44 protein-coding genes (1 of these 44 running past the window's edge) are annotated in these 57,671 nt (G+C 72.8%); 10 read left to right on the top strand and 34 right to left on the bottom strand.

From position 1 onward, the window contains the following. Positions 1–149: 149 nt before the first annotated feature. Positions 150–281, bottom strand: a complete 132-nt coding sequence (locus MQV74_RS40940; RefSeq protein ID WP_278194282.1) for a hypothetical protein — start codon at positions 279–281, stop codon at positions 150–152. A 366-nt stretch (positions 282–647) separates the two neighbouring features. On the opposite strand from MQV74_RS40940, the gene MQV74_RS34520 reads away from it, so the two are divergent. After that, positions 648–2,342: a thiamine pyrophosphate-dependent enzyme gene (locus tag MQV74_RS34520; protein ID WP_242726867.1), complete on the top strand. Its 1,695-nt coding sequence runs from the start codon at positions 648–650 to the stop codon at positions 2,340–2,342. A 41-nt stretch (positions 2,343–2,383) separates the two neighbouring features. Next, positions 2,384–2,647: a hypothetical protein gene (locus MQV74_RS34515; protein ID WP_242726865.1), complete on the top strand. Its 264-nt coding sequence runs from the start codon at positions 2,384–2,386 to the stop codon at positions 2,645–2,647. Between the two features lie 8 nt (positions 2,648–2,655). Here MQV74_RS34515 and MQV74_RS34510 read toward each other — a convergent pair whose 3' ends face one another. Next, complete coding sequence (locus MQV74_RS34510) at positions 2,656–5,607, bottom strand: AfsR/SARP family transcriptional regulator (RefSeq protein WP_242726863.1); 2,952 nt, start codon at positions 5,605–5,607, stop codon at positions 2,656–2,658. A gap of 287 nt (positions 5,608–5,894) precedes the next feature. Between MQV74_RS34510 and MQV74_RS34505 the strand changes: the two genes are divergently transcribed. Beyond that, positions 5,895–6,530, top strand: a complete 636-nt coding sequence (locus MQV74_RS34505) for an HAD-IA family hydrolase (protein ID WP_242726861.1) — start codon at positions 5,895–5,897, stop codon at positions 6,528–6,530. Here MQV74_RS34505 and MQV74_RS34500 read toward each other — a convergent pair. The 19 genes from MQV74_RS34500 to MQV74_RS34410 form a co-directional block, all read right to left on the bottom strand. Then, entirely contained in the window at positions 6,493–7,866 is a 1,374-nt protein-coding gene (locus tag MQV74_RS34500) for an FAD/NAD(P)-binding protein (RefSeq protein WP_242726859.1), read from the bottom strand. The two genes, MQV74_RS34505 and MQV74_RS34500, sit on opposite strands and share 38 nt — an antisense overlap. 3 nt (positions 7,867–7,869) lie before the next feature. Next, positions 7,870–9,129 (bottom strand): sulfate adenylyltransferase subunit 1, encoded by a 1,260-nt coding sequence (locus tag MQV74_RS34495; protein ID WP_242726857.1) that lies wholly within the window; start codon positions 9,127–9,129, stop codon positions 7,870–7,872. A gap of 2 nt (positions 9,130–9,131) precedes the next feature. Then, positions 9,132–10,028: a sulfate adenylyltransferase subunit CysD gene (gene cysD / locus MQV74_RS34490; RefSeq protein WP_242726855.1), complete on the bottom strand. Its 897-nt coding sequence runs from the start codon at positions 10,026–10,028 to the stop codon at positions 9,132–9,134. A gap of 1 nt (position 10,029) precedes the next feature. Further along, positions 10,030–10,974 carry a hypothetical protein gene (locus MQV74_RS34485; protein WP_242726853.1) on the bottom strand — a complete coding sequence of 315 codons (945 nt, stop codon included), beginning with the start codon at positions 10,972–10,974 and terminating at the stop codon, positions 10,030–10,032. Next, positions 10,974–12,002, bottom strand: a complete 1,029-nt coding sequence (locus MQV74_RS34480; RefSeq protein ID WP_242726851.1) for a hypothetical protein — start codon at positions 12,000–12,002, stop codon at positions 10,974–10,976. Before MQV74_RS34480 ends, MQV74_RS34485 begins: the two co-directional genes overlap by 1 nt. Then, positions 11,999–12,931: a cupin-like domain-containing protein gene (locus MQV74_RS34475; RefSeq protein WP_242726849.1), complete on the bottom strand. Its 933-nt coding sequence runs from the start codon at positions 12,929–12,931 to the stop codon at positions 11,999–12,001. Before MQV74_RS34475 ends, MQV74_RS34480 begins: the two co-directional genes overlap by 4 nt. Continuing rightward, positions 12,928–13,677 (bottom strand): Mrp/NBP35 family ATP-binding protein, encoded by a 750-nt coding sequence (locus tag MQV74_RS34470; RefSeq protein WP_242726847.1) that lies wholly within the window; start codon positions 13,675–13,677, stop codon positions 12,928–12,930. The genes MQV74_RS34475 and MQV74_RS34470 overlap by 4 nt, the downstream gene beginning before the upstream one ends. After that, positions 13,674–14,735, bottom strand: a complete 1,062-nt coding sequence (locus MQV74_RS34465; protein ID WP_242726845.1) for a phosphotransferase — start codon at positions 14,733–14,735, stop codon at positions 13,674–13,676. Before MQV74_RS34465 ends, MQV74_RS34470 begins: the two co-directional genes overlap by 4 nt. Then, complete coding sequence (locus tag MQV74_RS34460; RefSeq protein ID WP_242726843.1) at positions 14,726–15,673, bottom strand: hypothetical protein; 948 nt, start codon at positions 15,671–15,673, stop codon at positions 14,726–14,728. Before MQV74_RS34460 ends, MQV74_RS34465 begins: the two co-directional genes overlap by 10 nt. After that, positions 15,670–16,704 (bottom strand): S66 peptidase family protein, encoded by a 1,035-nt coding sequence (locus MQV74_RS34455; RefSeq protein WP_242726841.1) that lies wholly within the window; start codon positions 16,702–16,704, stop codon positions 15,670–15,672. Before MQV74_RS34455 ends, MQV74_RS34460 begins: the two co-directional genes overlap by 4 nt. Next, a complete protein-coding gene (locus tag MQV74_RS34450) occupies positions 16,695–17,726 on the bottom strand; it encodes an amino acid--tRNA ligase-related protein (protein WP_242726839.1) in 1,032 nt (343 codons plus the stop codon). Before MQV74_RS34450 ends, MQV74_RS34455 begins: the two co-directional genes overlap by 10 nt. A 16-nt stretch (positions 17,727–17,742) precedes the next feature. Further along, a complete protein-coding gene (locus MQV74_RS34445) occupies positions 17,743–19,062 on the bottom strand; it encodes a diaminopimelate decarboxylase family protein (RefSeq protein WP_242726837.1) in 1,320 nt (439 codons plus the stop codon). After that, complete coding sequence (locus MQV74_RS34440) at positions 19,062–19,883, bottom strand: class I SAM-dependent methyltransferase (RefSeq protein ID WP_242726834.1); 822 nt, start codon at positions 19,881–19,883, stop codon at positions 19,062–19,064. Before MQV74_RS34440 ends, MQV74_RS34445 begins: the two co-directional genes overlap by 1 nt. Before the next feature lie 33 nt (positions 19,884–19,916). After that, entirely contained in the window at positions 19,917–20,981 is a 1,065-nt protein-coding gene (locus MQV74_RS34435; RefSeq protein ID WP_242726832.1) for a hypothetical protein, read from the bottom strand. Then, on the bottom strand, positions 20,981–21,835 hold the full coding sequence (locus tag MQV74_RS34430) for a GNAT family N-acetyltransferase (protein ID WP_242726830.1): 855 nt from the start codon (positions 21,833–21,835) through the stop codon (positions 20,981–20,983). The genes MQV74_RS34435 and MQV74_RS34430 overlap by 1 nt, the downstream gene beginning before the upstream one ends. Further along, on the bottom strand, positions 21,832–23,070 hold the full coding sequence (locus tag MQV74_RS34425; RefSeq protein WP_242726828.1) for a M16 family metallopeptidase: 1,239 nt from the start codon (positions 23,068–23,070) through the stop codon (positions 21,832–21,834). The genes MQV74_RS34430 and MQV74_RS34425 overlap by 4 nt, the downstream gene beginning before the upstream one ends. Positions 23,071–23,325: 255 nt before the next feature. Next, positions 23,326–24,129, bottom strand: coding sequence for an ABC transporter permease (locus MQV74_RS34420; RefSeq protein WP_242726826.1), 804 nt, complete (start codon positions 24,127–24,129; stop codon positions 23,326–23,328). Beyond that, positions 24,126–24,893 (bottom strand): ABC transporter permease, encoded by a 768-nt coding sequence (locus tag MQV74_RS34415; RefSeq protein WP_242726824.1) that lies wholly within the window; start codon positions 24,891–24,893, stop codon positions 24,126–24,128. The genes MQV74_RS34420 and MQV74_RS34415 overlap by 4 nt, the downstream gene beginning before the upstream one ends. After that, the gene (locus MQV74_RS34410; RefSeq protein ID WP_242726823.1) at positions 24,890–25,858 is read right to left on the bottom strand and encodes an ABC transporter ATP-binding protein; all 969 of its coding nucleotides are present in this window, start codon (positions 25,856–25,858) and stop codon (positions 24,890–24,892) included. Before MQV74_RS34410 ends, MQV74_RS34415 begins: the two co-directional genes overlap by 4 nt. Before the next feature lie 420 nt (positions 25,859–26,278). On the opposite strand from MQV74_RS34410, the gene MQV74_RS34405 reads away from it, so the two are divergent. Continuing rightward, positions 26,279–27,679, top strand: coding sequence for a helix-turn-helix domain-containing protein (locus MQV74_RS34405; protein WP_242726821.1), 1,401 nt, complete (start codon positions 26,279–26,281; stop codon positions 27,677–27,679). Between the two features lie 220 nt (positions 27,680–27,899). Beyond that, complete coding sequence (locus MQV74_RS34400) at positions 27,900–31,079, top strand: M20/M25/M40 family metallo-hydrolase (protein ID WP_242726819.1); 3,180 nt, start codon at positions 27,900–27,902, stop codon at positions 31,077–31,079. Positions 31,080–31,181: 102 nt separating this feature from the next. Here the strand turns inward: MQV74_RS34400 and MQV74_RS34395 are convergent, their stop codons facing one another. Together MQV74_RS34395 and MQV74_RS34390 are read right to left on the bottom strand one after the other, a co-directional pair. Next, entirely contained in the window at positions 31,182–31,598 is a 417-nt protein-coding gene (locus MQV74_RS34395) for a cold-shock protein (RefSeq protein ID WP_242729297.1), read from the bottom strand. A gap of 126 nt (positions 31,599–31,724) precedes the next feature. After that, on the bottom strand, positions 31,725–33,374 hold the full coding sequence (locus tag MQV74_RS34390) for a flavin monoamine oxidase family protein (protein ID WP_242726817.1): 1,650 nt from the start codon (positions 33,372–33,374) through the stop codon (positions 31,725–31,727). Between the two features lie 134 nt (positions 33,375–33,508). Here MQV74_RS34390 and MQV74_RS34385 point away from each other — a divergent pair, with 134 nt between their 5' ends. Next, on the top strand, positions 33,509–34,255 hold the full coding sequence (locus MQV74_RS34385) for a hypothetical protein (protein WP_242726809.1): 747 nt from the start codon (positions 33,509–33,511) through the stop codon (positions 34,253–34,255). Between the two features lie 135 nt (positions 34,256–34,390). Continuing rightward, positions 34,391–34,672, top strand: coding sequence for a DUF5988 family protein (locus MQV74_RS34380; RefSeq protein ID WP_242726807.1), 282 nt, complete (start codon positions 34,391–34,393; stop codon positions 34,670–34,672). A gap of 85 nt (positions 34,673–34,757) precedes the next feature. Here MQV74_RS34380 and MQV74_RS34375 read toward each other — a convergent pair whose 3' ends face one another. The 3 genes from MQV74_RS34375 to MQV74_RS34365 all read right to left on the bottom strand — a co-directional run bounded on the left by MQV74_RS34375 (position 34,758) and on the right by MQV74_RS34365 (position 39,120). After that, positions 34,758–36,950, bottom strand: coding sequence for an MMPL family transporter (locus tag MQV74_RS34375; RefSeq protein ID WP_242726805.1), 2,193 nt, complete (start codon positions 36,948–36,950; stop codon positions 34,758–34,760). A gap of 68 nt (positions 36,951–37,018) precedes the next feature. Next, complete coding sequence (locus MQV74_RS34370) at positions 37,019–38,593, bottom strand: PH domain-containing protein (RefSeq protein ID WP_242726803.1); 1,575 nt, start codon at positions 38,591–38,593, stop codon at positions 37,019–37,021. Continuing rightward, positions 38,590–39,120 (bottom strand): PH domain-containing protein, encoded by a 531-nt coding sequence (locus tag MQV74_RS34365; RefSeq protein WP_242726801.1) that lies wholly within the window; start codon positions 39,118–39,120, stop codon positions 38,590–38,592. Before MQV74_RS34365 ends, MQV74_RS34370 begins: the two co-directional genes overlap by 4 nt. Before the next feature lie 196 nt (positions 39,121–39,316). On the opposite strand from MQV74_RS34365, the gene MQV74_RS41245 reads away from it, so the two are divergent. Then, a complete protein-coding gene (locus MQV74_RS41245; RefSeq protein WP_308402338.1) occupies positions 39,317–40,597 on the top strand; it encodes a sensor histidine kinase in 1,281 nt (426 codons plus the stop codon). Positions 40,598–40,882: 285 nt separating this feature from the next. Here the strand turns inward: MQV74_RS41245 and MQV74_RS34355 are convergent, their stop codons facing one another. Both MQV74_RS34355 and MQV74_RS41240 read right to left on the bottom strand, forming a co-directional pair. After that, complete coding sequence (locus MQV74_RS34355) at positions 40,883–41,545, bottom strand: response regulator transcription factor (RefSeq protein ID WP_030689541.1); 663 nt, start codon at positions 41,543–41,545, stop codon at positions 40,883–40,885. 10 nt (positions 41,546–41,555) lie between these two features. After that, positions 41,556–42,752 carry a sensor histidine kinase gene (locus MQV74_RS41240; RefSeq protein ID WP_308402337.1) on the bottom strand — a complete coding sequence of 399 codons (1,197 nt, stop codon included), beginning with the start codon at positions 42,750–42,752 and terminating at the stop codon, positions 41,556–41,558. Positions 42,753–43,174: 422 nt separating this feature from the next. On the opposite strand from MQV74_RS41240, the gene MQV74_RS34345 reads away from it, so the two are divergent. Beyond that, a complete protein-coding gene (locus MQV74_RS34345; RefSeq protein ID WP_171075917.1) occupies positions 43,175–43,375 on the top strand; it encodes a hypothetical protein in 201 nt (66 codons plus the stop codon). A 130-nt stretch (positions 43,376–43,505) separates the two neighbouring features. Here the strand turns inward: MQV74_RS34345 and MQV74_RS34340 are convergent, their stop codons facing one another. From MQV74_RS34340 to MQV74_RS34320, 5 genes are all read right to left on the bottom strand, one after another. Continuing rightward, positions 43,506–44,246, bottom strand: a complete 741-nt coding sequence (locus MQV74_RS34340) for a thioesterase II family protein (RefSeq protein ID WP_242726797.1) — start codon at positions 44,244–44,246, stop codon at positions 43,506–43,508. A 137-nt stretch (positions 44,247–44,383) separates the two neighbouring features. Continuing rightward, positions 44,384–45,502 (bottom strand): agmatinase, encoded by a 1,119-nt coding sequence (gene speB, locus MQV74_RS34335; protein WP_138963081.1) that lies wholly within the window; start codon positions 45,500–45,502, stop codon positions 44,384–44,386. Between the two features lie 82 nt (positions 45,503–45,584). Further along, entirely contained in the window at positions 45,585–46,853 is a 1,269-nt protein-coding gene (locus MQV74_RS34330) for a cytochrome P450 (RefSeq protein ID WP_242726794.1), read from the bottom strand. Further along, positions 46,853–47,803 (bottom strand): ACP S-malonyltransferase, encoded by a 951-nt coding sequence (locus MQV74_RS34325; RefSeq protein WP_242726791.1) that lies wholly within the window; start codon positions 47,801–47,803, stop codon positions 46,853–46,855. The genes MQV74_RS34330 and MQV74_RS34325 overlap by 1 nt, the downstream gene beginning before the upstream one ends. Before the next feature lie 62 nt (positions 47,804–47,865). After that, positions 47,866–49,302 (bottom strand): class I adenylate-forming enzyme family protein, encoded by a 1,437-nt coding sequence (locus tag MQV74_RS34320; protein WP_242726788.1) that lies wholly within the window; start codon positions 49,300–49,302, stop codon positions 47,866–47,868. A 253-nt stretch (positions 49,303–49,555) separates the two neighbouring features. Here MQV74_RS34320 and MQV74_RS34315 point away from each other — a divergent pair, with 253 nt between their 5' ends. Continuing rightward, positions 49,556–51,151 carry an ArnT family glycosyltransferase gene (locus MQV74_RS34315; protein WP_242726785.1) on the top strand — a complete coding sequence of 532 codons (1,596 nt, stop codon included), beginning with the start codon at positions 49,556–49,558 and terminating at the stop codon, positions 51,149–51,151. A gap of 76 nt (positions 51,152–51,227) precedes the next feature. On the opposite strand, the gene MQV74_RS34310 is transcribed toward MQV74_RS34315, so the two are convergent. Beyond that, a protein-coding gene (locus MQV74_RS34310) for a type I polyketide synthase (protein WP_242726781.1) crosses the window boundary here: on the bottom strand, positions 51,228–57,671 show its 3' portion. 6,222 nt of this gene lie beyond the right edge of the window; 6,444 of the gene's 12,666 nt are visible here — the last part of the coding sequence; its start codon lies off the right edge, out of view; it ends in the stop codon at positions 51,228–51,230.

Here is a 57,671-nt window from a genome sequence, read left to right as displayed (position 1 = left end):
AGGAACCGGCACTGCTGCCGTTGACCGCGCCGGCGAACGCGCCCCGGCACGGGTACGCCATCGCCCCGGAAGTCAGGCGGCGGCTGGCGGCCGACGGCCCGGCGGTGCCCGCGTGATCGGTCGGATGCTCCGCCTGTATCCGGCGCCCGCTACCGGTCCGCGTTCGGGAAGGTGATCGTCGAGGCGCACCGGGAGATGACCGCGGACATGCCGCGCGCGGCCCGGGTGCGCCGGCCGCCCACGCCCCGCGCGTACGGCTGAGGCTCGATGCGGCGTCGCACGGCGGGCGCTTCCTCGCCGTGGCCGCCCCGTTCGCCCTGGCCGGGCACCCTGCACCGTGACGCGCGGCTCCGGTCGGCGGGTGCCCGATCGGGGACGCGGCGGAGACGACGCCGGTCACGGTCACGGTCACGTGATACATGCCGTGCCCCGAATCCATATATTCGTCGCATATCAGGGATAGATCACTTCTCCCTAGCGTTCAGTGCACGCCTCGGCCTCGCGTCGGCGGTGAGGCCGGGACAGCTTGCGCGTACGGGGAGTCGGAAGGCGCGTCTGCGGGGCAAGGGGGCCTCGCCGTCCTTGCGAGGGCCTCTTCGTGGTGGTGCCGCTCCGACCTCTCCGAACGCCAGGAAGGCCAGATCGCCGTGCACGTGTCCCACCAGATAGCGGAAATCCTGCGGAACTCCGGCTTCACCCGTGTCTTCGGTACCTCGGACCGCGACGCGGACGGCGTCGGCTTCCTGCTCGGTGACGGCTGCGCACGGCTGCGTTTCGTGCCGGCCCGTCACGACGTGACCGCGGTCGGCATGGCGATCGGCGCCTCGCGCGTCACCCGCTCCCCTCAGGTCTGCTGGGTGGCGTCGGACGCGCGCGTCACCCGCATCGCGGCCGGGTGCGCCACGGCCATGCTCGACCGCGACCCGATCCTCGTCCTGGGCGCCCGCGCCGGGACCGGCGTCCTCGGGCACGACGAGGTCCACCCCCGTGCCGACAGCGTCGCCCGGATGCGTCCGATCACGAAGTACGCGGCGGAGATCAGCGCCCCCGCCGACACGCCCCGCGTCCTGACCGAGGCGATCGCCGCGATCCGCACCGGCCGCCCCGGGCCCGCGTTCGTCAGCGTTCCGGTGGACGTCCTGAGCGGCGCGGCCACCGCGCCCGTACCGGATCCGCCCCCGATCCGGCGCTCCGTCGCCACCTGGGACGAGGCCGATGTCCAGGTGTGGGTGCGGGCGTTCCGCGCCGCCCGCAGTCCCTTGATCGTCGCCGGTGGCGGGGTCGTCGGGCGCGGGCTCGCCCGAGCCGTGGCCGAGTTCTCGGAGCGGTTCGCGATTCCCGTCGCCGCGACGTACACCGCCCACGGCACCGTGCCCGTCGCCTCCGATCTCTACGGCGGTGTGGTCAGCCCGTACGCGGACGTGCTGTTCGAACTGAGGTACCTGGACGCGGTCTTCGCCGACACCGACCTGATCGTCCTCGTCGGCTACGACCCGGTGGAGCACCGCCCGGACACCTGGCGCGGCCGCGGTGGGCCCAAACGAGTCCTGGCGCTCTCCGAATGGCCCCAGGACGACGCCGCGTTCGGCGCGGAGTCCTCGCTCGTCGGGGCGTGCGGCGCCTTCCTGGGCCGCCTCGCCCAGGAACTGACGGCCTACCGGCGGCCAGAACCGTACATGCCGGTCCCTGGCGGCAGCCTCGCCCCCGAGAACCGCACCGGTCCGCTGCGCGGCCCCGAGATCCTCAGCGCCCTCGCGGAGGCGACCGGGAGGTTTCGCCTCGCCGCCGACACCGGCCTGAGCGGGCACCTCGGCGGCGTGCACTTCGCCCCCTCGGCAGCCGGCGACTACCTGGCGTCGTCCGGCCCCGCCGGCGTCGGCACCGGCCTGCCGCTCGGCATGGGCGCCGCGCTCGCCGACCCCCCGACCCGGGTCGTGGTCCTCGCCGGAGACGACGGCTTCCACTCCGACGGTGACGAGCTGGAGACGGCGGCCCACCTCGGTCTCCGGCTCGTCGTGGTGGTCGCGGACAGCACCGGAGACAGCACGTTCCGGAGCGTCCGGGCGCCGGGGGAAGGCGTCAGCCGCCGTGGTGCCCCCACCACGAGCCGCCCCGTCGACGTCGTACGGCTCGCCGAGGCCAACGGCGTGCCCGCCGTGCGCGCCGAGGGCTACGACGCCCTCCTCGCCGCGCTCTCCGCGAGCGCGGACGCCCGGGGACCGGTCCTGATCCAGGTGCCGGTCACGTACAGCGACGCGTTCGTCCACGCCTACGAGGCGGAGACCCGCGGCCGTCCGCGAACGGACGGCACCTCCGCTCCACGGGCACCCGGGACCACATAGGTCACCCGTGTATCCGCCTTAGAGCCGGTTGCAGGAAGCTGATGCCCGACCGCATGACCCACACCCACCACGGGGGACCGCACATGATCCGCTCGACCCGCCCCAGGACCGTCCGCACCCGCCTGGCCCTCGCGGTCGGCACCGCCGTACTCGCCGTTGCCGCGGGTCCGGCCGTCGCCGCCTCCGCCACCGCGGCGCAGGCGGACATCGCGCCGGCCCTGTCCAGCAGCGACCCGCAGACCCCTCTCACGACGAACGGCGCCGGCGGCGCCGGGGACCCGAGCGAGTGGAACAGCAAGGGCTGACCGCGTCCTCAGCCCGTCTGCCCCGAGGCGAGCCGGTCGACCAGATCGCTCGCCTCGGTGGCGTCCGGCAGCCCCATCGCCTCAAAGACGGCCCGCGCCTCCTCGGCCCGGGCCAGTGCCACCGCCGTGTCGCCGAGGTCCGCGAAGACCTCGGCGAGCACCAGGAGCGCACCCCCCTGGTCCCGCCGGACACCGAGCTCCTCGCACATCGCGAGCGCCCGCTGCGCCTGGGCGAGCGCCTGCGGCACCTGACCGAGCGCCCTGAGCGTGTCGGCGAGCCAGAGCCTGGCCTTGGCCTCCTGGCCACGCGTCCCGCTCGCCTCGCACACGGCCAGACAGTCCTCGTACGCGCCGCGCGCCTCCTCGTACCGGCCGAGGTGATGCAGGGCGAGCCCCTTCAGCGACAGCGCGTAGGCGGTACCGGACACGTCACCCAGGCCCCGCAGCGCGCCCAGCGCGTCCTCGCAGGCCGTCAGCGCCTCCTGTGCCCGGCCGCCGCAGACGCGCGCGAGCGCCGCGTTGAGGGCGGCGGTCAGCTCCCCCGACCTCTGTCCCAGTTCCCTGGCGATCACCAGAGCCTTGTCGTAGTAGGCGACCGCGCCTTCGTAGCGGTGCTGGAACTGGGCGGCGAGCCCGCGGTCGTTGAGGGTCTGGAACAGGATGACCTGGTCGTCGGCCCGTTGGCACGCCGCGGCGGAGGCCGCCGTATGCTCCGCGGCCTCGGTGAGGCGGCCGCTCTGCAAGGCGGCGTTGCCGCACACGAACAGCGCCCGGCCCAGGGCCCGGTCGTCGCCGCGCAGCGCGGCGGTGGCGGCCGCCTCCCCCGCGACCGCCGCGAGCTGGTCGTACGGAATCTCCTTGCCGAACGGGCTGAGCGCGACGAGCAGGTCGACGGCCGCCCGCAGGGACGTGCCGTCCCCGGTGGCATCCTGGGCGACCAGGTGCACCACGTGGCCGATGGACTCGGCCTCGTCCGCGATCCAGCGGCGCGCCGCCTCCAGGTCCGCGAAGGCCGGACCAGCCGCCGCGGCGGGCTGCAGGATCACGTCGGCCGGGTCCCCCGGCACCATCTGCTGGAAGGCGGCACGTCCGCCTGCGAGCAGATGGTCGAGGAGCGCCACCAGCGCCTGGGGGGCCGCGTCGGCGCCCGGCAGGTCGAGCGCGAACGAGCGGACCAGCGCGTGGTAGTGGTAGCGGCCCGGCAGCGGGCACTCCAGCAGTGCCGCGTCCGTCAGCCCTTCGAGGACCTCCTCGGTCGCCGGCTCGCCCGTCCCCAGTGCGGCCGCCGCGGCGGCCAGCCCGATGCCGTGCCGGGCCAGCGGTGCGAGCAGGCCGAACGCCCGTGCCTGTGCCGGGGAGAGCTGCTGATGGCTGAGCGAGAACGCGGCGGCCACGGCGAGGTTGCCGGCCCGCAGCTCTCCGATGCGGTGCTGCTCGTCCGTCAGGCGCTCGGCCATCATCGCCACGCGCCAGCGCGGGCGGGCGGCGAGCCGGGAGGCGACGATCCGCACCGCGAGCGGCAGATGGCCGCAGGCCGAAGCGAGGGCCGCGACCGCCTCCGGTTCGGCGGCCGTACGCTCCGCGCCGACGATCCGCGCCAGGAGCAAGGACGCCTCGTCCTCGTCGAAGGTGTCGAGCGCCACCCGGACGGTGGTCGGCAGTCCGGTCGGCTGGGTCCGGCTCGTGACGATCACCGCGCAGCCGGCCGATCCGGGCAGCAGCGGTGCGAGCTGGTCGAGATCCCGCGCGTTGTCCAGAAGCAGCAGCACACGGCGGCCGTCGAGCAGCGTGCGGAAGAGCGCGGCCCGGTCGTCGGTGCTCACGGGCAGCGTGTCGCCCGGGACGCCGAGGGCGGTGAGCAGGGTGCCGAGGAGGGCGTCGGGGGCGACCGGTTCCCGCTCGAAGCCCCGCAGGTCGGCGTAGAACTGCCCGTCCGGGTAAAGGTGCTTGGTCCGGTGGGCGGCCCGCAGCGCGAGGGTGGTCTTGCCGACGCCGCCCATGCCGGTGATGCACAGCACCGGCAGCACGTCGCGCTCCGCCGCGGTCAGGGCCGAGCACAGTCGGTCGAGTTCGGCGGCGCGCCCGGTGAAGTCGGCCGCGTCAGCGGGGAGTTGCTTGGGCGCGACGTACGGTTTGGGCGCGAAGGTGCGGGCGGCGGACGCGGGCCCCTGGAGCGGGCTCTCCGCCCGGCCGCGCAGCGCGGCCTCCGGGTCGCCCGCCAGGATCGACTCCTGGATCGCGTGCAGTTCGGGTCCTGGGTCCACCCCCAGTTCCTCGGCGAGCCGGCGCCGGGCCCGCGCGAACACCGCGAGGGCGTCCGCCTGCCGGCCCGTGCGGTACAGGGCCCGCATGAGGAATCCGTAGGGCCGTTCCCGCAGCGGGTGTTCCTTCGTGAAGGCGTTGAGGTCGGGTATGAGCAAGCTGTCCCTGCCGCACTGCAGGTCACATGCGAAGCGCTCCTCGACGAGGGCCAGGCGCAGTTCGCTCAGGCGCTCACGCTGCTGTGCGGCGAACGGTCCGGGCACTCCTGCCAGCGGCTCGCCCTGCCACAGCCCGATCGCCTGCGTCAGCAGGTTCCAGCAGTCCTGGTGCCGCTCCTCGGACCGTGCGGCCCTGGCGCGTGCGGCGAGCTGTTCGGCCCGGAGCACGTCGACGCGCTCCGGTGACACGTGGAGGCGGTAGCCGTCGTGCAGCGACACCAGGGTGGTCGGTGCGGAGCGGTCCGCCTCTAGCGCCTGACGCAACCGCCAGGCGTACGTCCGCAGGTTCGCGAGGGCCGAGTTGGGAGCGTCCTCGCCCCAGATCGCGGCGATCAGTTCGTGCGCCGCGGCACCCCGGCCGGAGCGCAGCAGCAACGCGCTCAGCAAGGCCTGCTGTTGGGGAGAGTGCGGCCCTATGGGAGCACCGCCCCTGGTCACCCTGACCGCACCGAGGACAGCGAACCACAGCCCGTCTTCCATGCCCCCACCCCTCTGTCCTGCAGCCCCGCGCAGAGACACCGCGAATGCCGCGGATGGGAGGGCGTGACCGCGATAGCCGCATTGATGAGCAGTACATTAACCGATCATCCAAGGGGGGCAAAGGGGCACGCCACCAGGGCAGAACGTGTCGCGCCCGGCCCTCTGAGCCGACGGCCCGGCACGGCGGACCCCCGCCATCGGCGAGCCCGCGGCAGCGTGTCCGGGCCACGGGACGCGCGGGAGAGCCGATGGCCAACGGAAGTGCGGGACATGACAGGATCGGCCCCGTGGAGGAACCTATCTACGACGCCGTGCTCTGCGACCTCGACGGTGTGCTGCGGATCTGGGCACCGGATGCGATGCCCGCTCTGGACCGTGCCCACGGGCTGCCCGAAGGCACCCTGGCGGCCGCGGCGTTCGCTCCGGACAGGCTGCTTCCCGCGATCACCGGACAGGTCAGCGACGAGCAGTGGCGCGCGGGAGTCGCACAGGACCTCGCCGGTGTCTGCGGGTCGGCACGACGGGCGGACGAGCTGGTCGACGCGTGGGCGCGGCCTGTGGGCCGGCTGGATCCGGAGATGGTGCGGCTCGTGGCCGCCGTGCGCCGAAGGGTCCCCGTCGCCCTGGTCTCGAACGCCACCACCCGCCTTGAGGCCGACCTCGACCGGCTCGGTCTGTCCGGCGCGGTGGACGCGGTGGTGAACACGGCCCGGATCGGACTGGTCAAACCCGACCCGCGGGTCCTGCTGCTCGCCGCGGAACGCGTCGGCGCCGCGCCCCACCGGTGCCTCTTCGTCGACGACACGGCCGAGCACGTCGCCGCCGCCCGGCAGCTCGGCATGGCGGCGCACCACTACACGGGGGCGGCGCGGCTGCGGACCGTACTCACTCCCCTGCTGGGAGCCGAACCGGCAGCCGGGTGAGGGTGTCGGCCAGCAGCGCGGCCTGCGCCCGGATCTCCGGGACGGCCGTCGTCTCCCACAGGTCGCCGCGGCGGGGCGCGCCCAGTGTCCACAGGGGCGCGGGCCTCGCGGCGTCCGCCGGGGTCAGCCGCCCGTCCTCGGCCGTCGCGAGGCCGAGGCCGTGGCGGCCCGGGCGGGCGAGCCCGGTGACCAGCAGGGAGCGGACCAGTGGGTCGGCCACCTGCCGGTAGTCCCCGTTCGCTCCCGTGCAGTTGACCACCTTCCCCACCGTCAGCGTCCGGCCGTCCGACAGTGCCACCCGCAGCCCTTCCGGCCGCTCGGCCGCCCGCTCCACCACCGCTCGGCCCACGGCCACACGACCGGCGCCCATGGCTGCCTGGAGCGCTGCGGCGCTGGCCGGGGCAAGGCGATGGCGGTGCACCTCCCAGAGCCTGAGGTCCTCGGTGAGGAAGCGTTCCCTGTCCTGGGCGGGCAGCTCGCGCCACAGGTTCGCGGTGATGCTCCGCAAGCCGTCGATGCCAGGACGCCAGTCCCCCTGGCTGCGCCGGACGGCAGAGGCGTGGCACAGCAGCGAACGGCGCAGTGCGGCGAGACCGTGCTGCGGCTTCAGCGGCGGCGGCGGGACGGGCGCCGTCAGCCGGTCGGCCTGCGCCTGGGGCAGCAGGCCGTGGCGGGACACCGCGTGGACGACTCGTCCCGGACGGGCCAGGGTGAGGGCGACGTCGGCCATCGTCAGCCCCGTGCCGACCAGCAGGACGTCACGGTCATCGGGGACACCGGACAGGGCGCCCGCCACCCACGGGTCGCGGACGAACCGGAACGAGTCGCGCAGCTCCGCCGGGGCCCAGCTCACCGGGGGCGGGAAGGTGCCCAGCGCCAGCACGACGGCGTCGGCCTCCAGGCCGGCCCCCGAGCGCAGTCCGACGCGGACGCGGCTCCCGTCCTCGGTGACTTCGACGGCCCGGTCCCGCAACCGGCTCAGCCGACCGGTGCTGGTCCGCGCCGCGGCGGCCAGGACGTCGGCGAGGTACTGCCCGTACAGGCCGCGCGGCGCGTACGCGTCGGGCTCCGGCGCGCCGCCGAGCCGTGCGGCGAGCCAGTCGGCGAAGTGGTGCGGGCGGTCCGGGTAGGCGCTCATCCGCCCCGAGGGGACGTTGAGGCGGTGGCGGGAGTCCGCGGTGGCGTAGGCCACTCCGCGGCCGGCCGTGCCGGCGTCGTCGACGAGCCTCACGTCCAGGCCGGTGCCCGTCCGCCGTGCCCGCTCCAGCAGGTGGACCGCGGCCAGGGTGCCGGCCGCGCCCGCGCCGATGACGACGATGCGGTGGGAAGCGTTCATGGATCAGGCCTCGGCTGTCATACCGGCGGTGAGGGTGGCGCCGTCAGAGGGGTCGATGAGGATGAAGCACCCGGTGCCGCGGTGGTCGGCGTACGGGTCGACGACGAGCGGCTCGGCGACGCGGATGCGCACCCTCCCCAGGTCGTTGACCGCGAGGAGCCCGGGGGCGGAACGTGCGGAGAGGTCCGACAGGTCGAGGCGCGAGGAGATGTCCGTGACGACCGCGCGGACGGTCCGGGTGGTGTGCCGGAGCAGGACCCGGTCACCGGCGCGCAGCGGGCGCTCGTCGAGGTGGCAGACGGTGGCGTCGATGTCCCTGGTGACCCGGGGGGCATCGGCGACGGGCGCGATCAGGTCGCCCCGGGAGACGTCCAGGTCGTCGGCCAGGCGGACGGTCACCGACTGCGGGGCCCGCACCTCCCGGGCCGGTGCGCCCAGCACGTCCAGGGCCGCGACCGAGCTGACGCGCCCCGCGGGCAGCACGGTCACCGCGTCACCCACGCGCAGGGTGCCCGCGGTGAGTTGGCCCGCGTAGCCGCGGTAGTCACGGACGTCGCCGTGCCGGGGCCGGATGACGTACTGGACCGGGAGACGGGCGCTCTCCTCGCCGGTCGCCCCGCCCGCGGGGGCGGCTTCCAGGTGTTCCAGCAGGCTCGGCCCCCCGTACCAGTCCATCCGGGCGGAGGGCCGGACCACGTTGTCACCGACGGTCGCGCAGACGGGGACGGCGGTGGTCCGCGGGATGCCGAGGGCGGCGGCGCAGCGGGCGAACTCCTCTGCGATCTTCGCGAAGACGGGCTCGGCGTAGTCGGCCAGGTCCATCTTGTTGACCGCGAGGACGACGTGCGGCACTCGCAGCAGGGCGGCGACGGCGGTGTGGCGGCGGGTCTGCTCGACCACTCCGTTGCGGGCGTCGACCAGCACCACGACCAGGTCGGCGGTGGAGGCGCCGGTGACCATGTTGCGGGTGTACTGCGCGTGGCCGGGGGTGTCGGCGAGGACGAAACTCCTGCGCGGCGTGGCGAAGTAGCGGTAGGCCACGTCGATGGTGATGCCCTGCTCGCGTTCGGCCCGCAGGCCGTCGGTGAGCAGCGCCAGGTCCGGCGCGTCGAGGCCGCGTCGGAGCGAGGCCTGGACGACGGCCGAGAACTGGTCCGCCGGCACCGCCCTGCAGTCGTGGAGCAGACGGCCGACCAGAGTGGACTTGCCGTCGTCGACGGAACCGGCCATGGCGATCCGCAGGTGAGGCGGCTTCGTGTTCATGCTCAGAAGTACCCTTCGCGCTTGCGGTCTTCCATGGCGGCTTCGGAGAGCCGGTCGTCCGCCCTGGTCGCGCCGCGCTCGGTGAGCCGGCTGGCGGCGATCTCGGTGATGACCTCGGCGACGGTGACGGCGTCGGATTCGATCGCCCCGGTGCAGGACATGTCGCCCACCGTGCGGTAGCGGACCCGGCGGCGCCGGGCCGTCTCGTGCCCCCTGGGCCCGCCCCACTCTCCGGCGGTCAGCCACACGCCGTCCCGGGCGAAGACCTCGCGTTCGTGGGCGTAGTAGATCGCCGGCAGTTCGATGCCCTCGTGCTGGATGTACTGCCAGACGTCGAGCTCGGTCCAGTTGGCCAGCGGGAAGACCCGGACGTGTTCACCGGGCAGGTGCCGGCCGTTGTACAGGGTCCACAGCTCGGGGCGCTGGCGGCGCGGGTCCCAGGTGCCGAACTCGTCGCGCGGGGAGAAGACGCGTTCCTTGGCGCGGGCCTTCTCCTCGTCACGGCGGCCGCCGCCGAGGACCGCGTCGAACCCGTGGGTCGCGATGGCGTCGAGCAGCGGGACCGTCTGGAGCGGATTGCGGGTGCCGTCCGGGCGTTCCCGCAGCCGGCCGTCGTCGATGAAGTCCTGGACGCGGGCGATGTGCAGCCTCAGCCCGTGCTCGGCGACGACGCGGTCGCGGTGGGCGAGCACTTCGGGGAAGTTGTGTCCGGTGTCGACGTGCAGCAGGGAGAAGGGGACGGCCGCCGGGGCGAACGCCTTGAGCGCCAGGTGCAGCATCACGATCGAGTCCTTGCCGCCGGAGAAGAGGATCACCGGCCGCTCGAACTCCCCCGCCACTTCGCGCAGGATGTGTGCCGACTCCGCCTCCAGCGCCTCCAGATGGCTCGGGGAACGCATCTCAGCGGACCACCGGTACGGCTTCGTACAGCCGCCAGTCGAGGTCGAACCGGTCCACGCGGAGCGTGCGCCCCGCCGCGTCGGCGTGCACCACGCGGGAGTTGGCCCCGTCCACGAGCAGCCAGCGCTCTCCGTCGAACCAGGCGTCCTGCAGCCAGGTCGTCCCGGCGTCGACCCGGCTCACCACCTCGGCCTGCAGCTCGGGCCCGAGGCGTACCACCAGGGCCTGGCCGCGCCCGGTGTCGACGAGGGTCAGGTGCTGGTCGTCGAGCCGACGCACCGCGTGCGGCCTGCGCAGGTCCTCCAGGAGCGGCACGGCCTTCCCGGTGCCGCGGTCGATGCACATCAGCGCGCCCTGGTGGAAGAAGGTGGCGAGTACCCGGTCCGCGTCCAGCGGGAGTGCGGAGTTGACGTGCGTGGTGTGCAGCTTGGTGTCGTAGTTCAGGCCGCGGTGGTCCACGGTGCGGTCCAGGTCCCGCACCTCGCCGGTGGCGTCCTTCGGGTATCCGTTCTCGGTCGCCCACCACTGCCAGCTCGGCTCCTCCGCCCGTCCGGTGACCTCCGCCACCAGGTCCACGCCGGTGGAGGCGACCAGCAGGCCGCCGCCCTCCGTCGGGCGCATCGAGTGCAGGTAGTTGCACCACGGGGCGGACAGATACGGTGCGGCGCCGGTGAGGTCGGGGTCCAGGCTGCTGATCCCCCAGGGGCAGGCCGCCAGGAGCTGTCCGTCGAGCGGCAGCAGCCCTTCCACACCCCACAGCGGGACCGACCGCCTCACCTGCCCGTCATCGCCGACCAGCGCCACGAGGCCGCCGGGGAAGTCGGTGGCGGCCTGTGCGGTGCCGAGCTGTTTGACGACGGGCCGCTCGGCGCGGCGTGCCGGGTCCCGCCAGCGGCTTCGGCGGGCGCTCATGTCCGTGTGGCTCACGCTGAGGTAGTACTGCATCACGTCTCCGTGGGTTCGTTGAGGACGGCGGTACGGACCAGCCGTGCGGCCGCGGTGAGCGAGGGCAGGTCCTGGTGCAGCCGGTAGGCGGGCAGCTCCAGCAAGGCGTCCAGGGCCTCTTGGCGCCGCGCCGGGCCCTGGTCGGAGTACCAGCCCTGGAGGAAGGCGTCGTAGTGCGAGGCGGCGGTCTCGACATGCGGGCGGAGCAGTTCCCCGGCCTCGTCGGGAGTGATCCGCTCCAGTTCCGGCGTGGCCCTGTCCGCGTCGAACCGGGGCAGTACGAGCGCGGTCAGCCGTGCCCGTGGGACCAGCGGGAAGTCCAGCTCGGCGGCGAGTTCGGCGGGGTAGGTCCACACGCTCCGCGGCAGCCCGCCGTTGCCGGAGCGGTGCTCGCCGTCCCAGCCGTTGGTCGGATGGCTCGCCGCCAGCACCCGCTCGGTGATGCCCGGCCGTACGGACTCCAACGACACCAGGGTGTCGGCCCGCACGTTGACGCTGCGGGGCCAGCCGTGCCCGGTCGGGGCGTGGTCTTCGGTCAGTTCGACGGTGAGGTCGTCGTTGGAGACGAACGAGGCGCCGCCGGCCAGGAGCGCCGAGAGGATCGAGGAGGTCTTCCCGGCCCGTTTCCCGCCCAGGAAGGCGGTGCCCCGGCCGTCGAAGGCCACCATGCCGCCGTGGAGGAAGAGCTGGCCCGCGGTGAACGCCTGCCAGCGCAGCAGGTTGCGGATCGTACGCAGTGCCTGCAGGGTCCGCCATGCTCCCGCGGGACCGCAGACGGTCACCGCGCGCCGCTCGTGGTCGACGTACAGCACCCTGTCGGGTTCGAATCGCGAGGCGAAGACGAGGCGCTCCCACCGCGCGCCCTCGGGGGGTGTGTCGGTGAGCGCGACCAGTGGGTGGGCGGCCGGCCCGGACGGGGCGGGCGAGACGGTCAGGAACCCCTGGAAGGAGGCGGTGAGACCGGCCAGGTCGGCGGGGTTCCCGGTGACCAGCACACCGCCGGACGCGGCGGAGCGGACGAGGATCATCGGACCCCGGCCCGGTCCGCGGGCAGCAGCCCGGAGTCGGCGAGCAGGCGCTCGGCCAGGTCGGCCGGATCGGCGGCGGCGAAGTCGCCGCTCAGCCCCTTCAGGAGGTCGGCGAACACGGCTGCCGCCCGCTCGCCGCGCTCCCCCGCGGCGCACACGTCGTAGGCGTGGGCCCGCCACCGTGGGTCTCCGGTCAGCCGACTGGTCAGCGCCTGGACCAGGACGGAGGTCCAGTCGGGTCCCTTGACCACGAAGTTGACCTGGAGGCACTCGCCCTGCGCCTGGGTCTCGTGCCACCACCCGCGGGGCAGGAAGACAAGGCCGCCCGCCCCGACGTCGACGCTGAGCGCGTCGTCGGGCAGCCGGTCCGGGAAGGGCAGCCGGTCGGCGAGCGCGAGCTGGTCCTCCTCGCGCTGTCGCCGGTTGCCCGGGAGGCAGACCCCGGTCTGGTTCCTGATGTGCTCGTTGGGTGCCAGTCGCCAGCGCTTGTGCCCGCGCAGCAGCAGGGCGAAGTTCACGTCGTGGTCGCTGTGCATGGACACCCCGCTGCTGTCAGCGGAGCAGAAGATCTCGCAGGTCACTGACGTCGCCGGCATGCCCAGGTCGTGCGCCACCGCCTCGGCCATCGCCCGCAGCTGCGGGATGTGCTCCTCCACGCGGCGCAGGTAGCAGGTGAAGCCGGCGGCGAGCAGCGGGGCCGCCGTGGGGCCGTCGGGCACCCGTGCGCTGACCCCGTCGGTGCGCAGCAGCGACACGGTGGCACGGTAGGCGTCCAGGACGGCGGCGTTCGAGGCGAGGGCCGGGACGGCGGCCAGCTCGGCCAGCCGCTCCGGGTCGCCGTCGGTGGTGTACGGGCTCCCCGGCCAGTTCCGGTCGAGGAACTCGGCGGCGGTCAGCGGAGCGACCAGGGTCTCCAGATCCAGTGTCATGCTGTTCCCTCTGCTGGTACGGGGGCGGCCGGGCACCGGTCGCGCAGCCGGTCCGCCAAGTCGTCGATGGTCTGCCGGAAGGCCGGGTTCGCGGTCCACGGGCGCTGCTCGCCCAGCACCATGGGCAGCCGGAACGTCTCGGCCGGCCAGGCGGGGCGCGCTCCGGCGGCGGGGGTCTCGCTGTGCCGGTGGCACTGGGGGCATTCGATGCCGGACATGTTCTCCACCACGCCGACGACGGGGACCTGTTCGGCGAGGAAGGAGAGGAACCGGCGGGTGTCCGCGACGGCCAGCGGCTGGGGAGTCGTCACCACGACCGCCGCCGAGGGGGTCACCAGGTCGAGGAGGGCGGTGTGGATCTCACCGCTGCCCGGGGGCAGGTCGACGACCAGGAAGTCGAGCGGCCCCCAGGCCACCTCGTTCAGGAGTTGCCGGAGGATGCCCCGCAGCAGCGGTCCGCGCCAGGTGAACGCCTTGTCGGCGGGGCCGAGAAGGCCGGTGGACATCACGCCCAGCCGTCCGGCCGGTACCGGCAGCATCCTGCCGTCCACCACCCTGGGACGGTCCGTGAGGCCCAGCAGGGTGGGCAGGCTGGGGCCGGACAGGTCGGCGTCGAGCAGCGCGACGCGCGACCGCTCGGCCAGCCGCTCGGCGAGCGCTGCGGCGACGGTGGACTTGCCGACCCCGCCCTTTCCGCCGCCCACGAGGACGACCCGGGTGGACTCCGTCATCCGGTCGGTCCTCATGCGCGTGCCCCTTCCGTCTCCCGCAGCCAGAGCGAAAGCCGGGGTGCTTCGCCCAGCCACTGCCGCACGTACCCCTCGTCGGAGCCGTGGAGCTCTCCCTTGATCACCCCGAGGGCCGCGAGTTCCACGAACACCGTCCGCAGGAGCGGGTCGGCGCAGCGCAGCTCGGCCTCCGTGAAGGGGTGCGGGGAGGCCCCGCGGTAGCCCGCGACGAGCCGGCCGGCCCGCTCTGCGCGGACCTCGCAGCGAAACGGCCGGGCGAAGGCGGTCGAGTCCTGGTCGTAGGCCAGGCCGCCGAAGGTCAGGACGGCCTCGGCGAGGTCGCGCAGACGGCTGCCCCGGTCACAGTTGTCGAAGTCCAGTACGGCGGTGACCTGTCCCCGCTCGGTGAAGAGCAGGTTCCACGGGTTGACGTCGCCGTGCACGGCCGTCTGGGGCAGCTGCTCCCAGCCGGCCCGGTGCAGCTCCTGCCGCGCGTGGGCCAGTTCTCCGCCCAGCAGTTCGACCAGCGGGCGCAGCGACGGGTCGCTGGTGTCGGCGGCCAGTGCGAGATGGTCCGCGACCAGGCGCAGATAGTCCTCGCCGGGGGCCGCGTCCAGGCTCGGCGCGCAGGCGTGCAGCCTGGCCAAGGCCTCTCCGGCGCTGTGCAGCTGGGCGACACCGCCGGTGTGGCGCACGCCCTTCACGTGCTCGAACAGGACGAAGACGCTGCCGCCCAGGCGCAGACGGCTCGCGCCGTCCAGCGTCCTGCGGATCGCGGGGGCGAGTCCGGTGCCGCGGTGGGCCGCCGCCTGGTAGGCGTGGCTGAAGTCGAGTTGCTGTTCGTCCTGCGCGTACCAGGGGATCTGTTTGAGGAACCAGCGCCGTCCCTCGTCCTCGATCATGGCCTTGCGGCTGGTCGCCGAGCGCACCTCGAGGAGCGTCGCGGTCTCCCCGTCCAGCAGGATCGGGTAGAACGCGTCCGCCGTGCGCAGCCCGTAGGCGCGGGCGATCTCGGCCAGGTCGTGCTCGTCGAAGTTGAAGAAGCCCGCCGAGCGGGGTTTGCGTGCTACCGGCATGCCGTCTCCTCGGATAGGACGAGGGAGGCGCGCAGAGCGGTCAGGTGCCGGTCCAGCAGTGACAGCAGCGGGCTGCGTCCTCCCCAGGGACGCGCTTCGGCCAGCGGCTCCGGGCTGAACCGCTCGACGAAGGCGAGAATGACGTACGCGTGGAAGGCCGCGTACCAGTGCAGCCGCCAGGCGGGCGCTCCCGAGAGCTCCACCAGGCGCCGCGCTCCGTGGCTGCCGTCCCAGTGGACCAGGGCCTCGCCGTAGCAGGCCGCCGGGTCACCCGCCCAGAGCACCGGCACGTTGACGCAGTGCAGTCCGTCCGCCGTGACCAGGAAGTTGCGGTGGTTGACGTCGGCGGACAGCAGGGTCGGTACGGGGGCGGCGCGGTCCAGCGGTGCTCGAAGGCGCGTCAGCGTCTCGGCCAGGGGGGCGTACCGCAGTGCCGCGAGGCGAGGTGCTTTGCGGCGCTGGCGCTCCAGGTAGGCGCTGAGGAAGCCGCTCCAGGTGCGGTGCTCGGCGTGTCCGCGGGCGTCGGCCTTGCCGAATCCGCTCGCCGGGCGGGCCGCCACAAGCCGCATCATGGCGTGCCACTGCCCGGCCCAGTCCTGTGCCGTGGCCGTCGGGGCGGTGGCCAACACGTCGGCCAGGCAGGGTCCTTCGACGTATGCGGCCAGGGTCAGCGCGCTGCCGTCCGCCAGGCGGCGCACGGCCAGCGGACGCCGGAACGGGGCGTGGGGCGGGAGCGCCGCCAGGAGCGCCGTCTCGGCTTCGAGATCGCTGGAGGGGTCGGTGAGGTGCTTGAGGACGTAGTCGCCCCGCGCACCGGGAAGCCGCCACAGGAGACTGTTGGAGCGGGAGAGCAGTGTGGGCTCCCCCACCGGGCCGACCACGTGCCGCGCCCAGCTCAGCATGGCCCCGGTCGGCAGCGGGTCCGTCGCCGGGGTCATGGGGTCACCGCCGCTTCCAGCAGCCGCAGTTCGACCTCGTCCCGGGCGGTCAGCCGCGTGCGCACGCCGAGCGGGAGGGTGAGTACCGGGTCGGTGTGCCCGAACTCGAGATCCGCGACGACCGGCCCCGGTGCCGCGGCCGTCCACCGGGCCAGCGTGGCGAGCAGTTCGGCGTGGTCCCACAGCCCGTTGCAGGTCTGGGCGAACCGGCCGAAGCCGATGCCCGCGGCCTGCTCCACGAGGCCGGTCCCGCCGAGCGTCCGCAGGTTGCGCAGCAGGCGGTCCCGGTCGGCCGTGTCGGACTCCTCAAGGAGCACGATCCGGCCCTCGCAGCGCGGGACCCGGCCGCCGCGCCGCACCGTGTCGGCCAGGCAGGAGAGGTTCGCGGCCAGCAGCGGGCCCTCGGCCTGCCCCGGCGTCAGAATCCGCCGTGCTCCGGCGGCCAGCCGGGTCCGGGCCCGGTCGTCGTCGCGGTCCCACTCCCGGTACTCGACCACCACGGTGTCGCTGCTCGGCAGCGGACCCGCGGGCAGCGGTGCCGACAACACCTGCCGCAGCGCGGCGAGGCCGTAGCGGTCGATGCCGTCCGGCTCGCCGAACTGCGGCAGGGCGGCGGGACCGTAGCAGGCCTGCGTCCCGGCCCGTTCGTGCGCCCAGAGGAGCACCGAGGTGAAGTCGCTGTAGCCGACGAGGAGGGTGGGGTGGCCGCGGAACACCTCGGCGTCGAGGTACGGGATCAGCTCGTCGGCGCCCGATCCGCCGACCGTGGCGAACACCGCCCGCACCCGGTCGTCCGCGACCAGGTCCATCAGGTCGTCGGCCCGTTCCCGCGCGCTCCCGGCCCGATCCCCCGTGTCGGCCGCGAGCGATCTGCCGAGCCGCACCTCGAACCCCGCGTCGCCCAGCGCCCGGACCGCCCGGTCCAGGCGCCGGGGGCAGCGGGCCGCGAGCGGCCCCGAGGGCGAGACCAGGCCCACCACATCGCCTCGGCGCAGCGCGGGCGGACGCCGCGGGGCTTGGGTCACAGCCACGAATGCTGTCCCCGCAGGCGCGGCATGACGTGCAGGTCACGGATGTCGCCGTGCTGGAGCATCCAGAGCAGCAGCCGTTCGGTGCCGAGGCCGAAGCCCGCGGTGCGCAGCGGGTGGCTCTCGCGCATCCGCACGTACCACTCGTACTCGGCCGGGGCGACGCCGTGCTCGGCGAGCGCGGCCAGCACGTGCGCGCCGGTGGCGTGCCGCTCGCCGCAGCCGGCCACCTCGCCGACGCCCAGGAGCAGGTCGGCGCAGCGCGCGGTGCCGTCCGCGTCGCCGGCCTGGTAGAACGGCACGGCGAGACGGTGCGGGCGGGTCAGCCAGACGACACCGCCGTAGTGCTTGATCAACTGCTGCTCGCCGGCCCGGGTGATGGCGGGGACGCCGTCCACGACCTCGGTGAAGCAGGCGTCGCCGAGCAGGTGGCGCGCCTCGGCGAAGGTGATCTGCGGGAAGGAGTCCCGAGCGGCCAGTTCTTCCAGGTGGCGCAGCGTGCCTGCGGCGCCGCCCACCGCGTCGGTGACCTTGCTCGCCAGCACGGCGCGGGCCAGCCTCAGGACGTACGCCTCGACGAGGCGCATCACGTCATCGAGGCCGCCGACGATCTCCGCCTCGGAGTGGAAGAACTGGTTCAGGTGGCTGCTGTCCGGGGTCTCGCCGCGGAAGGTCGGCATCACGTAGTAGGCGCCGGCCAGCCCGTGCCGGAGCATGAACTCAAGCTGGAACTGCATGGAGTCGGCCAGATACGTCCGGTCCTCGAACAGGTCGACCTCGACCGGGAGGCTGTCGCTGCCCAGGCCCATCGGGCTGGACACCGAGCCGACCGTCACCGGCATCAGGACCGGGGAGATCCCGCGTTCCCGGTAGAAGTCGGCGGTCTGCTCGACCAGCAGTGCGTTCAGCTGGGTGATCAGCCGGTACCAGGGAGAGTCGATGGCCGCGTGGAAGTGGCTTTCGGCGTCGTCCCAGAGCCGCGGCGGTGCGATGGTTCGAGGCTGCGGGGCGAAGGTTTCGATCATTGGGGTCTCCGGTGTGCTAGCGGGACAGGGGGGCGAGTGACAGGTCGAGCCGGTAGCCGTGGACGCTCTCGAACATCCGGGCCTGGTCCTCTTCGCCGAACACGGTGGTGAGCCGTGCCCCGTCCCAGGCCAGCACCTCCGGCAGGGGGAAGGCCCAGCACTCGGCGAACACAGACGTGTAGGCGCCGCAGTTGAGCACGGCGAGGCGGCGGCCGGACGGCCCGGTGGGCAGCGGTACCTGCCGGGCCAGCACCGAGGGTGCGCAGGTCCCGTCCGCCACGTGGTAGGTCGCCCAGGGCTCCTGCGGCTCCGGCCAGGCCAGCGGCACCGGCTCGTATCTGATGTCGGGCAGCGGGATCAGGATGTTGGATCCCAGGTCGGCGATCCGCCATCGGGAGGCGTCGCCCGGCTTCTCCCCGGTGACCCGGGTGAGGCCGATCGCGGCGTCCGCCACCACGTAGCGGCCGGGTTCCAGATACAGCTCGAAGTCGTAGCCGACGGCTGCGAGTTCCTCGGCCGCCACCCGCGCGAAGTCGGGTGCGTCCAGGCCGCCGCGGTGCAGCAGGTAGCGGGTGTCGAGGCCGCCACCGATGTCGATCACCTCGAACCGCAGGCCGCGCAGCCGCTCCACCTCGGCCGCCACCTCGGCGACTCCGCGCAGGCAGGCGCGGTACTGGGCCAGGTCGGCGCCGTGGGTGAGCTGGTGCGCGTGGAGTGCCTCGACCTCCACACCCGGTGCGGACAGGGCCCGGTCGAGCAGGTCGAGGAACCGGCCCCCGGCCCAGTCGGCGCCCACCTTGCCGCCGCGCCCGAGGAACCGCTCCGTGTCGGCCTCGGGCGTGACCCGCAGGCCGATCGGCACCACGGTCCCCCGGGCGACCGCGGCCCGGGACACCTCCTCCAGGTCTTCCGGGTTGTCGACCACCACCAGACCGGCGCCCCCGGTCACCTCGGCGGCGTGCCTCGGGCTGCGGCCCACGCCGTTGGCCACGACGCGGTCGGGCGCGCAGCCCAGCTGCGAGGCGAGGCGCAGCTCGAGGTGGGACATGACCTCCAGCCCCGCGCCCTCGGCGAGCAGTGCTTCGACCACCGGTCGTACGTAGCAGGACTTGAGGGCGAAGAAGACCTTGACCCGGCTGAAGTGAGCTTCGAAGGACTCGCGCAGGGCCCGCAGGTTCGCGGTCGCCCGCCCGGTGAGATAGAGCAGGACCGGGTGCTCCGACCGCTCCAGGAGCTCGGTGAGGTCCAGGGTGCGGTCCACCGTCAGGCGGTCGTTCACGTATGCCAGCTGCGGCAGGCCGCTGGTCAGCTCGGCCTGCCGGGGTGGGCGGGCCATCAGAGGTAGAGCGTCGGCTCGTCGCCCTCCGGCACCACGCGGTGCACGAACAGCGTGTACGACAGGTACTTCATGTTCTCGTTGAAGGCGCGGAAGATCTCCAGGAGCCGCTCGTGCAGCGCCTCCTGGGCGTCCGGCGCCCAGTCGGCCGCGCTGCGCCGGACCATCGCGGCGCAGTAGTCGTCGACCTCGCTGTCGGAACGGGCCCCGGCCTCCGCGTCGTGCCGGTAGTACGGCTGCAGCCGCTCGTGCGTGAAGAGATCGACCCAGTAGTCGCGGTCGTAGCGCGGCACCTCGACCTCGATCATCTCCGCGACCTTGCCCAGCACCTGCCGCGGGGGCTCCTTGGCGTAGTACAGCTCGACGTCGGCGAGCAGACCGTACGGCTTGACCACGCGCAGCCACTCCTGGACGGCCTGCTCCCTGCCGTCCACGAAGGCGAGCGCGCCGCCGGAGAGCACCACGTCGAAGGAGGCGTCGGCCAGGCCGCTGCGCCGCATGTCCCGGTTCTCGTGGCGCACCGACCCGGCGAGGCCCTCCTTGGCCGCCCGCCGGTTCCCGGCATCGGCCATGTCCGGGGATATGTCGATGCCCAGCACCGAGGCGCCCGTGCGCCGCGCCACCTCCCGGCTGAGGAAGCCCGCGTTGCATCCGGCGTGCAGCACGTCGAGGCCGGGGCGCAGATGGGCCTCCTGGCAGATCCGGCGTACGGAGTCCAGGCCGCCGGGCGGCAGGTTGGCCTCCTCCAGGAGGGCGAGCAGGGCGACGTAGGGCAGGGCGCGGACCTCGTCCGCGCCGCGGGGAGTCAGGGCAGTGGTCATGGTCGTTCTCCGATGTTGATGAAGCGGGAAGTGTCAGTCCGGCAGCTCGCCCACCGCGGCCAGCGCCCGGTGGTAGTCCTCCACGGCCACCTGGCCCCCGCCGACCAGCAGATGGTCCGAGACGGGCGTGCGCAGCAGCACGCAGCCGGCGGCGCGGCAGATCCGGGCCCGCTGCCAGTGCGGCCGGGAGCGGAACCGCAGCGGGAAGCCGTGGACGGGCAGTCCGGCCGCCATGCGGGCCTCGGTGTCGTCCGGTTCGGTGCCGCCGGCCGCGCCCCTGGCGGTGCGCAGGGCCTCTTCGGCCGCCGCCGCCTCGGGCAGCCCCGCCCAGCTCGACTCCGGTGGCGCACCGGTCAGCTCGTGGGTCCTGCGCAGCAGTTCCCACAGCTCGGGGGCGAGGCGGAAGTCACGCGCGGCCGCTGCCAGGGCCGCCGCGGACGGGGCGTCGGCCCCTCCCGTCAGGACCGTGGTGTCCAGCGCGTCCTTGACGTTGAAGGGGCGCTGGGTCCGTTCGTCGGCGAGCATCAGCAGGTCCGCCACGACCGGGTCGGCGGGCAGCGCGGGGCGCAGCGGGACCGTCGCGTGGTCGCCGGCGAAGGCGAAGGTGGTGAGGTCCACCTTCAGCTCGGGGTCGAGCACCGGGTCCTCGGCCGGCCAGCGCGGGGTGGCGAGGATGTGGCGCCGCGCCCCGTCGATGACGGACACCGCCACCTCGGTCACCGGGTGGGTGGCCATGATGTGGGCGACGGACCGCCACAGCGCCTGTTCGTCGGGCAGGACCAGGTCCAGGTCGCCCATGCCCCGCAGCAGCCGGGCCGGGTACCGCTCCAGCAGCGACACCCCTTTGACGGAACGCGCGCCGTACGCGGTGGAGCAGTGCTCGGCTATCCGCCGGTAGGCGTCCACCCGAGCGGTGACCCGGCGCAGTTCGTCGGCCGAGCCGGTGCCGAGTTCTGCCCCCTCGGCCACAGCGGCGGAGAGCACGAGGCCCGGGAGCGAGGGCGACAGGGCGCGGGCCTTGCGCAGCAGTACGCGTAGCGGCGCGTCCGGGTCCACGTCCATGACGCGGTACAGCGTGGCGAGGTCGATGGCGGTCATCAGGCGTCCTTGGCGGGGTGCCGCCAGTACACCCACAGGGGCCGCCAGCCCCGGGCGGTGAGCGAGCCGATCACACGCGGTCCGTGCTCCGGGTCCGTGAGCTGGTGCACCACGTGGCCCACCAGCGGCAGCCCGAGCTCGTCGGCCCGCTCGACCGCGGCATGGGTGAGGCGACGGGTGACGGCCCGTACGTCGTGCCCGGGGTCGACGAGGATGTCGATCAGTTCGAGGAAGCGCACGCCGGTGATGTCGTCCAGGGCTTCCTCGTCGAGCGTGGCGTGTCCGATCGGCTGCCCGTCGGCACGGGCGATCAGCGACCGCCTGCCCGGCTGGCCGAGGATCAGCCCGGTCTGTTCCCGCACGGCGCCGTCCAGTGCGCGGGTGCCTGTCTGGAGGACCGACGCGTCACTGACCGCCTGCTCCATCCAGCGCTGGACGAACGGCTCGTCCGCGGCGGTGGCCAGGCCGATGTCGCCGCCCTCGTCCATGGCGCTGTGGTCGGTGCTCCGCGGGGTGTCGGCTCCGGCCGGTCCGGTCCAGAGCACGTACGTGAGCAGCGGCTCCCACGGCGCCGGCAGCGCGATGTCGGCGGTGGCTCGCAGCACGACCTCCGCGCGCGGCGCGGCGGCGGCCAGCAGCCGGCCCGGCCCGGTCGGCGAGGTCATCAGCTGCGACTGGGCGTATTCGACGAAGTACCGAGGGGCGCGGGTGAGCGGTTCCGGGGCGTCCCCGGCGCAGAACTCGCCTTCGGGCGTGCGGGTGAGCACTCCCGCCCGCTGACAGATGCTGAGGTAGTCGGCGGCGGGGTGGCCGGAGAGCATCCGCTGTGCCTGCGCGGTGGCGTTGACGTTCACGCGTCCCCCCCACGGGAGCGCACCACCACGGTGAACTGCTCCAGGATCCGGGCCGCGGCCTTCGCCACGTCCTGTGCGCCGACGGCGCGCAGCGCCCGCTGCTCCTGGCTCATCGACCACTCGACCGAACCGGCGCGGGTGCGGCTTGCGAGCTGGATGGCGTGCTCGGTGGGGCTTTCACGGTCGACGAGGCCGTCCATGAGGGCCTGCCGCCGGGCCACTTCCAGGTCCTGTTCGCCGGGACCCTCCGTACTCAGGAACTGGAGCAGCTCCCGGACGATCGCCACCAGGGCCGGTCCGTTGCGGGACTCGGCGCCCACCAGCACCCGCCAGGCACCGGCTTCCAGGTAGCTGCGGGACCAGGACTGGAAGGCGTACGCGAGTCCCTCGTCGTTGCGCAGCCGCCGGTAGAGCAGCGAGGACGGGCTGCTGCCCAGCAGGCAGGAGAGCACCTGGTAGGCGTACCGGTCCGGGGAGTCGAGGGCCGGGGCCCTGCCTCCGGCGCTCAGCCAGCTGAAGCCGTCGCCCGACCAGTCGAGGTGCTCGTCCGGACCGGGCGTCAGCGGGTCGAGGGCCACGGGCTCGTCGGTCAGCGGCTGGTCCGCGTACGGGGTGGTGAGCACGTCCGATGCCACCTCCGCCAGGGCGTCGGGGGCGAGTCCGCCGACGCTGATCAGGGCGAGGCGCCGACGGACGAAGGACCGGGCGTGGGCCTCGCGGACGTCGTCCAGGGTCAGCCGGTCGAGTTCGGCGGGCACCCCGCCGACCGGGCGGCCGAGCGGGTGGCCGGGGAAGAGCTCGGCGAGGAAGTCATCCTGTACGACGTCGGCCGGGTCGTTCTGAGCCGCCGTCAGCTCCTGCTGCACCACGCGGCGTTCGGACCGCAGCAACGCGTCGTCCAGCTTCGGGTCGAGCAGGGCCGTGCAGAGCAGTCGTGCCACCGCGGGCGCGTCGGCGTTCAGGACGCGTGCGTGGAAGACCATCCCGTCCAGGGCGGTCAGCGCGTTGGACTGGCCGCCGAGGCGTTCGATGCTCTCCGTCAGCGAGTGTCCCCCGGGCACGGGGGCGGTCATCAGCAGGTGTTCGAGCAGGTGGGCGATGCCGCCCTGGGCGTGCGGGTCGTTGCGTGAGCCGTACTGGACGGCCAGGGCGAGCGTGGTGGTCTCCAGGCTGCGGTCGGTCGACGCGAAGGCCGTCGCCTGCCGGGAAAGCCGATGGGTGTGCGGGTCGGTCACTGCTTCTCCCTTCGATGCGGGCGCGGTCCTCGACCGCGGTGCCGCGGGGGCCGAGGCCCCCGCGGCACACGTGGGTCACTTGCCGGACTTGACGACGACCTTGTCCAGACGCGGACGCAGGCCGGTCTTGTGGTTGCGGGTCATGTTGTTCACCTCCTTCAGGTAGGGGGTCTTGCTCTGGCATCCCCGTCGCCCTGGATCGGGTCGCAGTGACGGCGGGGAAGTTCAGGGGGGGTCAGCGGGCCGTTCGGCGGGTCACGACGAGAACTCGATCGATCCGTCCTTGCGGCCCCGGCCGACCCACAGGCCGTACGCCAGCCGGGCCGCCACGAGCCAGCCGGCCCCGACCAGTCCGAGGAGCAGCACCGGGGCGAGCTGCCCGGACCACGCGCTGCCGTCCCGCAGCGCACGGACCGCCCGCAGGCCGTGGGTGAGCGGCAGCAGCTCGGCGAAGGCCCGCACCCAGCCGGGCCAGTAGCCGGTGGGCACCTGCACCCCGCAGATCGCCATCATCACCAGGTAGGCGACGTTGGAGACGATGCTGCGCATCTCTCTGGCTCGCAGCACGAACGCGGCGAGGAAGAGACCCAGGCAGTAGGTGGCTGCCGCGGTGGCGGCCACCAGGGGGACGAGGAGCAGGAGTTGCCGTGGCGTCCAGTCCACTCCGAAGAACGGGCTGATCGTCAGGAGCGCGATGCAGGACGTCGCGATCCCGCTGGCCAGCCACTGGAGGCTCCGCCCGACGAAGACCCAGAAGAGTCCGGCCGGTGAGGCGATCAGCAGTGGCAGCGTGCCCGCCCTCCGCTCCCACGTCGTGGACGCCACCACCTGCATGGCCTCGATGACGCAGACCATGAGGCCGTTGCCGACCAGCAGGAACTCCTCCTGGCCCGCGGTGCCGAGCACCCGTCCGGCCAGGGTGAAGAACACCACCTGGCAGACCATCCGGGCGACCCAGCCGAGCAGCCAGGTGGACCAGGTGTAGCTCGCGGCGAAGTCGGCCAAGGCGTTGGCCGCGCTGTACCGGACCACGGCCGCACGGCCGGCCAGGGCGTTCATGCGTACCCCAGGGTTCCGAGGGACCGGACTCTGCGCAGGATCGACCGCATCAGCAGGAGGGTCGCCGCGTGTCCCAGCCCGCCCAGGACGACGATCCACCCCAGCCGCTCGGGCAGGTGGTGCACCGGGTCCGGGTCCATCGCGGCCCTCAGCAGGTCCGCCTCCCAGGAGAGGAAGACGAGTCGGCTGAGCGGCTGGAGCCAGTCGGGCAGCAGGGCGACGGGCACGAGGACGCCGCCCAGCAGGTAGAAGGGATAGCTCAGGCTGTTCTGGAAGGTACGGGCCGAGCGGGCCAGGACGAACAGCGTCGCCATGATCCCCGCCGTCCCGGCCATCGCGAACGTCCCGGCCACCAACCCGGCGAGCAGGATCCACGGATGCCCCACCGAGAGGGAGACGCCGAACAGCAGCCGGGCCACGACGACCGATTCGCCGAACGCCAGCAGACTGACCGTGACGATCGCCGAGATCCGCCCCACGACGAGTGTGGCGAACGACGCCGGTGTCGTGACGATCGCCTCCAGCGTGCCCAGCTGTCTCTCCTGGCTGACCAGATCGCCTGCCACGAAGAGGGCCATCGACCACTGCGCGATGAAGGCCGGTGCCAGTACCGCGTAGGACATGAGTCCGGCCCGGTCGGCGTGGTCGGCCATGGAGAGCAGCACCACGGTGTACAGCGGCACCGTGATGAGGACCTGGAAGTTCCCCAACGACCGCCGCATCAATCTGAGTTCGTGGAGGAATCCCTCTCCGTACAGCCTCATCCCGCCACCGCCATTCCGCGGTCGCCGACCATGTGGAGATAGAACTCCTCCAGGCTCGGCGGCGCGGTCGCCACCGCGGTCACTCCGGCATCGAGAAGGAGCCGCAGCACCCGCCCGCCGGCTCCGGCGGCATGGACGTCGACGGCCACCGTCCCGTCCTCCTGCGTACGGACGGCGCCCACCCCCGGCAGCTCGCGCAGCCGCGGCAGCACCTCGTCCGGCACGCCACGCGCGGTGACCCGCTCGTATCTGCCCAGCCAGTCGGCCAGCGACCCCGGCTGGGCGCTCGCCACCACGCGACCGCCGTCGATCAGCGTCACCCGATCGCACAGCTCCTCCGCCTCCGCCATGTCATGGGTGGTGAGGAGGACCGTACGGCCGTCCGCCCGAAGTTCTTGGACGAGCACCCGGAAGTCCCTGGCGGCCACGGGGTCCATGCCCGTGGTCGGTTCGTCCAGGAAGAGCACGGAGGGTTCGTGGACCAGCCCGCGGGCCAGGTGGAGCCGCTGCTTCATGCCGCGCGAGAAGGTCTCCGTCCGCTGGTCGGCGCGCCCGGACAACCCGACGCGCTCCAGCATCACGTCCACCCGCTCGGCCAGCCGGCCGCCGCGCAGCCCGTACAGGGCTCCCCAGTGCCTGAGGTTCTGGCGTGCCGTCAGCTTCCCGTACAGGCCGCGGTCGCCGCCGAAGACGATGCCGAAGTGCGGCCGTAGCTCACGGGCCTGCGACACCACGTCGTGGCCGAGCACCCGGGCGGTGCCTGAGGTCGGCAGCAGCACGGTGGACAGGACCTTGCACAGTGTGGTCTTCCCGGCCCCGTTGGGTCCCAGCAGACCGTGGATCTCCCCGCGGCCGACCGAGAGGTCGACCCCGTCGAGCGCCACCACCGGATCCGACACCTTGCGCCGCATTCCCTTGGCTGCGGGGTACACCCGGCGCAGGCCCTCGACTTCGATCACGTTCACGGTCTCTCGCCTCCTCCCTGGCCGGTCGCCCTGATGAGGAAGACACTGACAGGCGTCGATAGAGGGGCGATCCACGCCGAGGAGGCCTCGATACACGCCGGCTCTATCGACACCGGACCGGTCACCGCCGCAGGGCGGCGCTCGGTCAGCAGGGTCGCGTCGCCGTCCCGCCCCAGGGGGCGCGTGTGGTCCTCGGCCAGGTACAGCGAGATCACGACGGCGCCCTCGCCCGTCCCACCCTCGGAGAGCCGGTTCACCTGTCCCACACCGCGCACGGAGGGTGGCGCTCCGGCACACGACCAGCCGGTAGCCTCCGGCGCCACCAAGTCCCGCGCGCCATAAAGGTGTTGGAAGAACCAACCCCACCTGCCACACTGACCCCAGGGGGAGCCCGGTCGGGGAGGGGCCATGTCCGTCGGTATGTCAGAGGCGGTTGACCCGGGGTGGGCGGAGTTCGGGCGGCAGTTGCGGTTCCACCGGCGGCGTGCCGGGCTCACGCAGTTGCAGCTCGGGCGGAGGGTGGGCTACCACCACAGCTTCATCAGCAGGCTGGAGAGCGGGCTGCGGGAGCCGCCCTTCGACCTGGTGAGCAGGCTCGACGCGGTTCTGGAGACCGGAGGGCAGCTCGCCACGGCCATCGCCACGCCGCGCCAGGCCCTGTGCGTGCCGGGCCGGTTCCTGACGGCGCCCACGCTGTTCTCGCCGATCCCGGGGGCGGACGCCCCCGGCACCGAGGTCCCCCTGACCGCCCAGCACTGGCCCGCGCGGCTGCCCGCCGAGGGCCTGGCCTGTCCGCTGCACGGGACGGTGGGCTGCGCGACGCCCGACCGGAGTTCGGTGACGGACCTCCTGAACGGGCTGACCGGGCCCTACGGCCGCGCCGGCGAGACGGCCGGCGCGGAGGTGGAGCTGCTGCACGGCCTCACCGCCGTGCTCGCCTGTCTGATCCGCGAGGCGTTCGTCCAGGTCACCGACGCGTGCGTGACCACGGTGGAGCGGCTGCTCCGCGGCGTGGCCCGCTGGGCCGAGGCGGTCAACTCCACGGGGCGGCTTCCGTACGGCCAGCTGCGCCTCGCCGCGCAGTACGCCCAGATCTCCGGGCGGCTGCGGATGGAGCGGGGGCAGAGCGGTGTCGCCATGGCCTGGTTCGGGCACGGCCTGCGCTGGGCGGACGCGGCCCAGGACGCCGAGGCCCGGGCGACCCTCCTCAGCGACATGTGCACCCTCGTCAGGCTGGACGGCGACGCCGCATCGATGCTCGTGTACGCGGAGGCCATCGGCGCGGTGGACGCCAAGCGGCGCTGGATGGCGACCCTGGCGGACCTGTACCAGGCGCGGGCGTACGCGCTGAGGCACGACTCCGACGCGTGCCGTCGGCACGTCTCGATGGCCCGGCGCAGATTCGCCCGCCTCGACGACCGGGACCGCCTGGAGGCGCCCTGGCTCTCGGGCGCCGAAGGGGTGCTGCGCCTGGAGTCGGCGATCGGCGGCGCGCTGCGCGACCTCGCGGTGACGACGGACGACCGGGCGGTGGCCCGGCGCGCGATCGAGGCCACCGCCCGGTCGTACGCGCTGCTCCCGCCCATGAGGCACACCACGCGCCTGCTGCTCACCCTGCGCCTCGCGGACAGCTGGGCGTGCGCCGGTGACCCCGTCGCGGCGGTCGCCCTGGCCCGGCCGGTCCTGAAGGAGGCGGTGTGCGCGCGCGAGTTGATGATCACCGCCGAGTTGCGCGGACTGCACAGCCGCCTGACCGGGCGCTGGGGCGACCTGCCGGAAGTCCAGGAGTACCGCGAGCGACTGCGGAGCCTGTCGGAGTGAGGCGGCGGCGGGCCCGGCGCGCTTGCCAGTTCTTGACAGGGCGTGCCGGGCGCCCGAAATCCATTGACCGCGGCCCGGGCCGGTGTGAGGGTTCCGCCAGCCATGGGGGTGTCATGTCAGTGTCAGTTCAAAAGCGGAGCAGCGGGCAGGACCGCGGAAGCCGACGCTGACATGCCCCCCTGGCCCAGCGGAGCCTCAACACCTCTCACAAGGAGCCGTGATGCTCAGAAGATCCGCAGCGGCCGGGATAACCCTGGCCATGGCACTCGCGGGGGTGGTGGCACCGGCGTCCTTCGCCTCGGCCGCGCCGCCCGCGGGCAAGCCCGACCCGCGCGCGAAGGCCGTCGCCGCCGCCGACCAGGCGACGCGCAGCGGCCTCGACTCGCTGGCGAAGGGGCCCGAGGAGCAGTACGACCGGCACCAGGTCGTCCCCTGGGGCAAGGGCCTGTACTCCGTCGCGTACGAGCGCACCTACCGCGGGCTGCCGGTGGTCGGCGGTGACGCGGTGGTCCTCGCCGACGGCAAGGGCAAGGTCCGGTCCGTGCACTCCGCCACCGACGCGAGGATCTCGGTCACCACCAAGGCCAAGGTGAAGGCCGCGCAGGCGGTCAGGACCAGCCGCACCAAGCTGGCGTCGGTCAAGAAGGTCGACTCCAAGCGCCTGGTGGTCCGGGTCAGGAAGGACACGCCCGCGCTCGCCTGGGAGACCGTGCTGACCGGCAGGACCAAGGCGGGCGACCCCAGCCGCCTGCACGTCTTCGTCAACGCGCTCACCGGCAAGGTCGTCGACACCTACGACGACGTGCGCGCGGGCACCGGCCGCAGCAAGTGGAACGGCCCCAGCCCGCTGACCATCGACACCTCCCGCTCGGGCAACAACTACGTGCTGCGCGACACCACGCGGCCCGGCCTGCAGTGTTCGGACTACAGCGGCGGTCTGTTCACCAAGGCCACCGACGACTGGGGCACCGGCAACCCCACCAGCCGGGAGACCGGGTGCGTCGACGTGATGTTCGCCGCGCAGAAGCAGTGGAACATGTTCAAGGAGTGGTTCGGCCGCAACGGTCACGACGGCAACGGCCGCAGCTGGCCGGTGCGCGTGGGCCTCAACGAGCTCAACGCCTACTGGGACGGGTCCTCCGTCACGATCGGCCACAACAGCGCCAACGAGTGGATCGCCGGCATGGACGTCGTCGCCCACGAGTTCGGCCACGGCCTGGACTCCAACACCCCGGGCGGGGCGAACCACGAGAGCGGCCTCGGTGAGGCCACCGGCGACATCATGGGAGCCCTGACCGAGGCGTACGTCAACCAGCCCGCTCCCTACGACACACCCGACTACACCGTCGGGGAAATGGTCAACCTGCAGGGCCGCGGGCCGATCCGCAACATGTACGACCCGAGCCGGATCAACAACGACCCCAACTGCTACTCCTCCTCGATCCCCAACACCGAGGAGCACAAGGCGGCCGGGCCGATGAACCACTGGTTCTACCTGCTCGCCGAGGGCTCGAACCCCGGCGGCGGCAAGCCCACCAGCCCCACCTGCAACAGCAAGCAGGTGACCGGCGTGGGCTTCAAGAACGCGGGCAAGATCTTCTACAACGCCATGCTGCTCAAGACCAGCGGCATGACGTACAAGCGCTACCGCACCGCCACGCTGACCTCGGCGAAGGCCCTGGACTCCAGCTGCGACCTGTTCAACGCCACGAAGGCCGCCTGGGACGCCATCACCATCCCGGCCCAGACCGGTGACCCGACCTGCGAGGGCCAGCAGAACGACTTCTCCCTCGGCCTCAACCCGGCCTCGGGGAAGGTCGAGGCGGGCGCCTCGACCACCGCCACGGTCAACACCACGACCGTCACCGGCAGCGCCCAGCAGATCTCGCTGACCGCCACCGGCGCGCCGACGGGCGTGAGCGTCTCGTTCGACCCGGGCACCGTCACCTCGGGCGCCAACTCCACCCTGAAGATCGCCACCACGTCGTCCGCCGCGGCCGGCACCTACCCGATCACCGTCACGGGCACCGCGGGCACCAAGACCCACACCGCCCAGTACACGCTGACGGTGGGCGGCGGCGGCAATCCGATACCTCCGCCGGACATCGACGTCGCCAAGGTGCAGGCGCATCTGACGCAGCTCAACACCATCGCCTCGCAGAACGGCGGCAACCGCCGCGCCACCGGCGCCGGTTACCGCGCCTCCCTCGCCTACGTCAAGGGCAAGCTGGAGGCCGCCGGGTACCAGGTCACCGAGCAGACCTGCGCCTCCGGCTGCTCCGCGGGCGCGGGCAACAACCTGATCGCCGAGTGGCCGCAGGGCAACGCGGACAACGTCTACATGTTCGGCGCGCACCTCGACGGCGTGTCCGCCGGGCCCGGAATCAACGACAACGGCTCCGGCTCCGCCGCGATCCTGGAGGCGGCCCTCGCCCTGGCGCAGAACAACCCCGCCATGAAGAACCGCGTCCGCTTCGCCTGGTGGACCGACGAGGAGCAGGGCCTGAACGGCTCCGACTACTACGCCAGGTCCCTCAACGGCACCGAGCGCGCCAAGATCAAGGCGTACTACAACTTCGACATGGTCGGTTCGGTCAACGCCGGGTACTTCATCAACAACCTGAACTCGGCGGCCTCGGCCCCGATGAAGGAGTACTGGACTTCCCTCAACCTCGCCCCGCAGGAGAACGTCGAGGGACAGGGCCGGTCGGACGACTACTCCTTCCAGCAGGTCGGCATCGCCACCTCCGGCTACGCCACCGGCGCCTCGGCCACGAAGTCCGCAGCCGAGGCCGCGAAGTGGGGCGGCACCGCGGGCCGCGCCTACGACCCCTGCTACCACTCCAGCTGTGACACCACCGCCAACATCGCCGCGACCGCCCTGGACCGCAGCTCGGACGGTGTGGCCTACACGATCTGGAAGACCTCCGTGGGCGACAAGCCCGCCCCCACGGACGACTTCTCCCTCTCGGCCAACCCGGGCGCGGGCACCGTCGAGCCGGGTTCCTCCGCGAAGGTCACCATCGCCACGACCACGACCAGCGGAAACGCACAGCAGGTGAAGCTCTCGGCCTCGGGTGCCCCGGCAGGGGTGAGTGTCACCCTCAGCCCGGAGTCGGTCACATCGGGTGAGTCCGCCACCGCCACCGTCGAGGTCGCGACGGGCACGGTCGGCGGTACGTACAACCTGACCTTCACGGGCGCCGGGCAGGTCAGCCACACCACCACGTACACCCTCACCGTGCCGGGCGGCGGCGAGACCACCTGGCAGCTGGGAGCCACCTACGCGGCCGGGGACATCGTCACCTACGAAGGCGTCCGCTACCGCTGCATCCAGGGTCACACCGCCTACCCGGGCTGGGAGCCGCCGAACGTTCCCGCCCTGTGGCAGGCGATCTGACCATCAGCCGTGACCGGGGGCCCCGGCACGGGGCTCCGGTGACGTGACGAGGGCGGTGGGGTGCGCGCGCACCCCACCGCCCTCCGCGAGCTCGGACAGGCCCTAGGGGGCGACCCAGCCGTGGTCCTGCACCAGTTCGAGCACGCAGGCCCGCACGCGCTTGATCTGGTCGCCGGTCAGCGAGCCGACGGAGTCGAGCAGCGCCTCGGTCAGCTCCTGGGTGAACTCGTCGGCCGGGGAGACCTCCCCGTCGCCGGGCGCGGCGGCGGGAAGGGCCGCGAGGCCGCCGCGCGGGAGCTGGTGGGAGGTGGACTGGTGGACCAGGCGGATGTTCGACGCCTTGGGCCCCTTGTCCCCCCTCTCCATGAAGAACTCGACCACGCTGCCCTCTTGGTAGAGGTACTTCTCGCCCACGAGGTCGTTCGCGTGCATGAAGACGTCCTCGTCGCCCGTGTCGGGAGCGATGAATCCATAGCCGCGGACCTCGTCGAACCGCAGGACCTTCCCCACCGTCAGCACACCCATGCCACCACACCTCGCCACAACCGCACGGCAGGCACCCGCCCTGTGCGGGCCCCACCGATGACCGAATCCTTACCGGGAACCTACCGTGCCCGGTGTCCGGCCGCCCAGGCCCCCTGCCGCTCAGCGGTCGCCCCGTTCCCCGGCGAGCTCGCGCAGCACCGCCTCCGCGCAGGAGACGACCCCCTCGATCGAGCCGGGGTCGGGCGTCCAGCAGTCGCTGACGAGGTGCACCGCCTCGCCGGGCAGGGGGCGGCGCACCCGGGGCGCCACGGTGTCGGGGTCGCGTCCGGGCCGCCACACGTGCCAGGCCCCGTCGTGCGGCGGCCGGTTCCAGTCCTGCCAGCGGGCGAGCAGCGGGGCGGCGAGCCCGGGCAGGCCGTGCACGCGCGCGACGAGGCGGTGGGCCCGCTCGACCGCGGCCGCGCCGGGGACGGGGGCGACGGGGTCGGGCGCGCCCGCGGGGGCCCCTGCGGCGGCGGTCCACGAGGCGGTGGCGGGCCCGCTGGGATACGCGGCGAGGAGCAGCGCCGGGCCGTCGCCGCGGGAGGCAGCGGGCGGTGGGCAGGTGCCGCCGTACCAGAGCTGGCGCAGCGGCAGGTCCGTGGTGGCGCGGCCGCGCGTCACGCCCAGGCGGCGCCACCACGCCGTCTCGTACAGCAGGAACAGCTTGTGCGCGGGCACGGCCTCGACCGCTTCGAGGTCCGCGCGGAGCCGGGGGGTGAAGGGCAGCCCGTCCTGGGCGAGGCGGAGCAGCGGCCCCGGCGGCAGGGCGAGCAGGACGGTGCGCGCGTGGACGCGCAGGTGCTCCCCGGTGGCGCGGCCCCGCGGGTCCTCCAGGGCGAACGTGAGCCGGTAGCGGGGCGGGGGCTCGCCGCGCCCGGTCGCCGCGCGGGCCGCGTCCGGCTCCGCGCGGTCGATGCGCAGGAGCCGGTGGCCCAGGCGCAGGCTGCCGCCGGCCGCCGTGAAGCGGTCGCACAGGGCGAGGGGCAGGCGCTGCACGCCGTGCCGCAGCGTCACGTACTCGGCGTCGGGCGGGGTGCGGAACAGCAGGCCGAGCTGTTCGGCGGCGTTCTCACCGCTGGTGCCCACCTCGTAGCCGCCGGTGTCGTGCAGGAGCGCCACGGCTTCCGCGCCGAGGACCGCGCGCAGGGCGTCGGCATAGGTCGTCCGCCGCAGCGGGAGGCCGCCGACGGCCGCCGTGTCCCGCCGGGCGCGGAACGCGGCGGCCGTGCGCGCGGCCCGGTGCGCGTCGCCCTGTGCGAGCGCTTCGTGGTGGGTGCGGCGCAGCTCGGTGAAGCCGGGCACGAGGGCGTCGGCCGCGTGCCGCACGAGTTCCCCGGGGCCGAGGCCGCGTTCCCCTTCCTCCAGGTCGTACGGGATCCTCGCGGGGTCGGCGAGCTGGTGCTGACGGAGTGTCACCCCGCGGACGTGGACGAGGTTCTCGGGGCGTCCGAAGTCGAAGGGCACGAGGTCGCCCGCGAGTCCGGCCCGGGCCACCACGTCGAGGACCCGTCGCAGCCCGCGGTGCAGGCGCATCGCGCCGAGGTCGGCGACCGGGGCTTCGCTCCCCTGCCCCATGCGCACCGTCCACAGCCGTCCGCCCACCCGATGCGTACGCTCGAAGGGCGCCACACGGCCACTCCCGGGGTGTCTGGCCGATTCCTTTCGGCGGGCGAGCCGTTCGGCCAGGAAACAGCCGCCGATTCCGGCTCCGACTATCGCGGTGTCGAGTAACGGAAGGGCGGGCGGCGGCTCTTGAACAGGCGTCACCGTGTTTGCCCTTGCATGGTTTACCGCACTCTGCTTGTGATCTACAGTCGCGCTCACGCAGACGTCTTAGCACATTCGGGTTCCCCGGTGTTCCGCGAATCCGAAAGCACCGCCTCAGCGTTGGAGAGGTACCCATGATCTTCCGTAAAGAAGTCGCCGCCGAAACCGCGCACGCCTACGACACGTTGTCCGCCTACTTCCAGGACGTACGGTCGTTCTTCGAAGTCCTCAGCGTGCGATTCAGCCTGCCCGAGTACGGTGTGCGCCTTCGGCCCATAGCCGGGAACGAACTGTTCTCGAACGCCAACAGCTATCTGCTCTCCGACGACAGCTCCTACCCGTACTACCTGTGGCTGCCCAGCTGGCTGGGGCGCTTCTACATCGACGCGGACCGGATCGCGGACGACGGGCGCGCCGACGACGTGAGCACCGCGCACGCACGCCACATCGCCTTCGTCTGGCCGTGGCTCGGCTTCAACGACGCGTACGTCAAGGACGCCGGGGAGCCCGAGTGTTGGTTCGGCGTGGCGGACCCCCGGCCGCAGGACCCGCAGGAGACGGTCCGCACCACGGCGCAGAGCCTGTTCAACTACTTCCGTCTGGAGCACACCCTCGACGGCGAGCACCACGGCTGGCTGACCGGCCACTTCACGCCCCATCCCGAGGTCGGCTGCAACCTCACGGGCCGCTGGCACCTGCGCCGCGTCCCCCTGTCGGCGCTCACGAACTACTACGAGGTCGAGAAGAACGTCATCCAGCCGCTGGGAGAGAAGTTCACCGAGCTCGCGGCCGCCACCGCCGCCGACGGGCAGGCGCCCCGGCCGGAGCTGAACGGGCGGCAGCGGCACCCGGAGCCGGTCCCGGTCGCTGTGCGGTCGTGAACCCTCGCGGCCCATTACCGAGGCGCATAGGGGTCATTGAGGGGTGCCGGAGGGCTTTCCGAGGACCGCGTGGCCGCAGAACAATCACTCCGAGTCCGAGGTGCCAATCCGAGGTGCCAAGACGAGAGGTGACCCATGCGAGGAATCGACCACAGCAGCTCCGCCATCACAGTGAACCCCGTCCACCTCGAAGGCGGCCCGAGCACCCTTTCCGGAACCGTCGTCCTCGCCGAGCTCCATGACGTGATCTGCTCCGCCGAGAAGGTCAAGATTCGACACGGAAACGGCTATGAGCACTACGAGTTCATCGACGCTCCGGCCGCATCGGGCGGGGCCCGGGTGAATTCCCCGGCGTACGACGGGGATTCCGGGCCGCTGAAACTGCGCTGGGTGGGCCGTACGAAAATCGCGGAGTAATCCGGGCCCGTCCGCCTGATCCCCCACGGAAATCGGGCCCCACCGCCTCGGCGGTGGGGCCCGATTTCCGTGGGGCGTGACCGGATCAGTCGCGGCGGCCGTGCGGCGGGTACTGCGCGTACGGCGAGCCGCCCTGGGCGGGCACCGGCTGCTGGTAGCCGTCGTGCGGGGGCCCGTTCCGGTGCGGGGCGTCCGGGGTGATCCGGCGCGGCCACCAGGCGGCCCGGCCGAACAGGGCGGTGAGGGCGGGCGTGAAGAACATCGCCATCACGAAGGCCGAGATCATGATGCCGAAGGCGACCGCGAAGCCGATCTGGGCGAGCGAGACGTCACTGGCGAGCAGCATCGAGGCGAACGTGCCCGCGAGGATCACACCGGCCGCGGCCACCGTCGGGCCCGCGTGCTGGATGCTCTTGGCGGTGGCCTCCCGCGGGCCGAGGCCTTCCTTCGCCTCTTCCCGCAGCCGCGCGACCATCAGGATGTTGTAGTCGGTGCCGATGGCGACGACGAACAAGTACATGATGACCGGCAGGAAGAAGGTCAGGCCCGACTGGCCCTCGATCTGCTGGAAGAGGATCACGCTCGCGCCGAGCGTGGCGCCGAAGCCGAGCGCGACCGAGACCATCAGATAGATCGGGGCGACGACGCTGCGCAGCAGCAGGCCGAGGATGAGCATGATGAGCGCGGCCGCCGTCGGGAAGACCACCGAGAAGTCCCGGTTGACCGCCTTGTTGATGTCGACGAACACCGAGGTGACGCCGCCCACCTTGGTCTCCGTGCCGGGCGGGGCCTGTTCGTGGGCGGTGGTGCGCAGCGGCCCGCGCACGATGTCCATGGCCTCGCGGCCGTTGGGGTCCATCGTCAGGACGGCGTTGAACTCGGCGGTCCTGCCGTCCTTGCTGAGCTGGGAGCGCGAGGCGTCGCCGACGCCCTTGACCTGCTTGAGCCGGCTGACGAAGGCCTTCATGTCGGCCTCCTGGAGCTTCTCCCCGTTCGTGGAGCGCATCAGGACGGTGCTGGGGTTGGTGCTGCCCGCGGGCAGGTCCTTGCTCATGGCGTGCAGGGCGACCTGCGACTCCTTCTTGGAGTTCTCGTCCTCCTGGCTGGCGAACGTCGGCTTGTAGCCGAGGGCGCCGAGGGCGAGGACGATCATGAGGAGCCCGGAGCCGACCACGAACCGGCCGGGGCGGCGGGCCACGGACCGGCCGAGGGCGCCGAACCGGGCCGCGCGCGGCTCCCGCTGCCAGGACTTGGACGGCCAGAACACCTTGGTGCCCATGAGGGAGATGACCGCCGGGATCAGCGTCAGACAGGCGATCAGGGTCACGCCGATGGCGATGGCGAGCGCCGGGCCCATCGAGACGAGGAAGCTCAGCGAGGAGAGCAGCAGCGCGAGGAAGCAGACGATGACGGCGCCCGCGGCCGACGCGATGGCCTCGCCCACGCGGCCGACGGCCGAGATCATGGCGGTCTTCGGGTCCTCACCGAGCCGCAGCCGCTCCCGGTAGCGGAACATCAGGAACAGGATGTAGTCCGTTCCCACGCCGAAGAGCACCACGATGAGCAGCGACGACACCGAACTGTCGGCCTTGAGGTGGAACACCTTGGCGCAGGTGGCGATGAGGCCGTTGGCGACCTGCGAGACCAGCGTGATCCCGACGATGGTGAGGACGGTGATCGTCGGGCTGCGGAAGATGATCGTCATCAGGACGATGATCAGGCCGATGGTGCCGAGGAAGATCAGCGAGTCGGCCTCCTTGGAGGCTTCCTCGTTGTCCAGCTGGGTGGCCGCGTCACCGGTGACGCCCGCCTTCAGACCCGAGTCGGCGACCAGCGGCTTCAGGTCGTCGCGCATGTCCTCGACGGCGTGTTGCTGGCCCTTGTCGCCCGCCTTCACGTCGGCCATCGACACCATCACCGTCTGCACCTTCTTGTGCGGCGACGGCGGCGCGGTGATGACCTGCTCCACCTTCTCGTACTTCTTGGCCTTCAGGGCCTTGCCGACCTTGTCGACCTTCGCGGAGTCGGCGGCGCTCAGCGCCTTGCCGTCCTCGCGCGTGAACACCACGATCGCCGAGGGGCTGAAGCCCTTGGGGAACGCCTTCTCCTGGATCTTCTGGGCCTGGATCGACTCGTAGTGCTTGGGAAGGAACTCTGCTTGGTCGGATGTGGTGGTCAGCGACGGCGCGAAGCCGATCACGGCCGCCCCGGCGATGAGCCAGGTGATGATCACCAGCCACCGGTGGCCGACGACGAAACGTCCTAGGGCTTTGAACACGGTTCCTTCCTCCACTCCGGATCGCTCCGGAGTACTCGGTCTTCTGCTCTTCCAGGGGGCTTGTGGGGTCACCCGGCGGGCGACGGCTCCGGCGCGCGGAAGGGGGCGACGAGGCCGGGCAGCGCCGCCTCCGCGAAGCACAGCCCGTCACGCACGTCCACGTCACGGATCCGGACGGCGCCCTTCCCGGCGGCCGTCGTGGCCGTCAGGGTGAACAGTCCGGCTCGGCGCTGGCCGTACGACTGTCTGCCGGTGAAGCCGACGATCCGGTCGCGCCGCAGCGCCACCGTGCGGCGCACGAACGTGCCGTGCCGTACGACGATGTAGTCGCCGCTGAGGGCGTGACCGAGGCCGCGGTAGGCGTCCCGCGCCAGCGGGTAGCCGCAGCCCGCGGTGAGCAGCGCGGCCGCGGCACCGCTCCACCAGGGCAGGAGGCCGGCCGCCGTCACCGCCCCGGCCAGGGCGGCCGCCGCGGCCGGGGCCAGCAGACAGCCGCGCACCAGACGGCGGCGCAGCGCGGCCCGGGGGTGGCCGCGCAGCTCCGCTCGTGCGATCGGCGACGCCACCTCGTTCAGGACGTCGGCCGTCACCTGGTGCGCGGAGTCCAGGGGCGCGGGCGGCAGGAGCTGCGCCGGGTTGGAGAAGCGGTTCGCGGACCCGCCGAGGCCGGTGGCCAGGAGGGTGAGCCGGCCGGCGGCGACCGCGCGCAGCGGCAGCGGCTGGCCGAGCTCCACGCCGCAGACGCGCCGCTCGGCCACGGACACCGAACGGGAGGTGAGCAGGCCGCGCATGAGGTGCAAGGAGCCTTCCGGCTCCCGCTCGATGCGGTGGCCGTACCACGCCTCGGCGAAGGACACGAGGGAGCCCGCGACCCCGATGGCCAGGAGCACGGCCGCCACGACGGCGACGGCCACCGCGACCGGCAGCGCGTCGAGCCGGTCCCAGGTGTCCCGTGCGACACGGCTGTCGGTGAGGTCGAGCCCGAGGGTGTCCAGAAGCTTGGATCCGCCGGTGACCACGGCCAGGACTCCGGCCAGGCTGGTGACGGTGAGCGGTGCGTACCGGGCCCAGGACCAGTTCAGCCGCGCGAGCGGCACCGGCAGCGCGGGGGCCGCGTCCGTGCCGCGGCCCGGCCCGCCGCGGTTCAGGAGCAGCGCCCGGAACTGCACGGCCTGGGCGCGCGAGATGCCGTCGAGGACCAGCTCGTCGTCCTCGCTCTTGCCGGTGTGCTGACCCGTGCCGACCTTGACGGCCGCGAGGCCGAAGAGCCGGTGCACGGGGTTGGCGGTCAGGTCGGCGCTGCGGACGCGGTCGCGCGGTATCGACTTGTCGGTACGGAACAGCAGGCCGGAGTGGAGTTCGACCTCGCCGTCGGTGATGCGGAAGCGGGTGGTCCGGTAGCGGACCCACTCGTGTCCCGCCTGCACGGCGGCGACCACGATGTAGGAGCCGAGCACGATCCAGCCGTGCGCGTTGAGCAGGTCACGGGCCAGGAACATGGTGCCGAGCAGGGCGGCGGCCGGGCCCGCGAGCCAGCTGACGCTCACGACGACCATGCGCGGGTGCAGCCGCTGCCACGGCGGCCGGGCCACGGGGGTGCGGGGCGGGCTCGGCACGTCGGGCCCCTTCGTCGCCGTCGTCACGTGCCGTCCTCGTGCAGGGCGCGGACGCGCTCGGTGAGGTCGCGGACCATGGCGGTCGCGAGCGTGTCGTCCAGGCCCGCGATGGTGACCGGGCCCGCCGCCGACGCGGTCGTCACGGTCACCGCGGACAGGCCGAACAGCTGCATGAGCGGGCCGCGCTTGGTGTCCAGGGTCTGGATGCGGGTGAACGGCACGACGCGCCACTCCCGCACGAGCCAGCCCGAGGCGGCGCACACCGCGGCGTCACCGGCCTCCCAGCGGTGTACGCGGTAGCGGTACCAGGGGGTGAGCAGCGCGTAGCCGACACCGAGGGGGCACGCGGCCGCGAACACGGGCCACAGCCACGACGGCGCGTCGGGGAGCAGCGCCAGGCCCGCGAGAGCGGCAAGGACCGGCACGACGACCAGCACGTTCTGCGTCGTCCACCAGTAGACGGCGCGGCGGTCCAGGCAGCGGCCCGGCCGCGGCGCGCCCAGCGCCTGCGGCACGTCCGGCGCCGGCACCGGCTGCCGCGTCTCGTGTGGCACTGCTCCTCCGCCCGGTCGGCTGTCTTGATGACACCAGCCAAACAAGCGGGGCGGCGGAGCAGGCAGAGCGGTTCGTGTGGAGTGGAAGCGACCAAGGTTGCAACTTCGGCGGCGCGCTACCCACTTTCGTACGCTCCCATGTGTCCTATGGACCACATGTGCGTGTGCGGCGCGGGGGCGCCGTTAGGGTGACCGCGTGATAGGGCCGATTCGATGGTTGGGCCGCAGCGCCGTTCAGGACACCATCCTCGTCGCCGCACTCATCGCACTCAACGTCTTCGTCGCTTTCTGGAGCGGCTTTCCCCGGGAGGATCATCCGCGGTTTGGGCCGTGGGCGGGGTTGGGGTTGCAGGTGGTTGTGGTGGTGGTGTTGGTGGTGCGGCGGGTGTGGCCGTTGTTGGTGTTGGGTGTGGCGACGGTGTCGGCGGTGTTGATGTCGTTGTCGGTGTGGTTGGCGCCGGGGTTGTTGGTGACGTCGGTGGATGGGTCGGGGGTGTGGGTGCCGTTGGCGGCGCCGTTCGCGGCGTATTCGGCGGTGGTGTATTCGTCGCGGCCGCGGGGTGCGTGGGTGTTGACGGGTGTGTTGACGTTGGTGGCGACGCGGTTGTGGGAGTTGTCGTTCGCGGTGGCGGCGTCGGGGGTGTTGTTGACGGCGGTGCCGGCGTTGTTGGGGATGTATGTGGCGGCGCGGCGGGGGTTGATCGCGGCGTTGACGGAGCGGGCTGAGCGGGCGGAGCGGGAGCAGTTTTTGTTGGCGGAGCGGGCGCGGGCGGAGGAGCGGGTGCGTCTTGCGGGGGAGATGCATGATGTGGTGACGCATCGGGTGTCGTTGATGGTGTTGCAGGCGGGGGCGTTGCGGGTGGTGGCGACGGATGAGCGGGTGCGGGCGGAGGCGGAGGGGTTGCGGGCTGCGGGGTGTCAGGCGTTGGAGGAGCTCAGGGATTTGGTGGGGGTGTTGAGGTCGCCGGAGAGTGCGGCGGGTGTGGTGGGTGGGGTGGGGGATTCTGGTGGGGTGTCGGGTGGGGTGGGTGTGGGTGATTTGGGGTTGTCGGTGTTGGTGGAGGAGTCGCGGGCGGTGGGTGTGGAGGTGGAGTTGAGTGAGGTGGGGGATCGTTCGGTGTCGTCGCCGGTGGTGGCGCGGACGGCGTATCGGATTGTGCAGGAGGGGTTGACGAATGTGCGGAAGCACGCGCCGGGGTGTGGGGTGTGGGTGGAGGTGCGGTATGAGGCGGATCGGGTGCGGTTGAGGGTGCGGAATACGGCGCCGACGGGTGCGGTGGATCGGGAGTTGGCGTCGAGTGGGTCGGGGAGTGGGTTGAAGGGGTTGCGGCAGCGGGTGGAGCTGGTCGGGGGGACCTTCGAGTTCGGGCCCCGCCCCGACGGCGGCTTCCACATCGAATCCGAGCTTCCGATCTACGTCCCCACGACCCGCAGCTGGATCCGCCCGCGCCGCCCCCGCACGGTCGGCCAGGGCTGACGAGTCCCCCGCCGCGTGCGGCACCCGGTCGACTGCGGTGCGGCCGGGCCACCCGCGCCGGGCCGCGGCGGGGCCGGGCCGCGACGGGTCGCGGTCAGGGTGTGCCGGAGCCGGGGCGGCATGGAGAAGGCCGGAGCCTCATGGCTCCGGCCTTCTTGGTTCCGGGTGGTCGCGGGCTTCCCGCGTACGGCGGGAGGGGGGACGCCCTGATGGGGCGCGGGGCCCTGTCCGGCTGCGGCTCCGCCGCGCGGGGGCGTCCGGCCACGCGGCGGCGGCCCGCCGCGTTCAGCGGCTGACGAGCCCCGCGTCGTACGCGAGCAGGCCCGCCTGGGTCCTGTTGGTGCACTCCAGCTTGACGAGCATGCGGGAGACATAGCCCTTGACGGTCGCCTCGCTCAGGAACAGCTTCGTGGCGATCTGGGCGTTCGACAGGCCCTCGCCGAGGCAGGTGAGCACGTCCGTCTCCCGCTCGGTGAGCTTGCCGACGAGGGCCTTGGCCCGCTCCCGCGCCGCGTCCTCGTCGGACGAGGCGGCCACGATGCGGCGCATCGCCACGGGCGAGAGCACCGTGTGCCCGTCGGCGGCCACCCGGACGAGGCCGATCAGGTCCTCGGGCGGCGTCGACTTCACCAGAAATCCACTGGCGCCACTGCGCAGCGCCCGCATCACATACTGATCGGCGTCGAATGTGGTGAGTGCCACGACCTTGGGTGGCTGGTCCAGTTTCATGATGCATTCGATAGCCGTGAGGCCATCCACACCCGGCATCCGCAAATCCATGAGGACGAGATCGGGGCGATGCCGCATCACGGCCTCCACCGCGGCGGCTCCGTCGTGGGCGGCGTCGACGACGTCGATATCCTCGGCCGATCCCAGGATCGTTCTCAAATGTGCGCAGACCATGGGTTCGTCATCGACGACCAGCACCTTTACGACTTCATGCCCCATGCCCACCAGTCTATCCATGGGCCGCATCCAGAGGCAGTACGGATTCGATGTGGAAGCCGCCGTCGGGGCGGGGCCCGAACTCGAAGGTCCCCCCGACCAGCTCCACCCGCTGCCGCAACCCCTTCAACCCACTCCCCGACCCACTCGACGCCAACTCCCGATCCACCGCACCCGTCGGCGCCGTATTCCGCACCCTCAACCGCACCCGATCCGCCTCATACCGCACCTCCACCCACACCCCACACCCCGGCGCGTGCTTCCGCACATTCGTCAACCCCTCCTGCACAATCCGATACGCCGTCCGCGCCACCACCGGCGACGACACCGAACGATCCCCCACCTCACTCAACTCCACCTCCACACCCACCGCCCGCGACTCCTCCACCAACACCGACAACCCCAAATCACCCACACCCACCCCACCCGACACCCCACCAGAATCCCCCACCCCACCCACCACACCCGCCGCACTCTCCGGCGACCTCAACACCCCCACCAAATCCCTGAGCTCCTCCAACGCCTGACACCCCGCAGCCCGCAACCCCTCCGCCTCCGCCCGCACCCGCTCATCCGTCGCCACCACCCGCAACGCCCCCGCCTGCAACACCATCAACGACACCCGATGCGTCACCACATCATGCATCTCCCCCGCAAGACGCACCCGCTCCTCCGCCCGCGCCCGCTCCGCCAACAAAAACTGCTCCCGCTCCGCCCGCTCAGCCCGCTCCGTCAACGCCGCGATCAACCCCCGCCGCGCCGCCACATACATCCCCAACAACGCCGGCACCGCCGTCAACAACACCCCCGACGCCGCCACCGCGAACGACAACTCCCACAACCGCGTCGCCACCAACGTCAACACACCCGTCAACACCCACGCACCCCGCGGCCGCGACGAATACACCACCGCCGAATACGCCGCGAACGGCGCCGCCAACGGCACCCACACCCCCGACCCATCCACCGACGTCACCAACAACCCCGGCGCCAACCACACCGACAACGACATCAACACCGCCGACACCGTCGCCACACCCAACACCAACAACGGCCACACCCGCCGCACCACCAACACCACCACCACAACCACCTGCAACCCCAACCCCGCCCACGGCCCAAACCGCGGATGGCCGTTGTCCACGTTGCCGATGGCGACCAGAACGTTGGCCACGATCAGAGCGGTGAGAAGAATGAGGTCGGACGCCACCGGACGGAACGTCTTGGTCCGCTGTGCTCCGGCCGTCCTGACGTGCTGCACGACAAGCCCACCCCCGTACATGTCGGCTTCGCGCTGTGTGGGTCGTGGAGAGCTTAATGCGTGCTGCCCGGAGGCCGCAGCCACCCTCCTGACCTGCGGCTTTAACGCCCCCTTAGCGCCTTTTGGGGCCTCGGACCCAAGGTCGCGGCAGCGGGGCCGTGCATCCCCGGCCCGGCGCACACCAGGTCCACGAGAGGGGGAACGCGTCATCCGGTCACAACTTTCGTCGGTAGCGGTACCAACGTTTCCCTCTGCCCCGCCGGGTACCGGAAGCGATTGAATAAGTCCTGTTGGCAGCCCGGCGGGAACACCGGGAAACGGAGCGAGAAGCACGCGAGCGCTCACCCCGTACAGAACAATTGAGGAGCGACATGCTGTGGGTCGGCATCGTCCTGGCGGTTCAGGGAATCGGTTCATTCCTGACTGAGCGCATCTGGGACACAAAATTCGGTGTCACGGCATTGCTGCCGGAAGACACTCCCTCGTGGGTGAGCCTGGCGATCGGAATTGTCGGTCTGATCGTCCTCGCGTTCTGCGTGAGTTCACGGTCCCGCAAGTCCGTGCACAGCTGACATTCCATAGACTCCCGGTGGCCGGTTCTCCCCCGTAACTGGCCACCGGGTCCTTTTTGGCCGCTCATACGACTGGGCGGGGCGGTCACCACGTCGCACACGCGTGGTGACCGCCCCGCCCAGTGGCGTTTCACGACGTGAGGTGCGCCTTCAGGACGGCGATCACGTCCGCGGCGTGGTCCGTGAGGTAGAAGTGGCCGCCGGAGAACACCTTCATGTCGAAGGAACCCAGGGTGTGCGGCTCCCACGCCCGCGCCTCGTCGAGCGTGGTGCGCGGGTCGTCGTCGCCGACCAGGACCGTGATGGGGCTGCCGATCTGCGCGCCGGCCTCGGCGCGGTAGGTCTCGATGGCGGTGTAGTCGCTGCGGATGGCCGGCAGGACCATGCGCAGCACCTCCTCGTCGCCGAGCACCCGCGGGTCCGTGCCGCTGAGCTTGCGCATCTCGGCGATGATGCCCTCGTCGTCGCGCTGGTGGACGTTCTCGGGCCGGAACCGGGAGGGCGCGCGGCGGCCGGAGGCGAAGACGTGCACGGGGGCCTGGCCGTCCTTCTCCAGGCGCCGGGCCACCTCGAAGGCGAGGACGGCGCCCATGCTGTGCCCGAAGAAGGTCAGCGGCAGCGTCGTGTGGCCGCGCAGCGCCTCGGCGATGCGGTCCGCCATCTCGGCGACGGTCTCGATGCCCTTCTCGGTGTGGCGGTCCTGACGCCCCGGGTACTGCAGGGCGATCACGTCGGCGACCTGGCTCAGGGCGGCCGACACCGGGAAGTAGAAGCTGGCGGAGCCGCCCGCGTGCGGGAAGCAGACGAGACGGCGGCGGGCGTCGGGGGCGGGGTGGTAGCTGCGGACCCACAGGTCGGCTGTGGTCGTCATGACGGTGTCCATCCAAGGTCGTCGGTGGCGGTACGGATCGAGACGGGGCGGGAAACAGACCGAAGGCGGGCCTCAGCCCGCCTTCGACGGCGTGCGCACGAGCGTGCCGTACGCACGTGAACAGCATGCACCCCAACTCACTTGAGCGGGAAGCGCACTTCCCCGGCCACGATCGGGTTCGCGTAGTTCTTGCTGGAGATCTTGATCCGGTTCAGGGCGAGGCCGGTGAGCGCCTCGAAGACGGCCCTGCGGGCGTTCATGGCGGTGGAATAGCCCGCGTCCAGGTGCGGGGCGACCTCGACCACGTCCATGCCGACCAGGTTCGTCTCGTGGGCGATGCGGCGCAGCGCGGTGAACAGCTCGCGGGTGGTGAGCCCGGCGGGCTCGGGGGTGCCGGTGCCGGGCGCGAACGCCGGGTCCAGGACGTCGATGTCCAGGGACAGATAGACGTGGTCGGCGACCGCGCGGGCCTCCTCGATGACCTTGTCGATGACCGCGGCGAAGCCGATCCGCTCGATCTCGGCCATGAAGTGCGAGCGCATCCCGGCCCGGCGCATCCAGTTGAACAGCTGGTCGTCGGGGCCCGAGATGGTGCGGATGCCGACCTGGATGACGTTGGGCCCCGGCACCATCTCCTCGTCGATGAGGCGCCGGATCGGCGTGGTGTGGGTGGCGCGGTGCCCGAACAGCTCCTCGTGGCAGTCCGGGTGCGCGTCGAAGTGGATGACGGCGATGGAGCCGCGCCCGTGCACCTCCGACAGGGCGCCCACGCTGGGCCACAGCAGCGAGTGGTCGCCGCCGAGGACGACGGGCCGGGCCCCGACCTCGGCGATCTCGCGGACCAGGCCGCGGATGGGCTCCATGGACCGGGTGATGTCGAAGGGGTCGACGGCCGCGTCGCCGTAGTCGACGACCTTCAGGATGTTGAAGGGGTTGACCCGGGTCGCGGAGTGCACGAAACCCTCGGGCGTGGCGTACAGGTAGCGCTCGTCGGCGCGGATGGCGCGCGGCCCGTAGGCGGCGCCGCGGTGCCCGCTGGAGACGTCCACGGGACAGCCGACCACGGCCACGTCCACCTCGCCCGCCCGCAGGTCCTCCTGGGTGAGGGCGAGGGGGACGCCCATGAAGGTGGGCACGCCGGAGTAGGACGGCTGGACGTAGTAGCGGCGCAGGTCGATGGGGCCCGGCTCGCGCCGCGGGAAGGTGGAGCGATCGACCTCCCGCCGCCAGGCCTCGGACTCGGGTGTCTCGCTCATCTGTCTCCTCGGATACGGGGGTGGAACGCGACGGCGCCGCGCCTCGGAGGGGGCGCGGGCCGTCTGGGGGGGGGGTGCGGTGCTACCGGGCGGTGCCGCTGACGGGCAGCCGGGTGCAGCCACTGATCACGGGCGAGCTGCGGCGCCGCACGGGACCGGCGACGCGCAGCTCGGGCAGGCGCTCCACCAGGACGCGCAGCGCCGTCTCGCCCTCCATGCGGGCCAGGGGGGCGCCGATGCAGTAATGGATGCCGCCGGAGAACGACAGGTGCTCGGCGGGGTCCTCACGGGTGAGGTCGAAGCGGTCCGGCTCGTCGTACACCTCGGGGTCGCGGTTGGCGGCGCCGATGAGGACGACGACGGAGCTGTCGGCCCGGATGTGGTGGCCGGCGAGGGCGATGTCCTGGTGCGGGACGCGCTGGGCCTGGAGGGCGGGCGAGTCGTAGCGCAGGGTCTCCTCGACGGCGCGCGGCGCGAGATCGGGGTCGTCGCGCAGCAGGTTCCACTGCTCGCGGTCGCCGGTCATCGCGAGGACGGCGTTGCCGATGAGGTTGGTGGTGGTCTCGAAGCCGGTGACGGCGAGGACGGTGCAGAAGGCGAGGAGTTCCTCGGTGCTGAGCTTGCCGTCGCCGTGGGCCGTGGTGAGGCGGCTGATGAGGTCGTCGCCCGGGTCCTTGGCGCGCAGCTCGATCAGTTCGGTGAAGACCTGGTCGAGGTCGTCGACGGCGGCGCGGAAGTCCCGTGCCATCTTCAGGGACTTGACGCCGTCGATGACGGGTCCGACCTTGCGCCCGGCTCGGACGAACCGCTCGTGGTACTCCTCGGGGACGCCGAGGAGCTCGCCGATCACGAGCAGCGGCAGGGGCCCCGCGAAGTCCTCGATGAGGTCGAAGTCGCGCCCCGCGGCCTGGTCGAGCAGGCCGTGGCAGAGCTTCTCCACCTGGATGCGGTACTTGCTGATCATCTTGGGGCCGAAGGCGGGCTGGGCGAGCCGCCGCAGGCGGGTGTGGTCGGGCGGGTCGAGGCCGAGGATGGAGCTGTTCCAGGGGATGTCGGCCATCATCTCGTGCCCGGGTACGCCGCCCTGCTCCCGGTTCAGGAACAGCGTGCGGTCGCGCAGCACCTTGCTGCCGAGCTCATGGCTTCCGGTGACCCAACTGCCCAGGTGGCTGCGGTGGATGGGGCCGCGCTGGCGGACCTTCGCATACAGCGGGTAGGGGTCCTCCTTGCCCTGGAGCAGATGGGTGAAGGGGTCGCCGAAGAGGCCGAAGGCGCGCAGGACCGCGCGGGTCACGCCCAGCTTGGCGCTGAACTTGAACCCGGCCGACTTGCTCTCCATGAGCGTGGTCATCACTGCTCCTTGCGCGAGGCGGTCCGGGTGGGCCTGAGGGCCTGCTCCGGCCCGAGGGCCACCACGTCGAAGTGGCGGGTGGTGACGTCGAGACGGTGGATGAGCCGGTCGGGCCCGGTGACGTGGACCGTGCCCACGCCCTGGGCGCGCAGGGTGTCCACGACGGGGTGCCAGCGCACGGGGTGGTCGAAGGTGTCGAGGAGGAGGGTGCGCATCTGCTCCGCGCTCGTCACCAGGGAGCCGTCGTGGTCGGCGACCACCGGCAGCTCGGGGTCGGCGAGGTCGAACTTGGCGAGGACCTCTTCCTCGACGCGGGCGCGCAGGCCCGTGAGGATCCGGCAGTGCGCGGGCGGTTTCATCGAGTACAGCGAGTAGCCGCCGGCGGCGCTGATGCGCCGCTGGAAGGACTCCAGGACCTGCTCGCGCAGGGTGACCATGTGCATGCCCTCGTCGAGGCGCCCTGAGGACTCGTGGAACTCGCCGCGCTCGGCGAGCTCCCCGAGGACCTCGGTGAGCGCCGCCTCGGGCACGCGGGTGATGGTGAGCGTCACCAGGTCCTGGTGCTCCTGCTCGAAGAACCGCTGCTCGCACAGGGCGAGTTCGTAGGTCAGGCGGGTCGCCTCGGCGAAGGGCAGGGCGCCGCTGAACGCCGTCGCGGCCTTCTGGCCGAAGCTGAAGCCGACGCAGAGGTCCGGCCTGAGGCCCTGGGTCTCGACGGCCCGGTCCGCGAGGGCCACCGAGTTGATGAAGAAGGCGACCTGGGCGAACTCCCCGAAGTCCGTCGCCTGGGTGCGGAAGCCGTCGAGGACCGACCGGCCGAGCGCTTCGTCGGCGGCGGCGAGGCGTCCCCGCACGAAGGGGTCGATCATCATGAACTTGCCCACGTCGGTGAAGCGCGAGGGCCCCATGCCCGGAAACACCACGGCGCTGCGTGCCTGGTCGGTCGTCATCGTGTCCGCTCTGTCTGTCCTGTGCTGGTGGTGCGGTCTGTACGGGGTGCCGGCCGGGCGGCTCAGACGGAAGCGGCGAGTTCCGCCGTGGTCCGCTCGGCCGCCCGCTGTTCGAGGGCCCGTCGGTCGGGCTTGCCGTTGCGGTTGAGCGGGAAGCTGTCGATGACGACGACCCGGTTGGGGTGTTCGTACGAGGGCAGCGCGTCCTTGATGCGGCGGCGCCACTCGGCGACGTCCTGGCCGGTGGGGTCCTCGACGAAGAAGACCAGCTCGGCGCCGCGCGCGTCGTCGGGCAGGGCGATCACCTTGACGGTGCAGCCCGCGACGGCGGCCCGCCGCTCGATGATCTCCGGGTAGAGCGTGTATCCCATGCGGTGCACGGCGAGTTTGCGGCCCGCCACGAACAGGTTGCCGTCCGCGTCGAGGTGGCCGAGGTCGCCGGTGCGGTACCAGCCCTGTTCGACCGGGGCGAGGGTGCCGTCCTCGGCGAGGTAACCGGCCATCATGTCGGGGGTGTTGACGACGAGCTCGCCCATCTCCCCGGCCGCGAGGACGTGGCCGTCGTCGTCCTGGACCGTCATCTCCAGGCCCTTCATGACCTGGCCGCAGGCGACGGGGTTGTCGATGGTGGCGAACGCGATGTTGCCGAGCTCGGTGCTGCCGTAGCTGTCGAGCAGCGGCTGGCCGAAGGCGTCGGCGTAGGCGTCCGAGAGCGCCGGGTCGAGCGGGGCGGCTCCGCTGCAGAACATCCGGACGCGGCCGAGGGCGGCCCGCACGTCCGCCTTGCTGCGGGCGAGGTTGAGCATGCTGCGGTAGGTGGCCGGGGTGGCGTCGATGACGGTCACCCCGCACTGGCCGCCCATGAGGAGCGACCGGTCGAGCCGCCGGTGCGGCGCGACGACGAGGGAACACTCGGCCAGCCAGGCGATGAGCACCATGGACAGGCCGTACTGGTGCGCGAAGGGCAGCAGCGGCAGCAGGACGTCGCCGGGGCCGTGGCCCATGTGGTCGGCGTTGCGGCGCAGGTTCTCCAGGAAGCGGCCGCCGTTCTTGACCACGCCCTTGGGGGTGCCGGTGGAGCCGGAGGACCACATGATCAGGCCGTCCGGCAGGGCGCACCACGCGTCGAAGTCGAGTGCGGGCTCGGTCGGGACCAGGCCCGAGGCCTCCACCAGGAGCTTGTACAGATAGACGGCGTCGCGCGTCTCCGCGGGCATGGGAGCGTCGTCGTCGAACAGGCACAGGCGGGCGCGCGTGCGCTCGACGATGCGCGCGGTCTCGCGGGCGTGCTCCTGCTGGTCGACGAGGACGATGGAGGCGCCGACGTGCATCAGCGCGAAGAACGCGTTCAGCCAGGCCGCCGAGTTTCCGGCCTTGAGCAGCACCCGGTCGCCCGGCCTGACGCCTTCCGCGCGCAGGACCATCGCGACCCGCAAGGTGTCCTGCTCGAATTCAGCGAAGGTCCGCGCCGAATCTCCCGTGAAGATGTTCGGTGTCATCAAAGCCGCCCCCTTTCCCGGTTCTGAGAATCAACGGGCACGAAAAGGTCGAGCAATTCTCCCGCCCCGGTCCAGTCGCCGGGGAGCTAGCGTAAAAGCTAGGCGGCACCCGGGCGCCGCAGAACCCCTATCCTCCCCCTAGCACCCCCTGAGCAGCCAACTTGCCGCTCACAGGGGCAAGCTGACGGGCCGTGCGAGGGACTACCTTCGACCGTGTTTCAGGCCATCTACTTCATCAGCCGCGGAGGCCCCGGTGGGAGTTCGGACAAAGGCCGGTCAGGGACCGGTCGAAGAACAGGATAAAGAACGGCAGGAGACATCCGCGATCCCGCCGGAGGAAAAGGAAGGAAAGGAAGAGGCGGCGCAGCCCAATGCCGCGGGACTGCCGGAGTTCGCCGGCCGCTGGGCGGGGGCGGTCGCGGGCGCGTCCGGCCTCGCGCTGCTGCTCGTCAGCACGCGGTACGGCTTCCAGGGCGACGAGCTGTACTTCCTGGGCGCCGGGCAGCATCTGGACTGGGGGTACGCGGACCAGCCGGTGCTCCTTCCGCTGCTCGCCCGGGCGATCGACGCGCTGTCCGGCGGCTCGCTGTTCGCGCTGCGGCTGCTGCCCGCGCTCCTCACCGTGGCGGGCGTGCTCGTCGCGGCGCTCATCGCGCGCGAGTTCGGCGGCGCGCGGCGGGCACAGCTGCTCACGGCGGCCGCCTACGGCTTCGCCCCCGCCGTCCTGATCAGCGGGCACGCGCTGTCGACGATGGCGGTCGACCTGTTCCTGTGGACGCTGGTGAACTGGCTCCTCGTGCGCTGGGTGCGCACCCGCGAGGACCGGCTGCTGCTGTGGACGGGCCTGGCGACGGCCCTCGCCCTTCAGGGCAAGTATCTGATCGTCGGCTACTGGTTCGTCCTCGCGGTCGCCGTGTTCGTCGTCGGCCCGCGCGAGCTGCTGCGCCGCAAGGAGCTGTGGATCGGCGCGGCGGTCTCCGTCGTCACGTCGCTGCCGGGTCTGATCTGGCAGGCGCGGCACGACTGGCCGCAGCTGGAGATGTCCAAGGTCCTCGCCGACGAGGGCATCCTGGGCGGCCGTGCGGGCTTCCTGCCGTATCTGATCGTCCTGTCCGGCGGGGTGTTCACCGTCGTCCTGGTCTACGGCCTGGTGCGGCTCCTGCGCTCGCCGGAGCTCGCGCCGTACCGGTTCCTGGCGTGGACGTTCCTCGGTCTCACGGCCGTGTTCCTGGTCACCGGCGGCCGTCCCGCGTACGTGGTGGGCGCGTTCGCGCCGCTGTGGGCCGCGGGCGCGGTCGCGCTCGGCCGCGGCGAGGGTGCCCGCTGGTGGCGGTGGGTGGCCGCCTGGCCGGTGGTCGCCCTGACGGCCCTGGTGTGCGTGGCCCTGTCGCTCCCGGTGTATCCGGTGTCGCAGGTGACGAAGACCGAGCAGCCCGACAACAACCCGATGACCGCCGAGACGCTGCGCTGGCCGCACCTGATCGACGCCGTCGAGAAGGCGTACGAGACGCTGCCCGCCGACGGGCGCAAGCGGGCCGTCGTCGTCACGCAGTACTACGAGGAGGCGGGCGCCGTCGACCACCTGGGCGCCGACCGCAGCCTGCCGTCCGCCTACAGCGGCCACCGCGGCTACTGGTACTTCGGCGCGCCGTCGGACTCCTCGGGGCCGGTCCTGTACGTGGGCAGGGACGTCGCGAAGCTCAAGCCGTACTTCTCGTCCGTGAAGAAGGCCGCGAAGGCGGCGGGCGGCCCCGGCGAGAGCTTCGTCGACGGGGTCCCGGTGTGGGTGCTCGACGGCCGGAACAAGCCGTGGTCGGAGATCTGGAAGGACTACGGCCACCTGTCCTGACCGCGCTCCGGCGCCCCGCACGCGGACGGCCCCGCCCCCACCTTCCGGTGGGGGCGGGGCCGTCGCCCTTGGCGGGTCAGAGCTGCTCCAGCCACTCCTCCACGGCGCGTGCCGTGGTGCGGGAGTGCTCCTCCATCACCGTGAAGTGGGTGCCGGGCACGTCCGCGGTGGAGTGCTCCAGCTTCCAGGAGGGGCGCCAGTCGTAGTCCTTCGTCCACTCCATGAGCGGCTCTCCCGCCCGGACCAGGAGCGTGGGCGCCCGCAGCTCCTCCGGCAGCAGGCCGAGGAACATGTAGCGGGCCATGGCGGTCACCCAGGCGTCGCCCCAGTCATCGGCTTCGGCGTCCCCCGGTCCGTGCCCCGAGTCGTAGCGTTCGCTGAGCTGTTCGCCCATCGCGGCCGCCATGTCGCCGAGCGCCTTCTCGTCGACGTAGGTGTCGACGAGCGCCACACCGGCGGGTCCGGCGCCCCGGCGCTCCAGCTCCCGCGCCACGGCGTGGGCGACGAGGCCGCCGGAGGAGTGCCCGGACAGGACGTACGGCTTGTCGCCGACGTGGCGCTGCACGGTGTCGGCGTGCAGCCGCACCAGCGCGTCCTTGTCGGCGGGCAGCAGCTCGCCCTCCAGGAAGCCGGGGTGCGTGATGACGCTGACGTCGCGCCGGTCGCGGAAGTACGCGCCGAAGCGGGCGTAGTCGTACGCGCTGGACCGCCCGACGTACGAGGTGAACAGCACCAGGGCGGTCTCCTCCGGGCCGCGCGCGAGGGTGAACGGGGCGCGCGGGGCGCCGAGTTCGGACTCCTCGGTGAACGAGGCGCGGAACTGGGCCATGGTCCGCAGGAGCGGGATCAGGTCGTCGGCCCGGCCCTGCCGCGCGGCCTCGTCGTACAGCTCGGCGAGGCCGGTCGCGGGCCGGGGCGCGGCCGGGTGCGCGGGCGGCTCGGGCGCCGGTGCGGGCTGCCGCGGCGCCTCCTCGACCCGCTGCGGACGCCCGGCCCCGCTCCCGGGCCGTGCCGCCGTGCCGGCCGGGGGCAGGGCCTGCTCCAGGTCGTGCGCGAGCCGGTCGGCCAGCGCCCTCGGGGTGCGGTTCTGGAAGACCAGCGTCGCGGGCAGGCGCAGGCCGGTCGCGGCCGCGAGGCGGTTGCGCAGCTCGACTCCGGTGAGGGAGTCGAAGCCGAGCTCCAGGAAGCCGCGTTCGTCCTCGACGCGGTCGGCGGAGGCATGGCCGAGTACGACCGCCGCCTGGTCGCGGACCAGCGCGCCGAGCAGTTCGGCGCGCTCGGCGCCGGAGGCCGCGGCGAGGCGGCGCGCGAACGCCTCCGCCTCGGACGCGGCGGCGCCGACGGCGGTGCGCCGGGCGGGCACCCGCACCAGGCGCCGCAGCAGCGGCGGCACGGCGTCGCCCTGGCGCGCGCCCGCCCGCAGGGCCGCCGTGTCCAGGCGTACGGGCAGCAGCAGCGGCGCGCCGAGCCGACGGGCGGCGTCGAGGAGTGCGACGCCTTCCGCCGAGGACAGCGGCAGGACGCCGCCGCGCGAGATGCGGGTGCGGCGGGCCTCGTCGAGGTGCCCCGTCATCTCGCTGCTCTCGGCCCACAGGCCCCAGGCGAGCGAGGTGGCGGGCACGCCCCGGGCGCGCAGGTGGTGCGCGAGGGCGTCGAGGAAGGCGTTGGCCGCCGCGTAGTTGCCCTGGCCGGGGCTGCCGAAGGTGGCGGCCGCGGAGGAGAACAGGACGAACTCCGCCAGGTCGTGCCCGGCCGTCAGCTCGGCGAGGTGGAGGGCCGCGTCCAGCTTGGGCCGCAGGACCGTGTCCACGCGCTCCGGCGTCAGGGACGCCACCAGGGCGTCGTCCAGGACTCCGGCGGTGTGGACGACGGCGGTCAGCGGGTGCGCCGCCGGGACCGTGGCCAGGGTCTCGGCCAGCGCGTCGCGGTCCGCCGCGTCGCAGGCGACCACGCGGGCCTCTGCGCCGAGGGCTTCGAGCTCGGCCACGAGGGCGGCGGCCCCCGGCGCGTCCGGGCCCCTGCGGCTGGTCAGGAGCAGTCGGCGGGCGCCGTGCTCGGCCACCAGGTGGCGGGCGACGAGGGCGCCGAGGGTGCCGGTGGCGCCGGTGATCAGGACCGTGCCCTCGGGGTCGGGGGTGCGGGGTGCCGCGGTGTCCTCGGGGTGCGGCGTGGCCGCGGGCACCAGGCGCGGCGCGAGCAGCGCCCCGTCGCGGACGGCGAGCTGCGGCTCGTCCAGGGCCAGGCCGTGGGCGAGCAGCGCGGCGGCGGTACGGCCGTCGGCGCGGTCGTCGGTGCCGCCCAGGTCGAGCAGCACGCACCCGGCGCCGTCCGGGCCGCCCGCCTGCTCGGACCGGGCGGAGCGGGCCAGGCCCCACACCGCGGCGTGCGCCGGATCGGGCACGTCGCCGCCGTCGGTGGCCACCGCGCCCCGGGTCACCAGGACCAGCGGGGCGGCGCCCAGGCGCGGCTCCGCCTGCCAGGTCTGGAGCAGGCCGAGCGCCCGGTGCAGGGCGGTGCGGGCCCGGGCGGCCGTGGCGTCGGCGGCCGCATCCGGGTCGGGGCCCGGCGCGAAGGTGACGAGCAGCGCGTCGGGCACCGCCGCTCCGGCGTCGAGGGCGGCGGCGAGCGCGTCGGTGTCGGCGTAGGCGTCCACGCGGGCGCCCGACGCGGTGAGTTCGGCGCCCACCTTCAGGTCGTCGGGGCCGACCGTGGCCCAGGTCAGGTCCTTCGCGTCGGCCGTGCCGGAGGGCAGCGGCGTCCACTCCACGCCGAACAGCGCGTCGCGGTGCCCGCCGCCGGAGGCCGCGCGCAGCTGCTCGGCGGCGACCGGGCGCAGTTCCAGGGAGTCGGCGCGGGCGACCGGGGCGCCGGTGTCGTCGGCGAACAGCAGGGCCACGCCGCCGGACGCGGCGGGGCGCACGCGGACCCGCAGCACGGTCGCGCCCTGCGCGGCCAGCGAGACGCCGGTCCAGGCGAACGGCAGCCGCACGCCGTCCGCCTCCGCGAAGGGCGCGAGGGCCACGGTGTGCAGGGCGGCGTCCAGGAGCGCGGGGTGCACGCCAAAGGAGCGGGCGTCGCGGTGGGCGCTCTCGGGCAGCCGCACCTCGGCGTAGACGGCCTCGCCCGCCGGGTCCCGCCAGGCGGCGCGCAGCCCCTGGAACGCCGGGCCGTAGGCGAGCCCGCCCTCGGCGAGGCGCTCGTAGAACCCGTCGAGGGGCACGGCTTCGGCGCCCTCGGGCGGCCACACCGTCAGGGCCGGGTCCCTCTCCTCGTACGCGTCGGCGGCGAGCGTGCCGGTGGCGTGCCGGGTCCAGGGGGCGTCGGTGGCGCCCTGGGCCCGCGAGGAGACGGTCAGCGGGCGGCGTCCGGTGGTGTCGGGGGCGCCGACCCACACCTGGAGGGTGACGGTGTCGTCGTCGGCGACGACCAGCGGCGCCTGGAGGGTGAGTTCCTCGACGCGCCCGCAGCCGACGTCGTCGCCCGCGCGCAGCGCCATCTCCACGTACGCGGTGCCGGGCAGGAGCACGGTCTCCCCGACGGCGTGGTCGGCGAGCCAGGGGTGGGTGCGCCGGGAGAGCCGCCCGGTCAGCACGTACTGGTCGGCGTCGGCCAGCTCCATCCGGGCGCCGAGCAGCGGGTGTCCGGCGGCCTCGATGCCGACGGAGGCCACGTCGCCCGTGCCCGCGACGGCGGGCTCGGGCCAGTAGTGCTCGCGCTGGAACGCGTACGTGGGCAGGTCGAGGGTGGTCTCGGCGCCGGGGAACAGTGCCGCCCAGTCGAGTTCGGCGCCGTGCGCGTGGGCCGCGGCGAGCGCGGTGAGGAGTCGCTCGGGGCCGCCCTCGTCGCGGCGCAGGGTGCCGAGCGCGACGGCGCTGGTGTGCGCGGTGGCGGCCGTGGCGTCGATGGTCTCCTGCACCGGGACGGTGAGCACCGGGTGCGGGCTCATCTCCAGGAACAGGGTGTGGCCTTCGCCGAGCAGGCCGCGCGTGGCCTGCTCGAAGAGGACGGTGTGGCGCAGGTTGCGGTACCAGTAGCCCCCGTCCATGGGCGTGTCGGCGCTGAGCCACGTGCCGGTGAGGGTCGAGTACAGCGGGATCTCGGCGGCGCGCGGGCTCAGCCCGGTCAGGGCCTCCTCGATGCGGGCCTCGATCTGCTCCACGTACGAGGAGTGCGACGCGTAGTCGACCGGGACGGTGCGCGCCCGCACGCCCTGCTCGGCGCAGTGGGCGGCCAGCTCGTCGAGGGCCTCGGGGTCGCCCGCGACGACGACCTGGGAGGGGCCGTTGACGACGGCGATCTCGACGCGTCCGGACCAGGCGGCGAGGAGCGTCTCGGCCTCGTCCTGCGGCAGGACGAGGGAGACCATGCCGCCCTTGCCGGAAAGATCGCGGATCGTCCGGCTGCGCAGGGCGACGACGCGGGCGGCGTCCCGCAGCGGCAGGACGCCCGCGACGCACGCGGCGGCAATCTCGCCCTGGCTGTGGCCGACGACGGCGGCGGGCCGCACTCCGGCGGCCTGCCAGACGGCGGCGAGCGAGACCATCACGGCGAAGAGGACCGGCTGGACGACGTCGACGCGGTCGAAGTTCCCGCCGCCCAGCTCCTCGGTGAGATCCCAGTCCACGAACGCGGACAGGGCGTCGGCGCACTCCCGCATCCGCGCGGCGAACACCGGCGACCCGTCGAGGAGTTCGCGGGCCATGCCCGCCCACTGCGCGCCCTGGCCGGGGAACACGAAGACCGGGCGGACCGGGCCGCCGAGGGCGCGGCCCGTGACGACGGCGCGGGCTTCCGTGTCGCCCTGCGCCAGTGCGTCGAGGGCGGCCAGGAGGTCGGTCCGGCCGCGCCCGTGCACCATCGCGCGGTGCTCGAACCGGGAGCGCGCCACGGCCAGGGACAGGCCCACGTCGGCGGGTTCGGCGCCGGGGTGCGCGAGCAGGTGCTCCCGCAGCTGTCGGGCCTGGGCCCGCAGCGCCTGCGGGGTCTTGCCGGACAGGGCGAGCGGCACCAGGCCGGGGACCACCGCCGGGGCGGCGGCTCCGGGCGCGGCGGGCCGCGCGGCCCGCGGGGCCTCTTCGAGGATCACGTGGGCGTTGGTGCCGCTGATACCGAAGGACGAGATGCCCGCGCGGCGCGGCGCGCCGTCGGCGCGTCCGGGCCAGTCCCGGCTCTCGGTGAGGAGCTCCACTCCCCCGCCGGTCCAGTCGACTTCGGGGGTGGGCGCGTCCACGTACAGGGTCTTCGGCAGCACGCTGTTGCGCATCGCCATCACCGTCTTGATGACGCCGCCGACGCCGGCGGCGGCCTGGGTGTGGGCGATGTTCGACTTGAGCGAGCCCAGCCACAGCGGCCGCTCGTCGGAGTGTGCCTTGCCGTACGTGGCGATGAGGGCCTGGGCCTCGATGGGGTCGCCGAGGGTGGTGCCGGTGCCGTGGGCCTCCACCGCGTCCACGTCGGCGGCCGTGAGGCGGGCGTCGGTGAGGGCGGCGCGGATGACGCGCTGCTGGGAGGGCCCGTTGGGGGCGGTGAGGCCGTTGCTGGCGCCGTCCTGGTTGATGGCGGAGCCGCGGACCACCGCGAGGACGGGGTGGCCGTTGCGGCGGGCGTCGGACAGGCGCTCCAGGACGAGCATGCCGACGCCCTCGCCCCAGCCGGTGCCGTCGGCCGCCGCGGCGAACGACTTGCAGCGGCCGTCGGGGGCCAGGCCGCGCTGGCGGCTGAACTCCGCGAAGGAGGTGGGTGTCGGCATGACGGCCGCGCCGCCCGCGAGCGCCATCGCGCACTCGCCCTGCCGCAGCGCGCGCACCGCCAGGTGCAGCGCGACGAGCGAGGAGGAGCAGGCGGTGTCCACGGTCACGGCCGGGCCTTCGAAGCCGAAGGAGTACGAGAGGCGGCCCGAGGCGACGCTGGCCGCGTCGCCGGTCATGACGTAGCCCTCGACGCCTTCGGTGCCGTGCAGCGTGGTCGAGTAGCCCTGGGTGGACAGGCCCACGAACACGCCGGTCTCGCTGCCGCGCACCGTGGCGGGGACGATGCCCGCGCGTTCGAGGGCCTCCCAGGACGTCTCCAGGAGGAGGCGCTGCTGGGGGTCCATGGCGAGGGCTTCGCGCGGGTTGATGCCGAAGAAGTCGGAGTCGAACTCGTCGGCGTCGTGGAGGAAGGCTCCGGTGGTGACGTAGGCCAGGCCCTCATCGCCGTCGAGGTCCGCCGGGGCGGTGACGTCCCAGCCGCGGTTCACGGGGAAGCCGGTGAGGCCGTCCTCGCCCGCGAACACCATGCGCCACAGGTCCTCGGGCGAGCGCACGCCGCCGGGGTAGCGGCAGCTCATGGCGACGATGGCGACGGGCTCGTCGTCCACGCCGTTCACGGTCGTGGCGGCCGGGGCGACGGGCTCGGGCAGCGAGCCGAGCAGCTCCGCGCCCAGGTGGGCGGCCAGGGCGACCGGCGTGGGGTAGTCGAAGACGAGGCTGGCGGGCAGGCGCAGCGCGGTGGCGCCGTTGAGGCGGTTGCGCAGCTCGAC

The sequence above is a fragment of the Streptomyces sp. AN091965 genome, assembly GCF_022698285.1.
In the GTDB taxonomy this organism is placed as follows: Bacteria; Actinomycetota; Actinomycetes; order Streptomycetales; family Streptomycetaceae; genus Streptomyces.
The sequence above is the reverse complement of the archived record's forward strand: the minus strand, read 5'-3'. Positions and strand labels throughout refer to the sequence as shown.

Coding starts and splice junctions, on each gene's coding strand:
- MQV74_RS34515 (WP_242726865.1), top strand. CDS start 2,384: ATGCCCGACCGCATGACCCACACCCACCACGGGGGACCGCACATGATC.
- MQV74_RS34510 (WP_242726863.1), bottom strand. CDS start 5,607: ATGGAAGACGGGCTGTGGTTCGCTGTCCTCGGTGCGGTCAGGGTGACC.
- MQV74_RS34500 (WP_242726859.1), bottom strand. CDS start 7,866: ATGAACGCTTCCCACCGCATCGTCGTCATCGGCGCGGGCGCGGCCGGC.
- MQV74_RS34495 (WP_242726857.1), bottom strand. CDS start 9,129: ATGAACACGAAGCCGCCTCACCTGCGGATCGCCATGGCCGGTTCCGTC.
- cysD (WP_242726855.1), bottom strand. CDS start 10,028: ATGCGTTCCCCGAGCCATCTGGAGGCGCTGGAGGCGGAGTCGGCACAC.
- MQV74_RS34485 (WP_242726853.1), bottom strand. CDS start 10,974: ATGCAGTACTACCTCAGCGTGAGCCACACGGACATGAGCGCCCGCCGA.
- MQV74_RS34480 (WP_242726851.1), bottom strand. CDS start 12,002: ATGATCCTCGTCCGCTCCGCCGCGTCCGGCGGTGTGCTGGTCACCGGG.
- MQV74_RS34475 (WP_242726849.1), bottom strand. CDS start 12,931: ATGACACTGGATCTGGAGACCCTGGTCGCTCCGCTGACCGCCGCCGAG.
- MQV74_RS34470 (WP_242726847.1), bottom strand. CDS start 13,677: ATGAGGACCGACCGGATGACGGAGTCCACCCGGGTCGTCCTCGTGGGC.
- MQV74_RS34465 (WP_242726845.1), bottom strand. CDS start 14,735: ATGCCGGTAGCACGCAAACCCCGCTCGGCGGGCTTCTTCAACTTCGAC.
- MQV74_RS34460 (WP_242726843.1), bottom strand. CDS start 15,673: ATGACCCCGGCGACGGACCCGCTGCCGACCGGGGCCATGCTGAGCTGG.
- MQV74_RS34450 (WP_242726839.1), bottom strand. CDS start 17,726: ATGATCGAAACCTTCGCCCCGCAGCCTCGAACCATCGCACCGCCGCGG.
- MQV74_RS34445 (WP_242726837.1), bottom strand. CDS start 19,062: ATGGCCCGCCCACCCCGGCAGGCCGAGCTGACCAGCGGCCTGCCGCAG.
- MQV74_RS34440 (WP_242726834.1), bottom strand. CDS start 19,883: ATGACCACTGCCCTGACTCCCCGCGGCGCGGACGAGGTCCGCGCCCTG.
- MQV74_RS34435 (WP_242726832.1), bottom strand. CDS start 20,981: ATGACCGCCATCGACCTCGCCACGCTGTACCGCGTCATGGACGTGGAC.
- MQV74_RS34420 (WP_242726826.1), bottom strand. CDS start 24,129: ATGAACGCCCTGGCCGGCCGTGCGGCCGTGGTCCGGTACAGCGCGGCC.
- MQV74_RS34415 (WP_242726824.1), bottom strand. CDS start 24,893: ATGAGGCTGTACGGAGAGGGATTCCTCCACGAACTCAGATTGATGCGG.
- MQV74_RS34405 (WP_242726821.1), top strand. CDS start 26,279: ATGTCAGAGGCGGTTGACCCGGGGTGGGCGGAGTTCGGGCGGCAGTTG.
- MQV74_RS34400 (WP_242726819.1), top strand. CDS start 27,900: ATGCTCAGAAGATCCGCAGCGGCCGGGATAACCCTGGCCATGGCACTC.
- MQV74_RS34385 (WP_242726809.1), top strand. CDS start 33,509: ATGATCTTCCGTAAAGAAGTCGCCGCCGAAACCGCGCACGCCTACGAC.
- MQV74_RS34380 (WP_242726807.1), top strand. CDS start 34,391: ATGCGAGGAATCGACCACAGCAGCTCCGCCATCACAGTGAACCCCGTC.
- MQV74_RS34355 (WP_030689541.1), bottom strand. CDS start 41,545: ATGGGGCATGAAGTCGTAAAGGTGCTGGTCGTCGATGACGAACCCATG.
- MQV74_RS34345 (WP_171075917.1), top strand. CDS start 43,175: ATGCTGTGGGTCGGCATCGTCCTGGCGGTTCAGGGAATCGGTTCATTC.
- MQV74_RS34340 (WP_242726797.1), bottom strand. CDS start 44,246: ATGACGACCACAGCCGACCTGTGGGTCCGCAGCTACCACCCCGCCCCC.
- speB (WP_138963081.1), bottom strand. CDS start 45,502: ATGAGCGAGACACCCGAGTCCGAGGCCTGGCGGCGGGAGGTCGATCGC.
- MQV74_RS34330 (WP_242726794.1), bottom strand. CDS start 46,853: ATGACCACGCTCATGGAGAGCAAGTCGGCCGGGTTCAAGTTCAGCGCC.
- MQV74_RS34325 (WP_242726791.1), bottom strand. CDS start 47,803: ATGACGACCGACCAGGCACGCAGCGCCGTGGTGTTTCCGGGCATGGGG.
- MQV74_RS34320 (WP_242726788.1), bottom strand. CDS start 49,302: ATGACACCGAACATCTTCACGGGAGATTCGGCGCGGACCTTCGCTGAA.